This window comes from Streptomyces sp. NPDC005576 (genome assembly GCF_042871745.1).
Lineage (GTDB): Bacteria > Actinomycetota > Actinomycetes > Streptomycetales > Streptomycetaceae > Streptomyces.
Window position 1 is genome coordinate 57672 of the sequence record NZ_JBIAJC010000022.1, and the last position, 49377, is coordinate 107048.

10 protein-coding genes (1 of these 10 cut by a window edge) are annotated in these 49377 nt (G+C 73.6%); 3 read left to right on the forward strand and 7 right to left on the reverse strand.

Translation table 11 applies throughout. The annotated features are described in order from the left end of the window. Together ACFYPN_RS30630 and ACFYPN_RS30635 are read left to right on the forward strand one after the other, a co-directional pair. Positions 1-267 carry the 3' end of a hypothetical protein gene (locus ACFYPN_RS30630; RefSeq protein WP_389302757.1) on the forward strand. Its footprint begins 2544 nt before the window's first position, so only the last 267 of its 2811 coding nucleotides appear in the window; the start codon falls outside the window, past its left edge; it ends in the stop codon at positions 265-267. A 60-nt stretch (positions 268-327) separates the two neighbouring features. Then, a complete protein-coding gene (locus ACFYPN_RS30635; protein WP_358762296.1) occupies positions 328-1908 on the forward strand; it encodes a hypothetical protein in 1581 nt (526 codons plus the stop codon). 132 nt (positions 1909-2040) lie between these two features. Here the strand turns inward: ACFYPN_RS30635 and ACFYPN_RS30640 are convergent, their stop codons facing one another. From ACFYPN_RS30640 to ACFYPN_RS30665, 6 genes are all read right to left on the reverse strand, one after another. Beyond that, positions 2041-3750 carry an ArnT family glycosyltransferase gene (locus ACFYPN_RS30640; protein WP_389302760.1) on the reverse strand — a complete coding sequence of 570 codons (1710 nt, stop codon included), beginning with the start codon at positions 3748-3750 and terminating at the stop codon, positions 2041-2043. Continuing rightward, on the reverse strand, positions 3747-4754 hold the full coding sequence (locus ACFYPN_RS30645; RefSeq protein WP_389302763.1) for a glycoside hydrolase family 26 protein: 1008 nt from the start codon (positions 4752-4754) through the stop codon (positions 3747-3749). The genes ACFYPN_RS30640 and ACFYPN_RS30645 overlap by 4 nt, the downstream gene beginning before the upstream one ends. Further along, positions 4751-6463 carry a glycosyltransferase family 2 protein gene (locus tag ACFYPN_RS30650; RefSeq protein WP_389302766.1) on the reverse strand — a complete coding sequence of 571 codons (1713 nt, stop codon included), beginning with the start codon at positions 6461-6463 and terminating at the stop codon, positions 4751-4753. The genes ACFYPN_RS30645 and ACFYPN_RS30650 overlap by 4 nt, the downstream gene beginning before the upstream one ends. 205 nt (positions 6464-6668) lie before the next feature. Beyond that, the gene (locus ACFYPN_RS30655) at positions 6669-9596 is read right to left on the reverse strand and encodes an AAA family ATPase (protein WP_389302768.1); all 2928 of its coding nucleotides are present in this window, start codon (positions 9594-9596) and stop codon (positions 6669-6671) included. Between the two features lie 290 nt (positions 9597-9886). Beyond that, positions 9887-12775, reverse strand: a complete 2889-nt coding sequence (locus ACFYPN_RS30660) for a hypothetical protein (RefSeq protein WP_389302770.1) — start codon at positions 12773-12775, stop codon at positions 9887-9889. Beyond that, complete coding sequence (locus ACFYPN_RS30665; protein ID WP_389302772.1) at positions 12772-16134, reverse strand: right-handed parallel beta-helix repeat-containing protein; 3363 nt, start codon at positions 16132-16134, stop codon at positions 12772-12774. The genes ACFYPN_RS30660 and ACFYPN_RS30665 overlap by 4 nt, the downstream gene beginning before the upstream one ends. A 255-nt stretch (positions 16135-16389) precedes the next feature. On the opposite strand from ACFYPN_RS30665, the gene ACFYPN_RS30670 reads away from it, so the two are divergent. Beyond that, positions 16390-17163, forward strand: a complete 774-nt coding sequence (locus tag ACFYPN_RS30670) for a type VII secretion system-associated protein (RefSeq protein ID WP_358762284.1) — start codon at positions 16390-16392, stop codon at positions 17161-17163. A gap of 87 nt (positions 17164-17250) precedes the next feature. On the opposite strand, the gene ACFYPN_RS30675 is transcribed toward ACFYPN_RS30670, so the two are convergent. Beyond that, positions 17251-49278 carry a hypothetical protein gene (locus ACFYPN_RS30675; RefSeq protein ID WP_389302775.1) on the reverse strand — a complete coding sequence of 10676 codons (32028 nt, stop codon included), beginning with the start codon at positions 49276-49278 and terminating at the stop codon, positions 17251-17253. Positions 49279-49377 lie beyond the last annotated feature (99 nt).

Sequence of the window (49377 nt, forward strand, 5' to 3'; positions counted from 1 at the left end):
GAGGAAGTCGTCTTCGGCCCCGGCACCCGCTTCCAGGTTCTCGGCACGCGGAGCGAGCATGGGGCCACGACCGTGCTGCTGCGTGAAGTGGCTTCCGGGGGCGCGCCCACCGGCGCCGGGGGCGAGGTCGCCTCCGACGGAGGGGTACGGGAACAGCTGGTGCGGGCCGCGGCCCGCTTCCCCCTGGCCGAGGGCGCCGCACCCTGGCCCCCGCGGTTCTCCGGGACCTTGCCGGAACGGGGCCCGCACGGGGACGGCAACGCCTGACTTCGCGGGTCGGCTCCCGCCGAGCCGGCCGCACACACCCACAGAGGAGAAGAGAAGATCATGTCCGCTGAGCGCAGGCCGCCGCGGGGCGGCACACCACCACCGGAGCCCACCGAGCAGCTCAGGATGCGCCGGGCCGTCGTCCTGTCCGCGCCTTCCGCCGAACCCGAGGGCGCGTTGGCCATCGGCAACTGGGAGTCCTCCGCCCCCGGCCCGGAGGAGGAGGCGCGGGCCGAACGGCCGGGCAGACGCAGGGGGGGAAGGCCCGGTGGAACCCAGGGCGTGGCGGAAGAAGGAGTGCCCGCCTCCCCCAGGTCCAATCACCGGCCGATGCTCGCCGCCGCCGCAGTGGCGGGCGCCGTTCTGGTCGCGCTGCCACTGGTGCTGGGCGGCAACGACAAGAACGAGCACGAGCTCGACTACGAAGCCTCGGGCAGCGAGGCCCCCTCCCCGCACGACCTGGGGCCGAACTACACCCTCGATGTCATGACGCCCCCGGCCACGGAGGGTTCTCGCGTCCACTACGACACGACGGGCAGCCCGTCGAGCGGTCCCTCGTCGCACTCGTCCGCGCCCTCCGCGTCGCAGTCGGCGTCTCCGTCTCCCTCTCCGACGATCGAAGTCTCTCCGCACAAGACGTTCCAGGGCGCGGGCATACGGGCCCCCCACCCCGGCGGGGAGAGGAGTGCGCACCCGTCCGCCGCGGCCGCTGGACCGGCGGCTCCGCGGTCCACCCCTTCCCCGGTCCGGGCCACCCACGTCGCCGATGTGCCCACCAAGGCGCCGAGCACGGAGCCGAGTACTCGGCCGAGTACGGACCCGTCGGCCGATCCCGGCACCCCGGTGACCGAACCCGTGGCGGTGTCCGCGCGGACGGCGGACCCCGGCAACCCCTCGGACCCGGCCTCGCACCATGAGGGTGCGCCCGGCACGGCGGAGACGACGCCGCCCGCGCCCCCGGCACCGGCACCGGCCCCGGTCGGGGAACCTTCGGTCTCCGAGGGTGCGACGGTCGATCCGGTGGGGCCGGCCCCCTCGCCCGATCGGCACGCGGCTGCCGACCCGAGCGCACCGACCGACCCGCACGTGCCGACCGACCCCGGTACGCCGATGGACCCCGCCACGCCGCCGGGTCCGGACGGCCGACGTACCCCCGGGGACCCCGGGGATCCCGGCACCCCGACGGACCCGACCGTCACCACGGACCCCGGCACCCCGACGGAGGACCCCGGCACACCGTCCGAACCGACCCCGACCCCGACCGCGGAGCCCGGCGGACCGGAGGAGGGGACCACCGCCCCGGCCACCGCGGGCGATACCGTCGTGCGGGCGACCCGCGTGCTGGAGACGGGCCAGTCGATCGAGTCGGCCCGCGCCACCCTGTCCATGGGAGAGGACGGCAACCTGGTCGTCACCGACGAGAACGGCACGGTCCGCTGGTCCTCGCACACGGAAGGCCGGGGCTCCCGGGCCGTCTTCCAGGCGGACGGCCACCTCGTCGTCTACACCAGCGACGACCAGACGGCCTGGTCCTCCGGCACGGCGGGGCACGACGGTGCCGAACTGCTGCTGCAGAGCGACGGAGACGTGGTGATCCAGCAGGACGGTACCGACCTGTGGGTCAGCGGGACGGCCCACTGACACGACCGGCCGGGCTCGTCCCGCCCGGACCGGTCCGGCACACGAGCCGGACCGGTCCCGGCGGCCCGGCGGGGATCGGGCACCGCGCCGCTTACCGGCGGCCGCCGACGTGATGGGAAACCGCAGGCCTGTTCAGCGCGTGCGTGCGGCGGGGAGGGGGAGCCAGATCTCGAAGTGGCCCGATCCGACCGAGGTGCGGTAGATCAGGGCGGTGGCCAGGCGGTACCGGCCGCTGCGGCGCAGTTCGTCGCGGATGAGCGCCTGTACCTCCCCGGGCTGGTCGGACCAGTCGAGGACGACGCCGTCGAACCAGCCGTCCTCGATCGCCGCCCGGTAACCCTCCGGCCCGCTGAGATGCCGGCCCTCGCGCCCGGTGTAGTCGATGTAGAAGATCGACGTCCACAGGGTGTAGTCCGTCAGCCCCCGGTTGCTGAGGTAGTAGACGGGCGCTTCGTGCGGTTGGCCGAGCCACTTCTGACCGGGACGCACGTTCTTCGCCAGTTCCGGGATCAGCCGGCCGGTGTCCGGCCAGACCCCGTAGTTCTGCGCGGACTGCGACATGCCGAAGGTGAGTGCCAGCACCCCGACCGCGATGACGGCCTGGGGGAACCGGAAGTGGGCCCCCATCAGCCGTGTGAGGGCCACCCCCGCCATGGGAGCGGCGAACAGCAGCCCGTAACCGATGTGCTTGTGCAGCGAGATGCTGGTCTGGAGGTGGATCTGGTAGGCGGGGGCGAGGAGCGCCGTCCCGCTGAGGACGGCTCCCAGGGCCAGCCGCCACCGGCGGGAGGGCGCGGCGCCGGGGCCTCCCGGGACCTCCCCGAGCCCGGCCCGCCGCGCGTACAGCACCGTGCCGAGGCAGGCCAGCGCGAAGAGCAGCCCGCCCCACCGGGCGCAGTCCCAGAGCAACTGCCCGAGCGGGGCGGTGCCGTGCGCGCGTTCGGTCGTGGTGCTCCGGATCGCTTGCAGATAGTCGGTGGTCAGCACACCGAGGCCGAGCAGGATGCCCACTCCGGTGGTGAACACCGCGCCCCGCCGCAGCGCCTCCCTGCCTCCCAGCCTCTCGTGCGCGACGAGCACCAGCAGCACCGCCAAGGTCGGCAGGTACAGCGCGGCCGCGTACTTCACCCCCACGGTGAGGGCCGCGACCGGGGCCGCGGCGAGCGGGAGCGCCCAGTGGCCCGGGGCGACCCGTACGAGGATCCAGGCCGTCAGCGCGAGGAGGAAGATCGCCATCGCGTCGTACGTGGCGAAGTTGCCCAGGAACAGGGTGGACTGGGTGACCGAGAAGACGCCGGCCGCGAGCAGGGCGGTGCGCTCGTTGAACAGCTTGCGGGTGAAGGAGTAGAGCAGCGCGGTCGAGCCCAGCATGAACGCCAGGCTCATCAGCCGTACGCCGGTCAGTCCCGCCGCAGAGTCCACCCACGCGGCCAGCACCGGATAGAGGACGGGTGACCCGGAGAAGTAGGAGGCGAAGCCGCCGTAGTCGGGGGCCCCGTGGAACAGGTGGTCGATCATGGCGTGCCCGGCGTAGACGTACAACGCCTCGTCCTCGAAGGCGCTGTTGTGCAGGCGCAGCGACAGCACTGCCTGGGCCAGCAGCAGGCACACCAGCAGGGCACGGCTCACCCGGGTCCGGCGCTGTCCCGGTTCCGCGGACCATCCCGCGTCGGGCATCCGGCCCAGCACCCACTCCGCGCGGCTGATCTCGTCGAAGGTGTAGCCGGGGGCCGGCTGGGGGCCGCGTGCGAACGGCACCCGCAGTTGCAGGGTGGACTCGGCGTCGTACCACCCGGCGGAGCTCGCGGGGTCTTCGGTGGCGGGGTTCTCGGTGGTCGTCATGGGCGCCTCACGTCGAAGCCGAACCGCGGGTCGGCGACACCGCGCCGGAAGGCGGCGAGCGCCCCGGGGCTGCTGTCGATCCGCCAGTCCGTCCCCCCGGGGCCCTCGTCCGTGTCGAGCCAGACGAAGCCCACGACATCGTCGCGGGTGGTCACGGCGCGCACCAGGTCGGCGATGGCCGCGGGTTTGCCGGCGCCCGGCTGGGCGGCCGTCCCGGCGACGAGCACGGGGATGCGGGTGAAGGACCGTATCTCTTTGACGGAGGGACCGAACAACGAGTCGTACGTGTGCGCGCCGCGGTCGGTGTAACGGCCCGTCAGGCCCAGCCAGTCGGCGTAGGCGTCGCCGGGGTAGTACGGCTTCAGCGGCACGGACGGCCGCACGGCCACCGTGGGGCTCCATACCCAGACGACGTTCGACACGCCGGTGTCCTGGAAGAGGTCGTGGAGGTGGCGCCACGCCCCGACGAACTCTTCGGGGCTCGCCCGGCCCGCCCCCCACGGTTGCCGGCCGTCGTTCATGCCGGGGGCGAAGGCGAGGGCGATCGGCACGTTGAGGTCGCGTACGGCTTCGGCCACGTGCCGCACGTAGCCGTCCGTTCCGCCCTCCGCGATCCGGCGGAGCGTCGTGCTACGGGGTTCCCAGGTCAGGTACGGCAGTATCCGCTGTTCCCAGACGGCCCGGACCCTGTCCGTGGGGAAGTCCTCGTCCCAGGAGAAGCGCTGGGCGAGCAGGGTGGGCGCCTTGCCGGTCCTTCCCGACCAGAGGGCGAGGTAGCCCGGCGTCACCGGCTCCCCGGAGAACGAGACCCCCAGGTACTTGCGGCCCTCCCGGGGCCGGATCAGCCAGGTGACGTCGAACGGGACGTACGGCGCCGTCCGCTTCTCGGCTCCCTCGCCGCCCGCGCCGATCGGCGCCGTACGGCTCGGCGCGCATCCCGCGGTCGCCGCGACCGCGGCCCCGGTCACCCAGCGCAGCACGCCCCTGCGGTCCACCGCGGTCATGCCGGGACCACCTCGGCGACCGGGGCGGAGAGGGACGGGTCCATCCCGGTGGTGGCGGTGGCGGACCGGACCTCGGGTTCCGCGGGCTCGGGCTCCTCGGGCCTGGGGAGGACGAGGACGCGCAGGACGGCCGCCGCGTAGAAGAGTCCCGAGGCGAGTGGAAGGGCGAAGTCCTGCGGCACCATCGTGTCCATCCGCCACACCGCGGCACCGATCCACACCGCCGTGGCGGGGACGGTCCACCCCCAGACGCCGATCCACAGGCGCCGGGTGTTGTTGCGGCGCGCCCCGCCGGAGCCCGTCGGCTGCCAGCCCATGGGACGACCGCGCAGGACGTCCCAGATCGCGAAGACGTGCGACCAGCTGTAGAGCACCCGTGCCGCCCACGCCTCCAGGCGGTAGGGGGTGCGGTGCCACAGCGGGTAGACGACCACGAGGTAGAGCACCCCGGGCAGCAGCAGCCGCATGTCGGTGACCTGCACCTGCTCCGGGAAGAACAGCAGCAGCACGGAGACGATCAACGGGCCGGTGAACAGGACCAGGGCGGACTCGATGTAGTAGACGAACCCGGACACGTAGCAGAGGCGGCTCGCGAGCCGCATCCGTACCTTCCAGAAGTCCTCGACACTGCCCAGCATGCTCATCGACGCCATGCACCAGCGGTACTGCTGGTTGTAGTACGCGCCGACGGTGTCCGGGCAGAGACCCGTCGCGAGCGCCAGCGGCACGTAGCGCAGGTCCCAGCCGCGCGCCCGCAGATCGAAACCGGTGTGCATGTCCTCGGAGTGCTCGATCAGGCTGGTTCCGCCCACCTCGGCGAGCGCGGCACGCCGGTACACGGCGCAGGAACCGACGCAGATGGAGCCGTCGCTGCGCTGCCGTGACACCTGCACGGAGCGGTAGAACAACTCCTGTACGGCGCCCGCGCCCCGTTCGATCCAGTTCTGCTGGTCGAGCACCCGGAAGAACTGCGGGGACTGCACGATCCCGAGGTCCGGGTCCGCGTCCATGTACGGCAGCAGTTCGTCGAGCAGGTCGGTGCGGGGAACGAAGTCGGCGTCCAGGATCAGGATGAACTCACTGTCCGAGCGCGCGAATCCGTACCGCAGGTTGCCGGCCTTCTTGTACCAGCCGCGATCGGGCCGCACGAGGTAGCCGAAGCCGAAGTCGTCCGCCATCGCCGCGACCTCCTCGCTGTCGGAGTCGTCGAGGACCAGCGGTACGACCCGCCCGGGATACGCGTCCGCCATCCGCCGCAGATATGTCCACGTGTTGTGGAGAACCTCCAGGGGCTCGCCGCACACGGGCAGGAACACGTCGACCGCCGGATACGCGTCCGGCGCCCACCGGCGCACCAGCGCGCGGTGGGCCCGGACGTCGAAGTCGGGGCTGAACAGGTCCAGCCGCAGCGAGATGAGCACCCCGACGACCGAGAGCAGCAGCACGGGCGCGAAGAACCAGATCCACGGTCCGTGCCGGGCGGAGTCGACCTGGCTGTACAGGACGCACCCGAAGCCGAGGAACGACGTGGCGGTCAGCAGCCAGGTGCGGCGCACCACGTACGTGTACTTCTCGCGGTCGTCCGGCGGGGTCGGGAGGAGCCCGCCGGGAGGCGTCGCCGGACGGGGCCGGCTTCCGTGCCCGGGACGGCGCGCCGGACGGGAGGACCGGGTGGGACGGGTCCCGTGGAGGACTCGGGGGGCAGCCATGATGTCGGGCTCCAGAGGGCGGCTGATGTGGATGCCCGGGACCGGCGGCGCGCCGTCCCGAGGGCCCGGCGCCGTCGAATCGGCGGTACGCCGGACAGGCTAGGGATGCTCCTGGACCGGCATGCGTGATCGGGCCGGACAGGGTCCGTTGGTGCACGAGTTGTGCACCTGAGGGTTGTCCCGCGCCAGGTCCGTGGGACGGCCCTCAGTGGAGTCCGGCTTGCTTCAGCGCGTCCCGCAGCGCGGCCCGTGACGTGATCCGGAGTTTCGGGAAGAGGTTGTACAGGTGTGTGCTCACCGTGCGGTGCGACAGGAAGAGCTGGGAGGCGATCTGCTTGTTGCTCAGGCCGGTCGCCGCGAGCCTCGCGATCTGCATCTCCTGTGCGGTCAGGCCCACCGGTCCGGTCTCCTCCCCGGGGTCGGGGTCCGGCACCGCGCCCGCGGCCCGCAGCTCGGCGCGGGCACGTTCGGCCCACGGCTCTGCGCCGAGACGCTCCAGCGCCTCCCGCGCGGCCCGCAGCTGGGTCGTGGCCCGGTCAGGGCTGCCGTTCGACTGCAGGACGCGTCCGTACGCGAGCTGCAACCGCGCGTGTTCGAAGGGCCACTGCTCCGCTTCGGGCAGTGACAGTGCCGCCTCGAACGCGGGTGCGGCTCCCTCGGCCGGAGCGATCAGAGCCTGGCAACCGGCGACCAGCAAGGCAATCCGGGGGGAGATCTCGGCAAGGCCCGCCTCCTCGGCCGCCGCCACGTGCGCGCGGCCCTCTCCCGTGCGGCCCGACCGTACGGCCGCCTCGACCAGGTCCATGACGGACGCCACCGCGAGGGGGGTGTACGGCCGGAAGGTGCCCGCCGGGGTGATGCGGACGAGACAGCGGTAGGCACGGTCGTGGTCTCCGTGTGCCAGCGCCGCCAAGCCCTGCGCCTGCCAGAGCAGTTGCTCCGCCGTCCCCAGTCCGCGAGCCGCCGTCCAGCTCTTCAGCTCCTCGTACAGCGGCTCCAGGGCATCCACTTGTCCGCGGGCTCCGTGAACGAGGGCCAGCAGGCTCTTGAGCCGGCCCGCGACCGTCCGGTGGCCGAGCTCCTCGGCCCTGGCCACCGCCTCCGGGACCGTGGACTCCACCGTGTCCCACCGGCCGGCGTGGAAGTCCTCCACACCCCTCAGGGTCACCGCGGTGGCCCAGTCGCTGAACGTACCGCTCCCAGAAGCGGGTTCGAGGGTGCGACGCCATCCGGTCCGGTGCGCGGCGGCCGTACCGGGGCTTCCGGCGGCCAGGCGCAACCGCGTGTAGCGCCTGGATTCGGAGTCCTGGGCGAGCACGCCCAGAAGGCTGTCGAGGCGCCGCCGGAGCGTGCGGCCGTGCCGTGCCGGATCGCCGGCCGCGTCGAAGCAGAGTCTGGTGAACTCCGACGCGCCCGCCACCCGGGAGGCCAGTGGCTCCCACAGCTCGGCCCTGCCGCTGTGCGCGGCTGCCAGCATGAGGACGTGGAGGAGCTCGTCGGCCAGGTCGCCGAGCGGAGGCCGCCCGGTCTCCGGCCGCTCTGCGGCGGTCAGTTCGTCGAGTGCGTGCGTGAGCATCCGGTACGTGGCCCGGACGTCGCCGTCGCCCTCGATCGCCCGATAGGCGTCCGCCAGTGCGGCGCGCGCCGCGTCCTCGGGGCTCGCCCCCTCCCAGTGCGCCGAAGCCAGAATCTCCACGGCCTCCCCCATCCGACCGGCCCGGCCGGCGATCAGGGCAGCCCGTGCCAGTCGGCGGGAGCGGTCCTCGGCTCCGGTGCTCAGCTCGGCGGCGTGCCGCAGCGCGGTCAGGGCGACCATGGGGGCGTGGTGCTGTGACGCGTGGTGCGCGGCGTTCTCCAGAGCACGCGCCGTCACCTCACTCGGTCCCAGGGCGGCGGAGATCAGGTGTCCGACCTGGCGCTCGGGTTCGGCGACGAGTGCGTCGGCCAACGCCCGGTGGGCGCCGCGGTGCTGGTCGGGCGGGACCGCCTGGACGATCGCCGACCGGACCAGGGGGTGGCGGAAGACCAGTTGACCCCGGGTGTCGACGCGGACGAGACCCGCGCGTTCCCCGGGCACGAGGGCGGCGTCGGTGTCGGCCCACCCGCCCCGGGCCGCGGTCCAGATGGTACGCACACTGCCGGTGCTCTCCAGGGCGGCCAGGAGCAGGAGTTCCCTGGTCTCGTCGGGAAGGTCCCGGATCCGCGCCGCGAACAGGGCTTCCAGCCGTTCGTTCAGGGGAAGCCAGTCCGGCAGCTCCGCCCGGCCCGCCAGCTGCTCCTCGCTCAGGAGCGCCGGAAGTTCCAGCAGCGCCAGCGGATTCCCGGCGGCTTCCGACAGCAGCCGTCGCCGCGTGGCCGGCGCCAGAGCGGGATACCGGGCTTCCAGCAGTGCGGCCGCCGCCTCGGCGTCGAGAGGTCCCACCAGGGTCTCGGAGAAGCTGCCGCGGTCGAGGAACGCGTCCCAGCCCGTCTGTACCGCGGCCAGCACCCCGATGGGCTGCCGGCCGAGACGGCGTGCGACGAACTCCAGTACCTCGGCGCTCGCCCGGTCCATCCACTGGGCGTCGTCCACGATCAGCAGCACCGGGCCGCTGTCGGCCACCTCGCACAGCCGTGCCAGTGTGGCCGCGGAGAGGGTAAACCGGTCGGGCGGCGCACCGTGGGTGACGCCGAGCGCGCGGTCCAGCGCCTCCTGTTGGGCGGCGGCCAGCCGGGGACCTGTGCCGCGGAGGCTGTGCATCAGTTGGTGCAGGCCGGAGTAGCCGAGCCGCACCTCCGACTGGGCCCCTGCGGCGCGCAGTACCGTAACACCCCTCGCCCGCGCCCGGGTTGCGGTCTCGTCCAGGAGTGAGCTCTTGCCCACCCCGGACGCCCCCCGGAGCAGTACCGGCCGGGTTCCTCCCCCGATGAGGGCGTCCACCATGCCGTCGAGCAGCGCCAGTTCGGTGGCGCGGCCGAACAGCACGGCGGGAGCCCGGCCTGCCGCTGTCGACATCGACACGGCGGAGTGCGCGCCCCCGACGAGTCCTTCCGGTTCGAAGGGCCGGGGAAACCCCGGCCCGGCGGTCGGCAACTCCCGTACGACGAGACTCACGTACGCGGTCTCCGTCGCCACGGCTGAGGATTCCGGCATCGCCCCGCCCTCCACAGCTGACTCGGTGACGCCACCGTCGTCCGGTCCGGCGCCACCACTACACGTCTACGACCATCGAGCCCCTCTCCCCATGTGCGGGGGGCCTCGGACCTTCAGCTTGACGGGTGTGAGGTGGGCCCCGTCCCACCTGGGGCCGACTCTGCACACAAGGACACGGTGAGTACCCGGTACGGCGGCCGCGGGCCGGCGGAGCACCGGCGACGACGACCGCCGGCACTCCACGTACCGGTCGGGTCCCGGTTGCCGTCCCGGTCGAACCGGGCGCGTCATCACTGTCGGGCGAGGTCGCTCGTGCTCCGCGGAAGTGCGCCGGTGCAGCGGTCCGGCCACTCCGGGGCGGCGCCGCTGCCGGTTTCCAGAGCGGGGGCGGCCGCACGGAGCCGGTCGAGGATCGCGACGTCCTGACTGTCGAGAGCCTGTCCCGGCCGGCCGGGAGGTGTGCTCGGTCCGAGCTCCCGCAGCAGGATCAGCCGGGACCCGGCCGCGTCGTCCACGGCCAGTACCCGGAACCGGGTACCGGGACCGAAGACGATTTCCTCCAGGACGTCCGGGGCGGTCGACTGTTCCAGCAGCGGACGCACCCGTCGGCCGACCACCGACCAGATGAGGTAGCGGTCGACTGTCGCGGAGGGTGCCATACCCTCCAGCACCAGCGCGCTCATCGGACCCGCCTGGCACAGCTCCTGACCGGCAATCAGGCCGTCGGCCGCGCCGCTCTCCGTTCCCGCGCTGCGGGCCGCCGGACCCCGGTGCGAGGGCAGCCGTCGCAACCCGGACGCCGCGCAGGCGACGAACGGCATGATGTCCCGGTCACCGTCGGCGAACGCCCTCTCGACTCCCCGGTGGCTCAACTTCCCTTCTGGAGACGTGAGGTAGGCCCGCACAGCAATCAAGTCCGCCCGCGCGTCCTCCCGTTGCGCCTGGACTCGCAGCGCGGGCAGCCGGGAGAGAGCGCGGGTCAGAGCGGCCGAGTGCTGATCCCACTGGTCGCCGACCAGACCCCGCAGGGCTTCGCGGTCGGCCGGGGTGCTGCGGTGTGTCGGCGTGAAGGGGAAGGCGGGCCGCGACGGTTCGGTGCTCCGCCGCCCGTGACCCGTACCGGCTGCCGGTGCCGGGACGACGGGGTCGGCCGGTGAAGCGGCCCCTGAAGCAGCCGGGGAAGCAGCCGGTGACGAAGCGGTGAACGGCCCGGCTCCCCCGGGCGCCGGGTCCGGTGGAAGACCGCGGGGCGCCGCAGTGGTCGCGTCGTCACGGGCGGGGAAGGCGGCAACCGCCGTCAGGGCGGGCTCTCCGGCACTCTCCAGCGCATACCCCGGTGTGGGGGCTGCGGCCGAGGCGGGCGGCGCGGCGGGGGTGGAGGGCACGGTTGCGGCGAGAGGCGCGGCGACGGGTGCGGCCGACGCAGGAGGCGCGGCTGCGAAGGCGGGTGCGACTGCGGCGGGCGCGGCTGCGGCGGGCGCGGCTGTCGGCAACTCCTCGGCGGCCGGGACGTCCTCGCCCGCCGGTACGGGCCCTGCGGAGATGTCCGGGAGCTCCGAGCCCTCGTAGGGCGGGAGAGCATGTCCGGGGGTGCCCGGCACCGGTGCGCCGGGCTCGTACTCCCACACGGGAAGGACGGGCGGGGGTGCCACGACGGCGGTACCGGTGGCCGGAGTGGCGGCCACCGCGTCGGTCGAAGCGACAGCCGGGGCAGCGGCGGAAGCTGCGGCCGGGGCGGCGGTGTGCGCCGCCCGTGTGATGACCGTGCCACCGTGGCGGACCGCCAGCCGACGCAGGGTGCGCAGACCCTCGGCGCCGATCCCGCCGCGCACGTGGATCTCGGCGCGGACGCGGCTGGCGCTCTCCAGGGAGCCGACCAGCCGGTCGAGGGCGGGCCACAGCGTGTCGTCGAGGTACCGGCCGGGCAGACCGAGGTCGATCACGACGACGTCGGGGTGGACGGGGTGCTCCCGGAGCGGGGGCCTCGGAACGTCCGCGGGGCCGATCCACAGTCCGGCGCGGGTGACCGCGAGGTGCCACTCGTCCCACCGCAGTACACCTTCACCGGCCGCCCGTTCCAGTCCGGCGACGGGGCTCCGCCACCGGCCGAGCCGGGGTCCGGGGGCGCCGGGGGCGCCCGCGGGCACACAGACCACCGACCCCGCGTAGGGCTGCCAGGCCGGGTTGCCGTCGGACGTCATGACCACGATCTGGTCCCGGTCGGCGGCGGCGGGTTCTTCCATCACGACGAGCAGCCCCGTGGTGACCTCGATCTCGGTACCAAGCAGATCCGCGGTCGCCTGGGCCGTCGGCAACAGGTCGCCCCCGGCTCCGGGGACCAGGCGCACGCCCTGCCGGACCGGCGCGGGCAGCGCCGCGAGGAGGGTGGCGAGCGCCTCCGCGGACACCTCCGGCGCGTCCGGCGCACCGGGCGCACCGACCAGGACGCAGAGGCGGTCGGCGTCGACCGGTACGGAGTGGCGGATGCCCCGCGCGTCGGCGGGGCGGGCGCCCGTGTGCCGGATCAGCAGCCCGGCCGGAATCTCCTCAAGGAGATGGTCCGCCGCGATGTCGGGCGCCAGCCTGGCCAGCGCGCTCTGCCAGCGCGGCGCCGGGTAGCGGGAGCCGAGCGCCCTCGGCGCGGCCCCGGGCGCGAAACGCCACCAGCGGGCCGGTCCCTCCGGGGCGTCCGGTCCGTGCCCGGCGAAGAGGTGTCCGCCGGGCACGATCAGCGGTCGCCCTTCGGGTGCGACGACCTCCACCGCCCACTCGTCGCTCATGCCGGCCGCGACCGCGGGCCGGCCGCCCCGTTCGCGTGCGGCCCCCTCCATCACCAGCACCGCACGCCGGACATCCCTCCGGGGTCCGTCGGTGAGCACCGTCGCGAACTGCTCCCGGAGGTTCTCCGCGTCCTCCGCTCCGGCGCCCACCAGCAGGATCACCTGTGTGGGGTCGGGGTCACGGAGGCCGCGGGCCACCTCGGCCAAGTGACCGGCCGTCTCGGGGTCCTGGTGGAAGAGGAAGATGTTGCCGTCGTCGGTGGCCGGATCGGGGGTCACCCGGACCCGGGTCGGGGTCACCCGGGGCGCGTTCCTGGCCCGGCGGGCCGGTGAAGCACCGGCGGCGACGGAGGAGCGGGCGGCGTGCTGCGCCCTGAAGCGGTCCCCGAGTCTGATCACTCGGCCACCACCGGGTCCCGGCCGGCCGGTGTCCGGATGAAGGGCAGGTCCTCGGGGAGCAGCCGGGTGAGCGCCTCCCGGTCGGGGTTGGCGACGCTGTGGAGGCGCCCGGCCTGACGGGTCATCATCGACTCGACGATCTGGCGGGCGAGGCGGGCGTTGCCGAAGGACCGGTCGCGGGGCATCGCGTCGAGGTATCCGCTCAGCGCCTCCAGGGTCTCCGGGGTGCAGAGGTACCCGATGTTCTCGGCGTTCCGGCGGACGATGGTGACCAGTTCTTCGGTGGTGTAGTCGGAGAAGAGGACCTGGCGGGAGAAGCGTGAGGCCAGACCCGGGTTGAACTCCAGGAAGCGCCGCATCTCGTGGGTGTAGCCGGCGGCGATGACCACCACCTCGTCACGGTGGTCCTCCATCAGCTTGAGCAGGGTGTCCACGGCTTCCCGCCCGAAGTCGGACGGTGAGTTCTCCGGGGTGAGGGCGTACGCCTCGTCGATGAACAGCACACCGCCGCGCGCCCGCTCGAACGCCTCGGAGGTGAGCTGGGCGGTGTGTCCGACGTACCGGCCGACGAGGTCGGCCCGGGAGACCTCGACGAGCTGCCCCTTCGGCAGCACGCCGAAGGAGCGCAGAAGGTCGGCGTAGAGCCGGGCCACCGTGGTCTTGCCGGTTCCGGGCGGGCCCGCGAAGACCAGGTGGTGGCTGATGCGGGGGGTGGGGAGGCCGAGCGCCTGGCGCTGACGGGTGGCCGTGAGCAGGTTGACCAGCCCGTTGACCTCCTGCTTGACGGCCAGCAGCCCGATCATGCCGTTCAGCTGGGCCAGGACGTCGGAATCCGCGGGGGCCACCTCCTCCGCGCCGCGTACCTTCGCGGCCTCGTCCTCGCCGACGTCCTCGGGAAGCAGCAGCGTGAGGTCGGACTCGCCCACCTCCTCCTGGGCGGACAGCCGGAACGCCTGCCGGTCGACCATTTCCTCGAACACCCGTCGGGCCGCTCGGCCGTTGCCGAAGGTGGCGTCCCGGGGTATGCGGGTGAAGTGCAGCGCCAGCGCTTCGCGGGTGAGCGGGTCCAGTTCGTAGCGGTGGGCGGCGCACATCGTCTCGACGATGGTGACCAGTTCATCGACCGTGTAGTTGACGAACTCGATGGTGCGGGTGAACCGGGAGGCGAGACCGGGGTTGGCGGAGAGGAAGCCCTCCATCTCCTTGGAGTAGCCGGCCACGATGACGACCACGTCGTCGCGGTGATCCTCCATCAGCTTGACCAGGGTGTCGATGGCCTCCTGGCCGAAGTCCGCTCCGGAGCCCTTGCTGTCCGACAGCAGCGTGTACGCCTCGTCGATGAACAGCACTCCCCCCAGAGCCCGTTCGAAGACCTCCGAGGTCTTGATCGCCGTACCGCCGATGACCTGGGCCACCAGATCCGCTCGGGAGACTTCCACGATGTGTCCCGAACGCAGCGAACCGAGTTCGGCGAGGATGCTGCCGTACAGCCGCGCGACCGTGGTCTTGCCCGTTCCCGGCGGGCCGGCGAACACGAGGTGGCGGCTCATCGGCGGGGCCGGCATGCCGAGCCGGGCACGCCGCTGGGCCAGCTGGTTGAGGTTGACCAGGGTGGTCACCTGGTGCTTGACCCCGTCCAGCCCGACCAGGGCCTGGAGGTCGGCGAGGGGCCCCTCAGGCGGGGCCGGGCGGCCCTCGGTCCCGGTCGCGGCTCGGCCCTCACCCGGGGCGCCGTAGATACCGGCTTCCGGCGGCGGTGCGCCCTGCCAACGGTCCGCGGCCCGGTTCCCGGTGCTGGTCAGCCCCTCGACGACGAGTCGGGGGCCGGGCCGGGAGTGCCGCAGTCCGGCCCCGCGGTTGTCCCGCACGGAGCAGCCGGTGACGGTCACCTGCTCCTCGGTGTCGATCCGGATGCCGTCGCCCGTACTGCCGGTGAACGCGCAACCGTTGAGCGCGGCCCGGCCGCCGGCCGCGATGAGCATGCCGTGGGCTCCGGAGTCGCGCACCTCGACGCGGGCCAGGGACAACTCGCCGCCGTCCTCCACCGAGACTCCCTCGGTCCCGCTGCCGGTGACCGTGCAGTCGCGCAGGGAGCCCTGTCCGCGAGCACCCACCGAGACGCCCGCGCGCGTGGCGCCGGTCAGGACGGAATCGCCCACGAACGGGTTGCCGTGGCCCTCGATCCGCAGCGCCGACGCACCGGCGGAGTCGATCTCGCAGTTCTCCAGCCGCCCGCGTCCGTCCTCGGCGACCTCCACTCCGTGGCCGCCGCTGCGCAGGACCCGGAGCCTCCGCAGCAGCGGATTGGCGCCCGAGCGGATGGAGACCGCCACGCCCTTGGCGTCCGCCACCTCGAGGCGGTCGAACTCGGCGGCCGACTCCTCCGTCAGCTGCACTCCGAGCGACTGGCCGTCCTGGACCCTGACCCCGGTGAGTACGGGCGAACTCGACTCGGCGATCCGGATTCCGGCCTGTGCGGCGGAGGTGAACGCGCAGTCCTCGAAGGTGCCCCGGGAGCGGCCCATCACCAGCAGTCCGCTGCCCCGGGTGCTCTCCGTCGTGCAGCGCCGCAGCGCCGGATCGGCGCCTCCGGTGATGACGATGCCGTGTCCGGTGCTGTCGCCGATCCGGACGTCCTCCAGCACCGTCCGGGAACTGCTGGTCACGTACGCCCCGACGGTGACCCCGTGCACCGCGACCCGGGACACCTCGAAGGAACTCGCGCCCTCCAGGGCGATCGCCGGCTTGTCGGTGGAGGAGATCTCGCAGTCCTCCACGATGCCGCGGGCCTCGCCGTTGGCCAGCAGCCCGTTGCCCCGCGCGTCCCTCAGCCGGGAGTTGCGCAGGGTCAGTCGCCCCTGCTCCCCCACAACGAGTGCCGAGGTACCCAGGTGCTCGATGACGCAGTCCTCGACGACGCTGCCCACCGACGAGGTCTCGACCACGCCCGCACCGGCGGAGTTGGTGATCCTGCTCCGCCGCAGGGCGAGCGATCCCCCGGCCCTGCTGAGCACCGCGGCCCAGCCGTTGCCCACCACCTCGCAGCCGTCCATCGCCACCTGGCCGCGGGCCGCGAACACGACCGGCACGTCGCTCTCGCCGCCGCGCAGCAGGAGGTCGGTGAGGCTCACCCCGTCGGCCGTCAGGGTCAGGGCACTGTCGCGGCGCGGGCAGATCTCCACGCTTCCGCGCGGGCCGTCCGCCACCAGGGTGACCCGGGTGCTGATGACCAGGCTCTCGGCGTAGCGGCCCGGACGCACGCTGATGACCGCACCCGAGCGGGCCCGCGCCAGTGCCTCCCCGATCGACGCGAAACCACCGGACCCGTTCTGGTCAACGGTGAGTACCTGGCGCGTCACGAACCGACCTCCCTCGCCCTGAGCCACCTGCGGGACTTCCACGCGGACAGCATCGAAACAACATCATCACCGGGTCCGTCGGCCGCGCCCATGCTCCCGGTTACTGAAAGGTGACTGAACTTCCGGGCCTCGTGACGCATATGGACGACTTAGCCGAGGCGGTTCGCCCTGCGGGCGGGTTACTGTCCCGCCGAAAACAGCTCCCCGGCAAGAGGAAGACCCATGGAAAAGCCCGCTGCGGAAATGTCTGGACATATGACGATGGAGACGTCGGACGATGCCTTCATGGCCCTGCCAGGTGTGGTCGCCGCCCCTCAGCCCCTTTCCGGGGAGTCACTGCCCGGGGTACCGCTGCCCGAAGACTCCGAATCCGCGGCGGTCGTGGGGCCACCGGCCGACGCGGATTCGGCCGGGGACGACCTCGACACCGAGATGCCCGAGCCGCCGGAGAACGTCCGGGAGGCGGGGCGGCTGGTTCCCGACCACTGGCTCGGCCTGGTCGACCCTGGGTGGGCCGGATCGGAGACGCCGCCGCATTGGGCGGTGATGGGGCAGTGGAGGTCCGACGCGGACGGCGAGATCGTCGGGTGGCGCGACAACCCGGAGTACCGCCCGTCCCCCGTGATGCTCGGCTGGCCGGAGCCCACCGACCCGGTCGACACGGCGATGCAGCTCGCCGCCACCCGGTACGGGCCGGGCGAGGACCTCGCCCGCGCGCTCGCCGGGGCCGAGGTCGCCGTGCTGGTCCACCCGGACGGGAGTCCGGTGACCGCCTCGACCCCGGAGGGCACCCCGGTGGTCCCGGTGTACACCGCGCAACCACACCTGAGCGCGGCCGGGCGGATGGCGTTCGAAGTGCTCCCCGCCGACCGGCTGCTGGAGCGGCTTCCGGAGGGTCACCAGCTGTACCTCAACCCCGGCGGGCCCGTTCCGGCACTCGTCGAGACGGAGTTCCTGCTCGCGGCCCTGGCGGACACCGGGCAGCCGTCCGGCGACGTGTCGGACGAAAGCATGTCCGCCTCGTTCTGACCGGGGCCGGGGCCGACACCCGAGGCCGACGGCCGGGGCGGGGCGCCGAGGCCGACGACCGGGGCGGGGCGCCGGGGCCGCGCCGCGTCACCCGCGCCCGCCGCGGCGCGGTTCCCTCACTTCCCAGGCACTGCCCTCGGGCGTCTCCGGCCGGTCCAGATAGGTGATGCGGGTCGTGCCGTCCCGGTCGGTGTGCAGACCCACCGGGCGGGAGATCGCCCAGACCCGCCGCCCCGTACCGTCGGCCACGCGCTGGGCCAGCTCCAGATTGCCGTCGCCCCCAGCGCCCGACAGCAGCACCAGGGAAGTGCCGCGGTCGACGCCGGCGAGGGCCGCGCCGTCCGCCAGCAGGGGCGCGAGCGAACCGTCGCCGAAGCCGGCCGCCCCGCCGTCCGCGTCGGCGGACGGCGCCACCAGGTACGGGGTGGCGACCTCCTCGAAGGCCCAGGCCGGTTCCGCCATGTGGTCCGGGTCGGCGGCCCCCGGCGCGCCCTCGGCGTGTTCGAAGACCTGGAACGGGGCCAGGCCGTTCCCGTCCGCGGCGGCCACGCGCACCTGACGTACCCGGCCGGAGGGGTCGGGCCACATGTGTGAGACCCAGCCGTCCGGTTCGGTGACCTCGGCGCGGACCGGGACGTCCAGCTCGTGGCGGATGCCCTGGATCAGACGGTCGACCGGCACCTCCGCGTAGGGGACGGCCCCCGGGAACCGGGCCGGTGCCGAGGCTTCTCCGGTCAGCCGCCGACGCGCCTCGTTGACCTCCCGGACCACGGTGGCCTCGAAGCCGTCCCCCGCGAGGCGGGCGTCCGCGAGGCCGCCGTCCATCCGGAGGCCGTCCTCGGGGAGTACGAGTTCCCGGCTGTCCAGCAGCCGCTCGTACCGCTCCAGGCGCTCGGGCGCGGGGTGATCCGGGGTGACGGTCCGCACCTCGGCCAGGTCCGCCCGCAGGGTGTCGACCGCCCACCTCAGCACGGCCCGGTGCGCCACCGTGGCCAGGTGTGCCCGGTCCAGGGTGACCACGGCCGCTCCGAGCGGGCCGTCCTCCCTGACCCCGGTCGGTCGGGCGGGCGTGGGGGTCCCGGTGCTCGTCGCGGGCGTGGCCCGGGCCGCCGTCCTGATCCGGCGGGCCAGCGACTGGTGCAGGCGGGCGGCGGTCAACCCGGGCTCGCCGACCGTCTGCTCCAGCGGCTCGGCCAGGTCGAACCGAGGTGCCCCGTGCAGGTTCTCCCACTCCCCCTGCGGGGTCGCCGGGACGGGTTCTTGGGCCAGCCTGGCCCGGAGTTCCCCGACCTGTGCCTCGAACAGCTCCACGTAGACGTCGCCGCTGAAGGCGTCGCTGCGCAGGTTCCGCGTCTCGGACCCCGCTCCCGGCAGACTCTTCTTCGAGAAGAGCTCGGCCTCCAGCCGGTAGCGCCCCCGCAGCCGGACCAGGAGGACCGGGCCCTGCTGCTTGATGTGCTGCTCGCGCCGGTAGTTCTCGGTGCCCGTCTCAGCGGTCCCGGCGCCGGTGGAGCGCGACGCCCCCGTGTCACCGCCGCCGGTGTACGGGGGGAAGGGGTGGCCCTGCGCCGACTGCGCGGGGTCGTGGGCGTGCAGGGTGCCCGAACCGGAGACGCCCGCGCTCGCGGCGGGGCGCACCCGGTCGCTTCCGGAGCTTGCCGACGTCCCGCTCTGGTGCTTGGTGTAGCGGCCGGTTCCGGTGCCGTCGACCTGCCCGAGGATCTCGAGGTCGAACAGGTCGCCGCGCAGGATGAGCCGGGCGTGCTTGTCGGACGCGTGCCCCGGCACGAACAGCATGTCGGTGAGCTCGTAGGACCGGCCCGCCGACGCCTCCACCAGGTGGTTGGTCAGGTGGTCACGGCTCATCAGCTGGCGGATGCCGAGGTTGGTACGGGTCCGGGCGCCGTCCGCCTGGGGGCCGAACATTCTGGTCATCAGTTCGAGTGCGGCCGGCAGGGCGTCGTCGAGCATGGTGCCGGTGATGTACGCGTCGCCGGGCAGTTCGGGCAGCGGCCGCGGGTCGCGCACGTCCGTACGCCTGTCGGCCGTGCGGAACTCGCCCAGGCCGCGCGGCACCTGGAGCTCGATGGTGCCCGGGACGCTGATGACGGCGGGGGTGGACCTGGCGGGGTCCAGGCTGCGGTACCAGCCGGCCAGGAGGTTGTTCAGGGGCCGGCCGGCCATGTCGAGCCGGGCGACCCGGACGGTCATGGTGTGGGCGGCCCGCACCAGATAGGTGCCGTTCCAGCTGTAGACGGTCTGCTCGGTGGTGGCGGTCTCGGCCCGGTTCACTCCCTGGTGACGGGCCTCCCCCACAGCGAGACCTCCGCTGCCCGAACCGTTCGCGCCACCACCGCCCAGCTTGCCGGCGGTCAGCCCCAGCGCGGTGTCCCGGGAGGTACCGGTGGCGGTGCTCACATAGCCGTGCCCGTACACCTCAAGACCGGTCCGGGGGCGGAAGCCGACCACCTCCGGTTCGGAGTCGAGGGTGTCGCTCAGCTTGATCTCGACGATGTCCGAGAGCAGCCAGCCGATCGGGTTGACCAGGTAGAACGTGTGGCCGTTGGGCGACAGCAGGTCGTCCCACATGGCCATGTCGCGGCCCTCCGCCAGCAGGGCCTGCAAGGCGTTGACCGAGCCCTGCAGACGTCCGATCCGGCGGCCGTCGCCGGTCCACAGCTCGGGCTGCGCGGCCAGCAGACCCGGCGCGACCCGGTCGACCTGCTCCCGGACGATGTCGTAGGTCGAGCGGTAGCCGCGCTCGTAACTGATCGAATGGACCCCGCTGTGGCCCAGGAACCGGCCGCCGGGGTCACGGCGGGTCAGGTAGTCGGGGAGCCCGGTGCCAGGGAAGGCCCCGCCCTCGGGGTCCCGCAGGTCCAGGCCGAACCGGTCGGTGAAGTCGGCCCGGAGCCGAGGGTCCGGCACGGTCAGGGCGCCGCTCCCGTGCAGCTCCGCCAGGAGCGCGGCCAGCTCGTGGCGGGACTCGGTGAGACCGTCCAGCGCCTCCGCCACCGCCTGGTCCGCCGCGCTGCGCGGCAGGGGGCCGTCCGGGTCGGGTACGTCCCCCGTCCAGCGGGACAGCACGCCCGCGACGGTGTCCCCGCTGAGCCGGACCTTCCCGGCGCGCCAGCGGTTCATCACGTCGACGAGCTGGTCGTCGGGGATCGGTACGGTGCCCCGCGTGTACTGCTCCAGTGCCTCCGGCTCGGCCAGCAGGTACAGCATGGTGCGGTCGTCGACCTGCCGGCTGTGCGAACCGTAGGAGTCCGGCAGGAGCTTGGCGTGCTTCTCCAGACGGCCGGTCACCTGGTAGGTGACCCCGGTCCGGAAGAGGTACGCCCGGGTGAAGCTGAGCTTGATCTCCTCCTTGGCGCCGGTCCGTCCCAAGCTGGACGACTGGTTCCACTGCCTGCTCCACGAGGCGTCGGCCCCACCCGTGAGGGAGCCGCCGCCGTCCGGGGTGGTACCGCCCAGGGCGACGTCGGCCGGGATCGCCCTGACGCCGCGTGAGCTGCCGGCCGTGGTGTTGGTCTGGCTCATCCAGAGCGTGATGGCGCCCAGCACGAAGGGGTCCTGGGTGACGCCCGCGAAGGAGGACGGTCCCATCTCCCCGTGGATGTCGAGCGCGCCGTGGGTGTCGCGGAAGAAGCCGCTCTCGAAGAACTGGTCGGTGGTGTAACGGCCGTTGAGGATCTCCTTCAGATGCGCCCGTACCTGCGTGGTGCCGGTGAAGGAGGCCAGCTCCTGGACCGCCCCGCCCTGCGGTGTCGCGACCAGTTCGCCCAGCGCCCCTGCCGCCGCGCCGTGGAGTCCGGAGGAGTCCACGTAGTAGACCACCGCCCGGTCGAGCACCGCGGCCGGTGTGGGCCGCCGCTGCGGGGCGGGGCGCGGCGCCGGATCGTCGAACGGGGGCAGGAGGGCGAGGGCCTCCTGTCGCCGCAATTGGATCGCCCGCGGGTCGCGGGCCCCCGGCCGGAGCCGCCCGGCGAGTCCGCTGTGCTGCAGTTCCAGGGTGACGGTGTAGTCGCTGAACAGCGTGAACCGCCTCAGGACTCCGGCGAGCTCCAGCAGTTCGGGACGGTTGTTGAGGAACGAGACGGCGTCGGTGCGGCCTGCCGAGACACTCGCCTCGACCCCGGCCGACGCTCCTCTGAGCTGGTGGAACAGGGTCTTGAACCGGAGGCCGAGCGCCAGTTTGCGGGCGTCGCCGCTTGCCATCCCGGCGGTGTCCATGCCCATGGCGAGGTTGACCGCGGCCATGTCCTCGGTGGTGCCCTCGAAACACGGTGGGAGGCCCTCGGACGCCTTCGCCCGGAAGGTGATCCGTACGGAGTCCATGTCGACGTCGACGCCGAGGGCCCCGCGCGGGAGGTCCATGACGAGTTGCAGACCGGGCTCCTGGTGCAACTGGTCCCAGAACGACTCGATACCGCGCGGCGAGAAGAACTTCTGCAGCTGCTCCTGGTTCTTCACCTGGGTGTCGAGGGTGCCGGAGTTCGACCACCAGCGGCCGCCGGTCAGCGGCACGGTGGGATCCGGCGGCAGGAAGCCGAGCCTGCGCAACTCCCGCGCCACCTGCCCGTACAGCTCAGTGACCGTCTCGTCGCGGACCTCGACCAGGCCCATGCCGATCCCGCGCCCGTCGCGGACGTACGACGGTGCGTCGACGTGCTCGGGGTCACCCGGGCGGCGGCCCGTGCCCCGGACCAGGTCCGGGGCGTAGCGCACGAGGCGGCCGGTCGGGCCCTCGTGGACGGCCACGGTGCGCTCGGACGGGTCCGCCGGGCCGCCGGCCGCCCGGTCAGCAGCGGTGAGGGGGGTGGCCCGCAGCGCTTCCTCGTCCACCGGCAGGCCGTACCGGAGGGCCTCGCGCTCCGGCACCCGTACCAGGCCCTCGCCCGGCACGTCGGCCGTCAGGACCGGCTCGTGGCCGCGGACCGCGGAGACGGCGCTGTGCGTGAATCCCATCAGGTAGGCGTTGCTGCGGCCGAGGTCGCGCGGCACCACGACCCACAGACCCGTGCGGGCGGCGCTGACGGTCTCGGACCTGGACCAGGTCATGGCGAGGGCGGCACTGACGCCGAGCCCCAGTCCCGGATTCTGGAACGGGAGGGGGAACAGGTTGAACTCGACCGGCAGGCTGAGCGTGGTGGAGTTGCTGATCGTGTGGCTTCCGCCGGTGCCGTCGATCGCCGTACGGACGTTCTCGATGGGAGCCTGGTCGCTGGTGGCACCCACCCGGACGGCGCGCCGGTCCCGCTTGGTGCGCACCTGCACGGTCGCCACCGGCTTGCCGTGCTCGTCGTGGAGCGAGAAGGGGTAGCCCCGTTCCGGGTCCAGCGCCGCGTCCAGGTGCGACTCCAGGTTCCACAGCTTCTGCAGCAGTTCCTCGCGGGTCACGCTGCCGACCGGGAGCGCCAGTCCCTGCTCCCGTACGGACGCGCTGATCCGGTCGAACAGGGCGGGCAGGCCGGTGAGGCCGGACGCGTGGTACAGGGCGGGCAGCCGGTGCTCCAGCCCGCCGGTGCCGACCGCGGAGACCTGCTCGGGCGCCTTCTCCAGATAGTGCTCGGGCAGGTAGAGCAGCAGCCGCCGGTCGTCCGCCGCTTCCACCGGGGTGGGGTCGACACCGGTCCAGTCCCGGTCCTCGGCGGTACGGATGCGCACCGACCAGTCGCCCCGGTAGGCGATCATCCGGGAGTCGCCCTTGGCCAGCAGCACGTGGCCGCCCTCGGCGTCGCCGACCCAGTTGGTCGAGCGCCGCGAGGCGTTGGCCGTACCGGAGACCCCGACGCCCGCCCTGAGCACCTGGAACACGCCCGGGGCGATCCCGACGCCGTACGACATCGACAGCGAGCCTCGGGTGGCGCCGGTCGGGCCCGAGTGGGTCCGCACGAACGCACCGGTCAGGTAGGAGGAGTTGATCGCCTCGTTGGCGTGGAACCGCCGGTCGGTGGCCTTCTCGGGCACCAGTGCCAGCGGCTCCTCCTCCTCGATGGTCTCCAGCACCGTACGGCCGCTGCCGGGGCCGGCAGGGCGGCTCGCGCGCTGCGCGGACCGGGCACCGCCGGCCGCCCCGGACGCCGCCCCGGGCTGGGCCGCCTTCGCGGCGACAGCCCGCACGGTGCGGCCGTCGTACAGGCCGGCCGGGTCGCGGACCTCGCGCGGGTCCTGGGGGTCGAGGGTGATCAGCGCCTCCACGCTTCCGAGCGGGACCATCAGCCCGTCCACCGTCTCGCCCGGCTTCGGCACGAGGTAGCGGTAGTTGCTCAGCAGACGCTGCGGCAGCGCGTCCCACACCGGTTGCGGCACGCTGTGCCCGGCCTGCTCCACCAGATGGCGCAGGGTCCGGATCACCTCGGGGAGGTGCGGCAGACCGGCCCGGGGGATGCCGATGGTGCGGGCCGCCGGTTCCACCACGACCGGTTCGCCCCACGGGGAGACGAAGACGGGTCCCGGTGCGGGCCGGTTGAGCGGTTCCGGCTGCGGTTCCCGGGTCCGCTGCCCCGGCGCGGGTGGCTGCTCCCCCGCCGGCGCCTCTTCCCCGGTCGGCTCCGGCTCCGCCCACGGCTCCGCGTGCCGCGTCCCGAAGAGCGGTACGCCGTCCCTGTGGTCGGCGTCGAAGAGCCGGAAGCCGGCCTCCCGGCCGTCGCCGGCCGGGGCGGCCTCGCCGAGGGTGCCGGCGACCGGGTCGAGCGCCATGCCGCGGGCGCTGGCGATGACGGGCGTTCCGAGGGCCTCCGCCAGCTCCGCGGCGTACCGGTCGGCGCCCGCACCGATCAGGAGGGGCGACCGTCCGGGCACGGTGGCGTTCAGCAGCGACACGAGCACCTCGGTGCGTACCGGGAGGCCGTCCACGGTCAGCCGGCCGTCGCCGTCCTGCTCCGCGAGAACCAGCACCGCGTCCTGCGGTACGAGTTCGGGCATCCGCTCCATCGCCCGCGGGCCGATGCCCAGCTCCGCCGCCGTGACGTCGGGGAGCGCGACGGCGAGCTGCCGGTCCTCGTGCCACACCGTCCGCGACCGCTGCATGAGGTGCTCGGCCGTGGGGCCGACGACGGGCTCGGCGGCGGCCGGGCCGAACAGGTCGGGCAGCAGTTCCGTCAGCCCTCCGGCGAGCGAGCCGTCGGGGTCGAGGGGCAGCATGCCGACCAGCCCGTCCGGCACCGATACCCGCAGGGTGCGGGCCGGGCCCTGGAGGATCACGTCGATGCCGAGCCCGTAGTAGTCGAACCGGCGGCTGGACTCCTGGTTCCTCTCGTCGACCTGGCTGATCTCGCCGCTGCGCTCGTCGCCCGTCCCAGTCTCGAACGCTCCGGGCAGCCGCTCGACCAGGTGGTCCTCCTGGTGCTCGCCGGCGTTGCCTCCCGCCTCCGGGCCGAGTTCGAACTCCCAGCCGCGGAAGCGCCCGCGCGCGCTCTGGGGAGCGTCGTCGTGCTGCTGGTAGCGCCGCGCCTTGAAGGCGGCTCCCTTCGCCAGGACGCGGGCGCCGGTGAGCTCGAAGCGGACCGCGACCTCGCGGTCGCCCACCGGGACGCGGTAGGTGCCGTTCAGCAACTGGTCGACCCGGGGCCGCAGCACGTTGCCGGAGGAGCGGAGCTCGTACAACTGGCCGGCCGGCGTGGTGAAGTCGACACCGGGTACCTCCCAGACGCGGTCCCGACCGAGGTCGGGTGCGGTGCGGGAAGGAGCGGCGGCGAGCTTGGCCCACCTCTGGACGGCAGCGGCGGCAGGCACGTCCCACGGATGGAAGTGGGTGACGAACTCCGTCGGCACCGGTGTGGCCTCGCGGTCCCCGGTCTCCCACCTCGGGCTGCTGCCGAAGGCGGTGGGCGCGACCGGGGCCACCGGCGCGGCGGACGCCTCGGTCGTCAAGTGGGTCGGTACCAGCAGTCGGACGGTGCCCGACGACCGGTGGGCCGCACCGTCGTCGTACCAGTCCCACCGCTTCTTCCCGTACCAGAGGCGCGCGGCGCCGTCCTCCCGTCCGAGGAGCGCCCCCATGCCCATGATCGTCCGCTGCAGGCCCCGGGAGGCTGCCGCGAGGATTTCGGGCAGTTCCGAGGTCCGGCCGAGCGCGACCTGGAACCGCACCTGGTGTTCGAACTCCTCCGAGGTGTCCCTGGTGGAGCCCCGGTGGATGTCGAGGACGGTCCGGCTGTTCTCCTCGGTGTCCGTCGTGCCGGCGCGGTAGGTGGCACCCAGGCCGATGCCGCCGTATCCCGTGCCGCTGCCCACCCGGCCGCGCAGGACCGCGCCGCCGCCGCCGTACGTCGTGACGGACCGCTCGGTGCTGTCGGCGCTCAGGCCCTCGCCCCGCAGGGTGAGTCGGACTTCGGGGCGGCGGCGGTGGCTGTGCGCGGGTTCCACTTCGCTGACGGTGACCCGGACCACCAGGTAGTCGGTGCCACCGCCGAAGCGCGGCAGCGGGAACACCCGCCACCGGTCCTTGCCGCCCACCAGGCCGGTGAACTCGGCCTGGAGGTTCTCCGAGGAGAGGAACGCCCGCAGTTGGCGCTGGAGGAGATCGCGGTGCGGGTCGTCCTCGCCCCCACGCAGGACCCCGCGCCGGCGCAGCCGGTCCATGACGCTCGGCAGGACGGTGTCGGCCCGGAGCACCTCGGGGTGTGCGGCCGTGGCGAGGAGACCGGAGTCGAGGTGCGCGCGGGGGGCCGGATCCTCGTCGAGGGGCGCCAGCAGTCCCAGGTCCTCGGCCCTGCGTCGCGCGGCCAGCAGTTCCAGCGCGCCGGTGGTGGCGGAGGAGCCGACGGCCTGCCGGCGGTCCTTGCCCTGCCAGGACACCGCCGTCGCCTCGATGTCGGCGTCCAGCAGGATGCGCCAGGCGCCGTCGTAGGTGGACCGGCTGATCTCCACGCTGCCGATCTCGGTGCCCTGTCCGGACGACCACGAGCGGCCGAACTCGGCCTCCGCGAGGGCGGTGATCCTGCCGGTCGTCCCGCCCGCGTGGTCGTCGCCGAGCCGTGCCTGGGGGCCCACGCCGCCCGACACCCCGATGCCCGACTCCCGGGAGAGCTCGGCGCCCGAGGAGGTCTTCGCCTGGAGGTAGTGCTCGATCTCCACGTGGTCGGCGGGCTGCGGCAGGCGGTCGGGCCGGGGCACGCGCAGGCGCAGCCGCACCTCCTGCTTGCGGCCCTGCCGGGTGCTCAGCAGGGTCTTCCAGCCGTCGGGCCCGGTCAGCTCCGCGAAGTGGGCGTCGAGGACGCGCGGGCTGGTCAGGTGGAGCAGTTCGGACGGCCAGTGCGCCGAGGTCCGGGCCCATTCCGGCGGCAGGCCGTTCACCTCGGCGTAGAGCTCCGCGACCAGCCGGGTCAGCCGGGGCATGGCGGCGAAGGCCGGGTAGAGACCGGCGGTGCCGGCCCGGTGGAAGTCGAGCGCCGGTGAGCCGTCGGAGGGCTGCGGCGCCTTGACCACGGTGCTGTCACGCATCGCGGCCACCTCGGCCGCGGTCACCGGGGCGGCGGGCGCGTGTTCGCGGGAGAGCGCCACCTCGGCGGTGGTGGTGCCGTCCTCACCGAGGTAGGTGGTGGTCTCGTCGATCTCGGTCTGCCAGATCACCTTGTAGAGGCTCAGATCGACCGGGCCGGAGGTCTCCATGCGGTTGTAGTGCTTGTTGTTGCCGGTGAGCTTCTGGGTGGCGCCGCGGCCGTGGCTGCCGCGCAGACGGACACCGCCGGCCTGGAACCGCATCACGCCGCCCAGGGACACCCGGGCACCGCCGCCCAGGGACGCCTCCCCCTCCCAGCGGGTGCCTCGGTGGCTGGTGAAGGTCTGCCCCGAGGTCGTCCGGGCGTTGAGCGTCATGGAGCCGGCCGCGTCGGAGGTGTCCAGACGCTCCCTCAGGTGCGCGCGGACGGCCAGCCGGAGGCTCCGTCCGCCCAGAGCCACCTCGTGGCTGTAGCCGTGCATCAGTTGCGCCAGGTCGGTGGTGAGTGCGGGCACTCCGAAGAAGACGCTCAGTTCGCGGTCGACGGACGACCAGTCCACGCGACCGCTCCCGGGGCGCGCCGCGAGGTGCCCCAACTCCGTACGGAAGTGCTCCACCACCCGCTCGGCCCCGGGCAGCGACAGCAGGACCGCGAACCCCGGCCCCTGACGGGCGGCCAGGTGCAGCGGCTCCCCGGGCTGGGGCGGCAGGGCCTCGTCCAGCTCCGCCGGCCGGGTGGTGGCGGGCGCGGTCGCGGGGCGCGTGATCAGTTGCCTGGCGAGGCGGAGCAGCCTGCGGACGTGCGGCTGCTCGGGCACGGGTACGGGCTGTCGCTGCGGCCGGACGACCGTCTCCACCGACTGCTCGAACCGCCGCGCGCCCCGCCCGTCGGCGCCGACGGGTACGCCGACCTCACCGACGACCCGGGCCCGCACGGTTCCCAGTGCCGGGTGGCTGGTGGAGGCGAAGTCGAGCTCCGTCTCGACGGAGACGTCGTACCGGGCGTGGTCACCCTGCTCGTTGAGCACGTAGTGGTTGACGGCCTGCGTGGTCAACGACATGCCGGTGGACCGGGACGGGTGGTACGACAGGCCGAGGAAGGGCGCCACGCCCTTGCCGCTTCCGGCGGACGGGCCACTCTGCCCGGCGGCGAGCCCGGTGCCCTCGGCGTCGGTGAAGTCGTTGCCGAAGCCGTCGGTGAGACCGAACATGTTGAAGCCGACACCGTAGACGGCCGAGCTCGCCACGTCCTGGGAGACGGCCGCGGACAGGCCGGAGCCGAGGTCGTCGCGGACCTTCGCTCCCACGGTGACTCCGACCAGCTCCGCGGAGACGATCCGCAGCCGCACCGTGGGGTGACCCGAGAACGCCGGGGCGAGCAGGGCCCTCCCCCGCCCGGCCGCCTCACCGCCCGCCGCCCAGACCGCGTCGCCGATCCGGCGGGCCGTGTCCGGGGTCAGGCCACGGAGTTCCAGGGCGGACACCAGGGTGGGCGCCACCCTGTCGCGCAGTCCCCGGACACCCGGGAACCCATGGGCGGCGTGCACTCTTTCGACGGCCGTCTGGAACGCCCGGCTGACGTCCTCGACGGCGGCGGGCGCCAGACCGGCGCCCTGCGCGCCGGCTCGCAGCGCCCTGTCCGTGGCAGCCCGGACCGCGCGGAGCGCGGTGGGCCCGCGCCGTACCGTCGACGCGCCCGCGGAGATGCGCGTGCCGACGTCACCGCTGGTCAGCAACCACTGGGCGCGGTTCCGGGCGCTCTGTTCGTTGAGCGAGCCCTGGGTGCGGCGGACGATGTCGGCGACCGCTGCGGCGTCCAGCCCGACCCCCAGCAAATCCCGTTGCAGTGCGGCGACCGCCGGGCCGAGGTCGAGCGCGTTGAGCACCAGCCGGGGCGGGGCGGCCCGGCGGGCGGGCTCGTCGTCCCCCGTCCGGGCGGCGGTGAGGGTGTCGGGCGGGGCCGTACGACTCGCGGTGTACGCGGTCGGGACGGACACCCCCATGGCCACGGGCACGGTCGTGTCGGTGGGGTGCTCGAAGCCGTCCACGTACACCCGGAAGCCCAGGTCCGCGTCGAAGCGGGTGGAGCCGTCGACGAAGAGCTTGCGCCCGCTGACGACGTTGCGGCCCCACCCGACGGTGCTCGTCCGGGACACCGAGGCGCCGAAGAACGGCAGGCCGGGCACGACCGCGGACGCCGCGGCGGAGGCGAGGCTGAAGGCGCTGAAGAGCTTGGAGTCCCACCCGTAGCCGCGGCTCCGCTCCGCTGTGCCGGCGGCCTTGGTCGACGCGAAGCCGACCTCGTACTCGCGCACCGGCCGCTCCGGTTCCGCGGTCTCCGGTTCGGGGCGCACCCGACGCAGAGCCGGCCTGATCCACACCAGCCGGCCGTTGCTGACCACCATGCGGCCCTTGAGCAGGAGCTCCTTCCACGCCTTCGGGTCGGTGGTCTCCAGCATGCTCCGCAGGGCGGTGCGGACGTCGTCCCGCACCTCCGGGACCGGGACGGCGCCGGCGATCGCGTTCAACTCCGCCGCGGGATCGTCGACCGGCTGCGGGGCGCGGGTCACGGTCAGCTCGCCGAGCGCTCCTCGGTCGAGGTACCACGGGTGCTGGGCAGTGCTCCCCCCGGGCCGTACGGGAGGTACGGGCAGCGCGGGCGGTACGGACTGGGGCGGCTGCTCCGGGAGCGCTTCCGGCGTGGAGGTGTCCCCGGCGGCCGAGGTGTCCACCCCAGCCGCCGCGCCGGACGCGGTGCCGCCCCCGACGACGCGGTCCGGGCCGCTCCGCGTGACCCGACGCGTGCGGGCGTGCGGGGCGGCGCTGCGGGGAGTGGCCCCCGGCGGGGAGACGCGCGCGGCGGAGGGGTCCGGGGTGACCGACGGGCCCGGGGCTGCGGTCGGGGCCGTGGCGGTCGCCGTGCCCGCCCCGGCGGTCGTGGCCGTGGTCACCCCCGTGGCCGTCCCGGTGGCCGTCGGCTGCTCGGGGTCTCCGGCAGGAGGTGGCACCGGCGCGCGGTCGGGGGACTCCTCCTCGCCCCCGTCGTCCCGGCCGCTGCCCGGCTGCGTCCCGTCGGCCAGGTCCAGGTCCAGGAACTGCTGCCGCTTGGCGAGCGGTACGTAGAGGGTCATCGCCTCGCCGGTGACGGTGTGCACCACGTCCCGGCCGGGCCTGCGCATGAAGTCGAGCAGCCGTGCCGCCCCGGTGGTGTGCTCCACCGGGAGGACGTTCTCCGCGTGCCACTCCAGGTGCCACTGGATCTCGTCGGCGTGCAGCCGGGCGAACTCCAGGCCGCTCGCCTTCTCCCCGGCTTCGGTCGTGAGCCGGTCGCCGGACGTCTCGGCTCCCCGCCTGTCGGTGGTCTGGCCGACCAGGCCGAGGCCCTCGAACGCGCTGTGCGAGCCGGTCGACGACGCGCTGGGCGGCGAGCCGTCCAACTGCTGGGTGATCCGGGCCGAGGCGCTCGCCCGCCAGGCCGTCGCGGAGTCCTGGTCGCCCCACGCCTTGGTCGCCGAGCGGTGGATCCTCCTGCGGACCCGGGAGCCGAGAACCACGTCGGAGTGCTCGAACCCGTTCGCGTGAGCGGTCACCCTGAGCGTGCCGGTGACGTCGAAGGCGGCGCCGGGGATCGTCAACCGGTGCTCGGCGCCGCCCTGGAGCGCCTGCCAGATCCACTGGCTCAGATAGGCGTCGCTGAAGACCGTCTCTATCCGGCTGCGCACGGCGAAAAGGCCGCCCTGCCAGGAGTTGGCCGCCGGGGAGACTCCGTCCAGCGGGTGCACCCCGGTGAACAGGGATTCGGCCGCCTCGCGCAGGCCGCGCAGGTCACCGAGGCTGCCGAGCACCGCGTCCCGCAGAAGGCCGGGGGCGAAGCGCACACCGAACGGCCGGGCCTCGGGGGCGTGCGCCGTCGCGGAGGACCGCTGGACCGGGGAGGTGGGTTCCGCTTCCGCGATCTCCCTCGGGTAGGCGAGTCGCAGCCCCGGAAGTGCCTTGGGGCCGATCGACAGCCGGCGCGAGCGGCCGACGACCGGCGCCGCGGCCGGAGCGAGGGGCCCGAGGAGCGACGCGGCGCCGGGGATCCCACTCGTCAGCGCCGACGAGAGCTTCACCGTGACCTCGACGTTCAGGGTGTGGTCGCTCTGCAGCAGGATCTCCTTGTTCCGCAGGACGGCCACTTCCCAGTGCTCGTCGCGGCGGGACTGCCGGTTCCGGTCCGCGGTGGTCCCCGCGAGGGTCCCAGTGGTGATCGCGTCGCGGTTGAGGTTGAACGGCGAGGTGGTCGAGGCCGTGTGGGTGCCGGTGAGCTGCCCGGACTGCGAGGACACCGACTGCAGCGCCCGGTGCGCCGTCTCGATCAGGACGTTCGCCCGGTCGGCGAGGTACCGCGCCGCAGTCGGGCCCGCCGGGGTCGGCTCGCCCAGGCTCGCCCGGAAGGTGATCTCCATCATCGAGGTGGCGACCAGCGACCGGTACGGCACGGCGATCGTCACGCCGGCCAGCATGGCCCTCAGCAGGGCCGCCGTACCGGTCGGCGAGGACAGCAGGCGCAGGGGACCGGCCGCCGCCTGGGCGTACGAGTGGCCCAACTCCCGTTCCAGCACGGGCATGACCTCGTCGCGTACGAACCGGCCCAGATCCGGGACACTGCGGGCGAAGGCCAGGTCCAACCCGTCGTTGCGCAACACGCTCGACGGGGGGTAGATCCGGTCGGGCGCGGAGTCCTGCTCTCCGGACGCGGCGGGCGCCTGCGGATGGTCGGCGGGCAGCAGACCGAGGCGGACGGCTTCGTCGGCGGCGGTGAGCAGGATCCCCGGCACGGTCACCCGCCGTGACACGCTCCGCCGGCCGTGCCTGCCCGTGCGCAGGGCGCCCTCCACCCGTTCCGGCAGCGGGGTGTCCGTCCACCGGGTGACCTCGAAGTCCAGCAGCACCGCGGTCCGGGCCAGGACGTGGTCGATCAGGGCGATGGCGACGGAGTCCGCCCGGCCACTGCGCTCGGACGAGTCGGTGGCCGGTGTGTCCCAGCCGAAGCGCAGGCCGGGGGCGAGGCGGACCGAGTCGCGGCTCCCCGCCCCGACCATCCCCTCGACACCGATACCGGCGGCCAGCTGCCGGTTGCTCGCGGCGGTGCTCCGGCCCACCCGGGCCGTCTCGCCCGAGACACCGAACACGAACGAGTTGCCGCTGGCACCGATGGAGGTCACTTCCTCGATCGTGGCCCGCAGGCTCACCGACACCCGCTCGGTCCCGCCCCACCAGGTGAGTCCGGTCGAGTTCTCCGGTTCCCAGAGGGGGTGGTGGGCGCCGGAGAAGTCGCCGAGGCGTGCCGGGAGGCCGTGGAGCAGGGCCCGCAGGGACGCGTGGTCGGTCGGGTCGAGCCCGCGTACGCCGAGTTCGGCCAGCGCCTCTTCCACGGCGACCAGCGCCTTGCCGACTCCGACCGTGTGGAGGGACTCGTGGGGCACCCAGGAGCCCGGCTCCGGTCGCCAGGTCAGGCCGCCGGCGGCGCCCGCCGTGTCCCGGGCCGCCCTGCGCACGCCGCCGGAGGGTTCCCGGACGGTCTCGACGTTGGGCACCCACTCCACGCGGTCACCCCCCACCTGCTCCTGGAGGAAGTCCTCGGGTGCTATCAGGTGGGTCCTCACCGACACGGGTTCGCTCACCAGCACCCGTGGCCGCGCGCCGGTGGCGGGGCCCGCCGCCGGGGCGGAAACCGGCAGGGCGGCGGCCGCGTCGTCGACCGGAGGGTAGCTCCCGGGCATCGGGGGCAGGTCGGAACCGTCCGCTACGGCGCCGGAGCGCGCCGCCGTACCCGGGCGCAGGTCCTGCCGCACGCTCACCCGGAAGGCGACGGGGCCCACGAACTCCGCCAGCCACTCCTGGACGGCACCGGTGGTGCGCCGGGCCGTGACCCCGCTGTGCTCCACCGAGCTGCGGGTCACGTTCCAGCCACCCGTGACATTGCCCCACAGTCCGGTGAGTTCGCCCACGGGCTTCCTGGTCCCGGCGGAGAGGTCACCGCTCAGCCCGAGCACCGTCGACCGGTCGGTCGCCATCGACAGGTCGTTGAACACCTGCTGGAAGGTCTCCATCTCCCCCTGCAGGCTCCGCCGGTAGCGGAAGCCGGTGGGATCGAAGGTCGCGTGCACGGTCACCAGGACCTGTTCGGGTCCTCGCAGGGTGCGCTTCGTCAGCACCACGGTGTGGCCGCCGTTGACCATGGCGTGGAGCAGTTGGGGAATGCCCTCCGGGCCCAGGGCGCCGACGAGCTTGGTGTGGTTGCCGAACTGCTCCAGATCGTCCCTGGTGGTCGGCCACAGCACCTGCGTCTCGCCCGCCCGGGCGATGTCCGCGGCCACCGGCAGGTGGGCGGGCGGCAGGTAGCCGTCGAAGTGGGCGCGTACCAGCTGCAACGCGTCGACCAGCACGTCGTTCAGCCGCCTGGCGTCCAGGTCGCCGACCCAGAAGGTCACGGGCAGCCAGTCGGTGAAGATGTCGGGGATGGTCAGCCTGCGGTCGTCGGACGTCCTGGCCGGCCGTTCGCTGTCGTGGCCGTCGTCGTCGTGCGGGCCGTGGGGTGCGTCGTGCGCCCGTGCCACGCCCAGCGACGGCAGGTCCGCGGTGAGTACCCGCAGTTGCACCGTGATCGGTGCCGTCGACCGCTTGCCGCGGGACGACTCGGCCGTCACCTGGCCGTCGAGCCGGACCAGCGCGGTCTCCTCATGGGTGAGGTTGACCTTCTGCCCCAGTGACGCGCCCGTGCTCTGACCCGGCCTGGTGTACCCCACCGAGCGGTTTCCGGAGACGGTCAGGCCCGCCCTCGCCTGGGCGGCGTCGCCGATGTTCAGCGCGCCGCTGGCGGAGACGCCGAAGTCCAGTCGGTCCCGGCCGGTCAGCGCCGTGCCCGTGAAGGCGACGTACGCGTCCTCCACCTCCATGTGGGAGAAGTGGTCGCTCTCCACCACGACCTGGGGGTTGGCGAAGACCGCGCGGAGCGTGACGCTGTCGCGCGTGCGGCCGTCGAAGACGACCGGTGACTGGAAGGTGCCGTTGGCCGCGTCGTGCAGGCCGGTGAGGAGGCTCTGGACAGCGCTGAAGGCGCTCAGCTCGGCCGCGGCCTCCGAGCCGGGCACCGTCAGGGCGGGGTCCACGACTCCGAAGACGGCCCGGCGTACCGCGCCCGCGCCGGACACCACCTCGATGCGGGACAGGCGCGGGATCTCCACCGCCCTGGCCACCAGGTCGGGGACCACCGGGACGTCGACCGGGCGCCACGGCTGGATCCCGCCCGACCCGGTGGTGCCGCCGACTCCGCTGCCCCCGGAGTCCGCGTCGCGGGTACCGGCGGCTTCACCGCTGCCCTCGGAGTCGTTGTCCTCGGAGTCGCTGTCCAGGGCGACGACCTCTCCCGGCAGATCCGCCGTCAGGGCGGCCGTGGACGCCTCGTGTTCGCCCGTCCGGTCGGCCCAGGCCCGGGAGGTCGTGGGGGACGTGCCGTCCTCCGGGCGCGGCAGCGACCTCGTCACCTCGCGGCTGTACCGGACGAGGAGGGCGTGCTCGACCACGTCGTGCCGCTGCTGGGGCTCGGTCCCGCGGCGCCGGACGGTGACGGCGAGGCCGGCATCGGTCAGGAAGTCCACTCCTCGGTAGGAGGTGCCCTTGCTGCCCCTGGAGCTGAGCGCGGTCGTCCCGGCCGTGGTGGTGCTGGTCATGGCGTGCGCCGACCACACTCCACGAGCGGCGCCGCCCACGGAGCTGAGCAGTCCTCCGACGAGGGACAGCCCCTGGGAGAGGGTGGACTCCTGGTCCACCACCCTCCCGGTGGTCCGTACCGACACCGTCGTCGCACGGCGGTCGGTGATGAGCTGCGGCCTGACCTCCCGCGCCACGCCGGGCTGCCGCTGCAGGTGCGCGAAGTCCGCCTCGTCCAGCAGCAGTTCACCACGCGGGTTGGTCGCCTGGACCCAGTCGCCGAGCCGGATGCCGATCTCCAGCTCGAACGCCTCATCTCCCCGCCCGACCTGGACGACGAGCGCGTCCCCGGCCGCCTGACGGAGGCTGTGCGGCAGCCGCACGGGCGACAGGTGCGCGTCGAGTGCCTGCGCGGCCTGCGCCCGCAGACCCTCCGGCAGCATGTCGGCGACCTGGATGTGCAGCAGCCGCAGCACGTCGGGGTTCACCAGCTCCATGCTCTCGGCGCCGATGCCCGGCCGGAAGTCCGCGGTCGTCGCGTACGCGGGCGGGGCGAAGACGAGTCCCTGGTCGGCCAGGTCCTGACGCTGGTCCTTGGACAGCGTCTCCTCGGCCGCGGGAACGGCCGGAGAGGCCAGGGGTCCCCCGCCGCCGGGACGACCGTCACCGGGCCCACCGTCACCGGTCGGCCCCTCGCCGTCGGGCCCACTGTCATCGGGCGAGGTGTCGCCTTCGGGCTTCTCGCCGTCGGGCGGAGTGTCCCCCTGGGCACCCTCGGGCTGCCGGCCGGCCAGCGAGGTGTCACCACCGCCCAGCTCCTCGACGCCCGGCGGGATGTCCCCCTGGGCATCTCCGTCACCCGGCGGAACCTCAGCGTCGGGCCCGGCGGGGCCCTGCGGCTGCGGGGTGCCCTCGGAGCCGGTGGACGGGCCATCCGACCCGGTCGGCAGGAGTTCCAGATCCCCGGCCGTACTCACCACGGGCGCCGCCGGGCGGCCCACGGCGGGGGTCCACCTGCCGTGGTCGAGCAGCACGGCAGGGGTGGGCCCCTGTCCCTCGGCGGTCGCGCCCGCGTCGTGGGGCTGCCGCGGTGTCTCCGGCCCCTGCGCCGTACCGGTGCCCGGTCCGGCGGGCACCAGGACCGGCCGGCGCAGCGTCCTGGTCGCCACGGCGACCGCCGTACGCGCCACTGCGGGGCTCCACTCGCCACCGGCGTGCAGTGCCAGTCGCGCCTGGTCGAGCAGGGGCAGCGACGACCCCGCGAGCCCACGGCTCAGAGTCGCCCGGGCCTGCAGGCGGGCGGTCAGCACGACACCCGCGGCCTTCAGCTCCCAGAGCGGGACCACCCGGTCCTGGAGCCTGTCGGCCCCCTGCGCCTCCTGCTGCTCCTGGGGGAACGCCTCCAGTTCCGGCGGTACGTCCTCCGCCACGACCTGGTGGGCGAGCCATGTCCGTACGGCCTGGTCCGACGACAGGCCCTCGCGCTTGAGGAAGCCCGGTACGGTCCGCTCCACGGCCTCGGTCAGTTCTCGCAGCGAGCCCACGGCCTCGGCGGTCCCGGCCGGCTCCGACGGTGCGTCCACTCCCTCCAGGAACTCCTGGAGGCCGCTGTACATCGCCTCCTCGGCCCGGACCGCTGCCACCGGGTTCGCCCGGCCGTCGGACGGATCGGCGGGTGCCTCCCCGTACAGCCGCTCGAGCAGCGGCACCAGGGCGGGCACGTTCTCCCGCACCCACTCGGGCCCGTTGTTGCGCGGCTCGTCCGTCCGCGGGTCCTGGCCGTGGTTGGTGCCCAGGTAGGCGTTGGTCAGCTGGGCGAAGAACTCCCGCTCGTCGACGGAGGAGTAGTTCTGATGGACGTCCGTCCGTCCGTCGTCGGTGCGCCAGGCGTACCGGCTGCCGTCCGGCCACCGCCCCATCATCAGCTCGACCGGGACGCCCCTTTTCTCCTCTTCCGCGTCCTCGGCGAGAAGCTCCTGGTAGGTGCGGGTGACGAGTCGGCGGTCGGCCTCACCGAGGTTGTGGTGCAGGAGGTGCGCCACCTCGTGGGTGAACGAGGAGTAGCCGTCCGGGTAGTGCTCCTCCGCGCCGACGGAGGTCCGCTCGCCGAGCAGGTTCTCCTCGCCGATCCCGGCCGTCATGCCCTCGTGGGCGCCCCGGATACCGCTCCAGTCCAGGGAGTGCCGCTCATCGGCCACTTCATCGGCGCCGTGCGGGAAGTGCCGGAACGCCGTGGTCTCGGTCAGCCGGGCGTCCCTGGGCAGGACCAGTACCCGGGCGCCGCCGGTCAGCAGCCCCGCGGTGAGCGTCGTGTCCCGGAGCATGCGGGCCAGTTGCCGCTCCGCCTCCCGACGTGCCGAGGCGGGGCGGGAGACGTCCGCCGGAACGTCGACCATCAGCCGTGCGGCCGTCAGCGAGAACTCCTGCGGCGTCAGACGCGACTGGAGGTCCAGGACCAGGGACGGCTGGGCGGCCAGCCAGCGGCGCTGCTCGTACGGCAGGGTCATCAGCAGTTCTGCCCGCGCCGTCTCCGTCATCGCCGGCAGACCGGTCAGGAGCGCCTCCGCGTCCGCGGGGCGTACCGCCACGGGTACGGCTGCCGGCGCCTCGGGCGACGCCTGGGCGGCGGCCTCGGCCTGCTCCGCCGCGCGCTGACCGGAGCCGGGTGCGGCGGACCGGGCGCCGGGTGCGGAAGCCGCCGACGCCCGGTCCTGCGCGTACAGCGTCTCGAACAGGGCGCGGAACTCCTCGTCCGTCTCCCGGGGGCGGCCGCCGGAGAGCCGTACCAGGTCCTGGACGAGGCTCGCGTCGAAGGGCCTGGCGTGCTCGCGGCCCTGGGAGACCTCCCGGTTCACGCGCGCGAGACGGGTGAGGTCGCGCAGCCGCTGCGGGTCTCTCGCCCCCAGGCCGTGCAGGTCCTGGTCGGTGCGCAGCACCTGGATCATGCTCCGGCGGTCGTCGGCGGTGGGGGACCGGTCGGCGGGGAGCAGGCCGGCCGCGTGGACGAGCTGGTCCAGTTCGGCACCACCGGGTTCGGGCAGGGCGAGCTTCCAGGTGCGGTGTTCGCCGGTCCGCTCGTCGTCGGCGACGGCGAGCCACGGGGTCTCTCCGACAAGGACCACCTTGTCAGTGGCGCCGAAAACCATCTGCTCCAGCGTGTTCGCCAGATCCTGGGTGAAAGTAGCCCTCTCGACCGGGCCGTTCGGAGGAACAGCAGCCGAGCAGATGAGGCTGACGACGGGCCGTTCGACGGCGGATTGCGCTCGGGAGCCGGTGAAGGACCGGCGCAACCGCAGCAGGTGCCCCGCCTGCTCCCCGGAGAAGCGGGCGTTCCGGCCCTCCGTGGTGCGCAGGTGGACGGCGCCGGGCACGCCATGGGCGAGCAGGTAGTAGGGGCGCGCACTCTGGTGCGACCAGGGGACGACATCGGAGCCGGTGCTCCAACTGCCCTCCGGCGCCTGCCTCACCTGTGCGAACACGGAGCTGCGCATGGCCGGTTGCAGCTTGCGCTCGACCGAGGTGGCGAACTCCCGCTCCGGCAGCGACCAGTACCCGGCGAAGTCCCCTTCCTCGTCGGCGAGCGCCCGCAGCACCAGTTGGTCCGGGTGGAACTCCTCCCCGGCCACGGAGGTGATCAGCCCCGGCACCGGTACCGGCTCCTCGGCGCCCTCGGTCAGGGTCAGCCACTGGCCGGTCACCCGCTCCGGGTCGACCGGCACCCCGATGCCCACCGGACCGTCCGGCCCGTCCTGGTAGAGCATCGCGCGTCCGGTGTGTCCGCGGACACTGCGGCCCAGGGCGTCCCGCACCGCACGCAGCAGGTTCAGGTTTCCGGACAGTGCCTCGGGTACCAGCATCAGCACGGGTACGTCGGGGTCCTGCCCTACCAGGTCCGCGTCGGAGGCGAGCAGCTCGGCGAACTGGCCGAACGTCAGGTCCTGTGGGGAGTCGGTGCCGCGCGAGAACACCCTGATCCGGTCCGAGATGCCCGGCTCCAGCTCGGCGTGGACCAGGTACGGCGCCCGTCGCAGCGCCGGCAGCCCGAGCGCGTCGGCGGCCGGGCGGTACTCGTCCGGGTTGTCGGTGCGCGTCAGCAGCCGGTAGGAGGACGGCGTCTCGGCCATCCGCGGTGCCTGCCACTGGTCCGTGAAGTCCCGGCCGACCGGTTGGGTGCCGAAGCTGATCGTCGAGGACCGCACCTCGCCGAGCGACACCCTGACGCCGGCTCCCACCTGTTCGCCGGGGGCGGGCGGCGCTCCGCGCAGTCCTCCGTACGTCCGATCCGGGCCGGAGGGGTCGTAGGAGGGGTTGGGAACGAAGTACACCTCGGCGGTGTAGGCGCCGGTGTCGGGGTCCAGCCGGGCCCCGTCGGTCACCTCGACACCCACGATGTACTCGGGCCGGATCCCTCCCGGGAAGGCCACCTCCTCCTCCAGCTCGGCGAGCGGGGAGTCGGGCAGCGTCGCCCGGACGTCCACGCCGCCGGGCGCGTCGATCAGGTACCGCAGGTCCGTGCCCCACTCGGGGTGCTGAGCGGTCTGCGAACGCGTGGTGCTCACCCAGACGGACGGGGTGTTGGCGCTCTTGTACTCGTCGAGGGTCGGGACGTCCATGCTCCTGGGGGTGAGTCCGTCACGGAAGACGTCCTCGTACGTCGCCCAGCCACGCTCGCGCTCCCACCGGAAGAGCAGGCTGCGGTCGGTCCGGTGCCGGATCGGCCCTGCGATGCCCGACCGCAGGAGAGGGGGGTCCACCGGGACGACCGGGGTGGTGGCCGCTGCGGCTGCCGGCCGGCTGCTGTGAGCACCCCGGCCGGGCCACGCCATGGCCGCCAGGTGTGTGATGTCCCCGGCGACCTCGACGTTCCGCCGGGCGAACCATTCCTCGGCCTCGGAGGCTCCGGCGCCCTGTACCCCGTCGCCGGAAGGCTCCGCGTAGACGATCTCGGGGCGCTCCACCCGCACCACCGCGGCTCGGCGCCGCGTCTGCTCGCCGCCGGCCAGCAGGGCCCTCTCGGGGAGCTCCCTCGCGGCCGACGCCACCCGGAAGACCGGACCGGTGTTCCGGGCCCGTACCCCCAACCGCTCCAGGGCGGCCGCGAGGACGTCGGCCACCGCCTGGGCACGCTGGCGGCCCGTCGCCTCCGCGTTCCGCCCGTTGCCGTGACCCGTGACCACGACCGTGGGAAGCGTTCCGTCGCCCTGCTCGTACCAGGCCCGCAACTCCCGCGCCAGGCGGGTCGCGTAAGCCAGCAGCTGCTGGCGCTGCGCCGGACCCGGCGTCTTCGACTTCTCGTCGAAGACGACCGCGGTCGGGGGCACCGCGTGGTGCGCCAGGAACTCCCGCAGGCCGTCGGGATCGGTGTACGTCTGCCGTGGGGCGTTCGCCTGCGGGGCGCCCCGCAGACCGCCGGTGCCGCTCCCGCCGGTCGTCTCCGCCGACCGCGCCGGGTTGGCGAAGGCCTCCGGGGCCTGCGGCTCCCGCTGCCCCGTGAGCTCCATGGCGTCGCGGAAGATCTCGTACACGGCGTTGTCGGCGGCGGTCGCCTCCACCGGGTTGGCCGACGCCGCGCGGGCCGCGTCGGGGTCCTCGCCGTAGAGCCGTCGCAGCAGCGGGAGCAGCTCCCGGTCCCGGGCGCTGCGATGCACGTAGTCGGCACCGTTCTCCCGGGGGCGGCCGGTGGCCTCGTCCGTGCCGTGGTTGGTTCCCAAGTAGGCGTTGGTCAGCTGGGCGAAGTACTCGTCGGGGCTGGTCGAGGCGTAGTTGTCCACCTCGCGGCCGGCCAGGTCCCGTCGTACGCCGTCGGGCCAGGGCTCGCCGCCGCCCAGAGCGCGCTTGGTCCGCCACACCTGGTCGATGAGCGCGCGGTCCCGTTCCGGCAGGGCGTCGTGGACGAGGTGGGCCAGCTCGTGGGTGACGCTGGAGTAGCCGTCGGCCATGTGCGGGGCGGCGCCCGGGACCGTGGTGACCTCCCCCAGCAGGTTCTCCTCCGGGATCGCCGCGGTGAGTTCTGCGTTGGTGGCCCCGCGCAATTGGGCGTAGCGGCGGCCGAACTCGTCGAAGCCGCTGCCGGATCCGTGGAAGCCGCCGAGGGCGGTCAACGGGGTGTCCTGGGGCAGCACCATGACCACCGCGGCCTCCGTGAGCAGCGTCGCGGCCACGTCCGCGTCACGAATCGCCCGGGTCACCAGGGCGTACGCCTCGCGCCTCGCGGAGGCGGGTCGGGTGACGCCGTCCGGAACCACCACGAGCAGACGCGCCGTGACCCGGGCGAGGTCCTGCCGGGCGAGGGAGCCTGCAGCGAGAGAGGACGTCAGCCCGTCCACGAAGCGGGTGTTCCGGGCCAGCCAGCGGCGGTGTCCCGACGGCATGTACTCCAGGATGTCCAGCAGCTCCGGTGCCGGCGTCCTCAGCAGTTCGTCGACGAAAGCGCCTGGTTCCGCCGGTTCGACCGGCGCCGGCGGCTCCACCGGGCCGGAACGCCGGACGTCCGCTCCCAGGACGGTGCCCTCGGACGGGACGCCCTCCGGCATCGGGGGGTTCGCTCTCATGGCCGCGATCAGCGCCCGCAGGGTGGCCGGCTGCGTGGTGCGGACCACGTCCAGCGCGTGCAGGATCTCGTCACCGGAGACTGCCCGGCGGGCGTCCCAGCCGTACCCCGCGCGGACCAGATCCTCCACGAGCCCTGTGCTGAACGCCCGGGGGTTCTCCATCTGGCCGAAGGCGTCCCGGTGGAGGCGTGCGAGGACGGCCACGTCCTGGAACGTCGGCCGGGTGGTCGCGTTCGGGTTCTGGAGGTCCCTGGTCACCCGCATGACGCGGAGCATCGTCATGCGGTCGGCCGCGGTGACGGGAAGACCGGGGGCGAGCAGGCCCGATCCGCGGACGGAGGCGTCGAACTGGGCCGCGGTCCGTGCGTCGGGGAGGGCGACCTGCCAGCTGCCCCGGGCACCGCCGGGAGGGGTGACCAGACCGATCGGGGCCGACGTCGGCGTGGTGGTCATGCTCACCTGGCTGGTGGCGCCGAAGACCATGCGCGACGAAGCGTGGGCCAGGTCCTGGATGAAGGTGGTGCCTCGGCCGGGGTCGGGGGCGGCCGCCCAGCAGCTGAGGGTGACCACCGGGCCGGCCGGGAACAGTTCTCCGAACGACCGGCGCCTGCGCAGCAGAGCCCCCGCCTGGGCACCGGAGAAGCCGATTTCGCGGCCGTCCGCCACCTGGAGGACGACCGTCCCGGGGTGCCCGTGGGCGAGGAGCAGGTACGGGTTCAGCCCCGGCCAGACGAGGGGCTCCGGAGCCGTGGCGCTCAGGCGGTCATGGGGCAGCTGGGTGGTGTGCGCGGACTCCGTGGCGGAGCCCACCACGCCGAGCTTCCCCTCACGACCGGCGGCGAACCTCTGCTGTGCCAGGGACCAGTGCCCGGCCACCCGTCCGTCGTGGTCGGCGAACGGCCGTAGGAGCACCTCGGTGTCGGCGAACACCTCCCCGTCCACGGAGGTGATCCGCCCCGGCGCGGCCGGTGCCGCCTGGGCCGGCCGTCCCGCCCGCTGCGGCAGGGTGATCCACTGGCCGGTGATCCGGACCGCGTCGCGGAGCACCCCGAGGGCCAACTGTCCCTGCGCGTCCGGGAAGAGGACCGCGCGCCCGGTGTGGCCCCACACCTGCCGGCCTGCCGCGTCACGCACCGCGCGCAGCAGCCCCAGGTCACGGAAGAGCGCGCCCGGAACCACCACCAGCAGCGGGACGTCGGCGTCCAGCCCCCGCAGCTGCGGGTCCGAGGCCACCACCCCGGCGAACTCGTCGAACGTCAGCCGCAGGGTCTCACCCGAAGCACCGTCGATCACCCGGATCCGGTCCCGGGTGTCCGGGGCCGGCTCCGCGTGCACCACGTACGGCGGTCGGCCGGCACGCCACGGGACCGTCCCGGGGCCGCCGACCGGGGTGGGAGCGCCCGGTTCGCCGGTCTCCTCCAGCATCCGGTACGTCTGCGGCACCCCGGTCGGCGACGGGTTGCCCCGGCGCCCGGTGAAGTCCCGCCCCACCACGTTCGACCAGGACCGGATCGGCACGGAGCGCACCTGGTCCACCGAGAGCGCGATGGTGCCCGGCATGGTCTGCCCGGGACCGGGCGGCGCGCCGCGCACGCCCGAGCCCCGGCGGCCTCCGGCGCTGCTCTTCCGCGACTGCTTCGCCCGTGCGGCGGTAGCGGCGGTCTGGCCGGAGCCGGAGGCGGTGTTCTCGGCGCGGCGGGTGTCGGCCTGTACGACGCGTTCCTGGGAGGCGAGCAGCTGCGGCGCGTCCTCGGCCGCTTCCAGCGGGAGCGGGCCGGAGACGTAGGCGCTGCCGTTGCCGTCCCACCGGTAGTCATTGCCCTGCCGGGACGTACTGATCCCGTAGACGAGTACGCCGACCCGGCCGTCCGCACCGAGCACGTACGCGAACGACACTCCACCGCTGCCACTGTCCAGGTGCGCGTGGAGCGCCTGGTTGACCCGCACAGCAGACTCCCGCGGGCGACTGGTTCCCGACGCCAGTGCCGTCAGCACCCGGTGCTGCGCAGCCGAGAACGACCCCTCACCCAGACGGTTGCCGTACTCCACCCGGCCGCTGTACTGCCAGGTGCCGGGAAGGTGAGGACGGAAGACGGACAGCCGCTCCTCACGCTCCTCCCGCTCGGCCGCCACCCTCGCGCGGTGCGCCGACTCCGCCGCACGCCAGGCCGGCTCCACCGCACCCCGCACCCACCCGCGCGGTCCCCCTTCCAGCGACACGTCCAGTGCGGCGAGATGGTCCGCGTACGCCGCGAAGTCCCGCTCCAGATCCCAGCTCGCCCCACCCCGGCCCAGGAACGCGGCAAACCCGAACTCCTCCATCCGCCCCGGCGCCGACCGCCACTCCTCCGCCAAGTCCGGGAAGGCCGCCACCAGCGCCGCCAACTCCGGAGACGCCACCACCCGAGGCAGCAGGGCGCCCTCGCGCAGCAACTGCGGGACCTCCTCGTCCCGCGCCAGCGCCACCAGCACCTCGCGGTGCCTGCGCTGCAACGGTCCAAGTTCAGGAATCCGGCGGACCACCGCCTGCAGCTCGGCGTCCGGCACCTGCCGGGTCGCCGGAGCGCCCGCTCCCTGAGCAGTGCCCACGTCCGACGGGGCGGACTGCTGCCTGCGGGCCCCCTGCCTCCCGGCGCCTCCGGCACTTCCGGTCGACCGCGATGTCTCCCGCATCCGGTCCAGCTCGGCGGCCAACCGCTCGGGGCCGGTCAGAAGCTCCGGCAGTCTGCCGTCACGGACGGCGGCCCGTACCCCGTCGACGAATCCGGGAGTGGCCAGGACACGCCCGAGCAGCTCCGGGGAGCGCAGCACGAGAGCGGCGAGCTCGGGGTGACCGTCCAGTACGGCCGTCAGCGTGTCGTCGGAGAGCGCTGCGAGCAGGTGGGCACCGGACGCGGTGACCGGGTCCGTGCTGGACGCCAGCACCTGGATCAGTGCCGGCCGGCTGCGCAGGTGCCGCAGTACCCTCGCCGACTGCGCCAACGCCTCGGACAACGTCGGCACCCGGGTGAGGGCCCGCCACAACGTGGTGTCGCCCGCCAGATCGTCGACGAGTGTGCGGCGCGCCCGGAGCACGGTGAGAAGACCGGTGTGGGCCCGCAGTCTTCCCGCGACGGCCGCACTGTCCCGCATGGCCCGCGCCAGGCCGGGCAGTCCGCCCAGCACCGGCGCCAGCCCAGGGGTGCTCACCAGGTCCTGGGCCACCTCGGGCCGCTCCCGCAGCAGCGCCCGCACACCCTCCTCGCGCTCCAGCAGGTCCGCCAGTTGCTCCGCGTCCTCCATCGCCCTGACCAGCGCCGGCGTCCGCGTGACGACCGGCAGCAGTCCCGGAGTGCGCAGCACCACCGCGGCCTGCCGCGGATGGTCCCGGAACGCCTCCACGAGCCGCTGGTCGTCCAGCAGCCGGGCCGCGTCCTGTCCCGTCCGCAGCTCACCGGGGTACTCCGCCAGAGCGCGCGCGAGCGCGGGCGCCGCGATCAGGGCGCGGATGCGCGCCGGGTGCTCGGCGAGCGCCTGTGCGACCGCGACACTGGACACCACGGCTCGCGCCGTGGTCTCGGCCTCCTGTCCTGCCCGCCCCAGGACGAGTTGCTTTCCCTCCCCCCGGTAGAACAGGCCGGCCAGCGCACCCACCAGGTGTTCGTTCTCACCGAGTACGGCCGCCATCCGCTGGTCGTCCGCGACGGCCGCACAGACCGCTTCACTGGCCATCAGCAGGAGGAGTCCGCCGAACCGGTCGCCCCGCAGCGCTCCGGGCAGGGTGCGGTGGACCTCGTAGGCGCGGATGTACTCCCGGTTCCGCCCCATGGCATCGGCCTGTCGTTGGTAGGACGGGCTGGCGAGTGCCTGCACCATGGACGGCTGACGGAGGAAGTAGAGATAGAGCCTGCCGTTCTCCCGCAGCCCCCTGGTCAGCAGGGGCCGTTGGTACAGCGCCTTCAGCGCGCTGCTGGTGCGGTCGGCCAGGAGTCCGACCAGCCCGGGTCGCTTGAGCAGAGTGGGTGTCATCTCCCGGTCCTGCAGCATCGCCAGGAGGATGCCGAACTCCCGCCCGATGGCGCCCCGCAGTTCCTTCAGCTGCTCCAGGGCGCGCAGTGCGTCCGCCGCCGTGCGCTGGTACCACTCACGGGTGAGCGGGTCAGCGATCTCGCCGAGCACGTCGGGGATGCGCTCCGGCGCGTCGAGGACCGCCCTGGCCAGTCGCGCCGGACCCGCCTCGACCGGGATACCGCTGTGGGTGACACTGACCTCACCCGCCGCACGTACCGCCTGGGCGAACTCCTTCGCCGACGTCCGGCTGAGTGCCAGGTGGTCGCGGAGCCGGCCGGTGTCTTTCAGGTCCGCGAGGAAGGCGTCCCGCGCCAGGGCGTCCGTCAGCAGGTCGGGGCTGGACGCCAGTGCCTTGACCAGGGCGGGACCGTCCTCACTGTCCAGGGCGGCGAGGAGGTCGGTATCGGTGAACAGCCTCCTCCAGTGCGGGGACGGCGTCACATCGTTCTCGTAGGCGGCGAACGCCCGCAGCAGCGCCGGGCGGTCCACCAAGTGGGCGACCAGGCCCGGGAACTCCTGCAGAGTGGCGGTCACGTGGCGGGCCGCCAGGGTCAGCTGCAGCAACGCCCCCTCGTTCTTCAGGAGGTCGTTCAGTGCCGACGGGTTCTTCTGGAGGAAGGGCAGCACGAAGGGGTCCCTGGCGAGGAGCGAAGCCAGACGCCCTTCGGTGCGCAGAGCCTCCCCGATCCCGGCGACGCCGTTGAGCAACTCGCCGACGACCGCGTTGTTGTACGCGAACTCCCGCACCGCGGGGTCCGCGTACGCCAGGGTGCGCATCACAGGGTTCTCGGCCAGCGTCTCGGCGAAGATCCGCGTCCTGCTCTGCGGCACCGCAGCGGCGGTGCCGTCCTGCGCGTACACCCAGGTGCTGAGGCCGGGCGCGTTCGCGGCGCGCAGCAGGGTACGCAGGAGGCTCGCGGCCAGCAACGGGGAACCGGGCGTGAGTTGGGCGCGCAGTGCGGCGTTCTCGGGTGCCAGGAGTCTGCGGTACTCGTGGGGTGCGCGCAGCAGGTCCGGGTGGTCCAGCAGGACCGCCACGAGGTCGGCGTCGAGCAACGCCCGGCTGAGTTCGCTCTCCCCCGTGACCGCCGCGCGCACCTTCGGATCGGCGAGCAACCGCTGCACCGGCCGTGCACCGGGCCCCGGGTTCTGCCGCTCGGGCACCTGCGCCACCGCGCTCCGCAGCAGCTCCGCCAACCTGTCCTCGTCGCCCAACTCGGCATCGAAACGCCGTGGTTGGTAGGACAACACCTCCGCCAGACCCGGATTGGCGTAAGCCACCCGCAGCAACTGCGGCGACCCCGCCAGCCGACGCGCCAGGGCAGGACTCTCCACCAGCACGTCCGACAACTCCGGATCACTGTCCAGCACCCCCAGCACCCGGGGATCCCGCCGCGCCGCGGCCAGCAGCTCCGGCATCCGGAAAACGGTCATCAGCTGCTGCGGGTGACGGTTCATCGCCCGGAGCAGGTCGACGCTGCCCAGTACGGCCTTGATCTGCTCGGTGTCCACGGGGTAGGCGCGAATCGCCATGGTGAGGTTGATGTTGTTCCGGAGGGCCCTGATGGCGGCCACCGGAGCGGTCGCGGCACGCAGTGCTTCGGCGAGCTGCGGAACCGAGGTCACGGCGCCCGCGACCCGCGAACTCTCGGCGGCCGCACGGATCAGGGACAGCTTGCCCCCGAGGCCCTTGATCAGACCGAGCTCGCGCACCACCGTCTGCCGCAGCCGGGGATCCGCCTCCAGGGCCTTCGCCACTTCCTGGTACCGCATCAGGAACGGCACATGCTCGGCCACGGGAGGCAGGGACTCGGCGGAGTGGAGCTCCCTCAGCAGGTTCGGATGCGCGCCCAGGAACTGCGCGAAACCGGGCTGGGTCAGAACCACCCCCCGCAGGCGGCCCGAATTCCCCACGGCGGCCAGCACGTCCGGCCGGTCCAGCACCAGGTACGGCAGCGCCTCCCGCTGGATGGTCCCCGTCTGCCTCGCGACGTGGCCGAGGAAAAGCCTGGCCAGGTCCGTGGTGGGCGTGAAAGGCCTGATGGCCTGGGCCTGGGGCACGACTTCGCGGAGCCACTGAGCCACCTGCTCGGCGATCTGTTCCTCGCGCTGCGGGTTGCGGACGTACCTGCCCGGCCCGCCGGCGAGCCTGACGGCATCCATCTCGGTCGCGGCCACGGCCAGGCGTCGGGCCTCGGCGGGACTCAGCGAGGTCTCCCCCGCACCGGGAGCGCCCCGCACCCCGGGCACGGGTCGGCCTGCCGGTGCCTCCGGGGGATTGGCGCGGCCGACCGCGAACAGCGCCGTCACGGACTTCGGCCCGTACGCGGCGGTCTGGTCGAGGAGGTGCGCGATGTCGCCGTCGGTCACCGGCCGCGAGGCGTCGAGACGGAAGGCCGCCCGTGCCAGAGCCTGGAGGCTGCCCTTGTCGAACAGCATGACGGCGCCGGAGGCCGGGGCCGCCGCCCGGTGGAGGCGGGCCACGGCGGCCAGCGGGCGGACCGACCGGGGATCCGCCGGGTGGGGGCCGTGGAGGTCACGGTGGGTGCGGAGTACCTCGAACATCCACATGCGGTCGTCGTCCGTCACAGCCGTGCCGCCGAGCGGCGGACCGCCGTCGTGGACGGACCGGTCGAACGCCTCGCGCCGGGACCGGGGGGCGGCGACCCGCCACGTGCCCGGCTCTTCGGTCCGCTCGTCGTCGACGACGCCGAGCGGAGGGTTCAGCTCCGCGTGGACGGCGCGCTCGGGAGCGGCAAACACCGTGCGCCCCGAGGAGTCCGCGAGCTGCTGGACGAAGGTGGTGGTGCGGAGGGACGGGGAGGCGGCCGCTCGGCCGGAGAGGACCACGACCGGGCGGTCCGGCGCGACGAGTTCCGCGAAGGAACGGCGTTGCCCCACCAGTCGGCCCGCCCGCTCGCCGGAGAACCGCACGGTGCGGCCGTCCGACGCCAGCAGCGTGACGGCGCCGGGGCGACCGTACGCCTGGAGGAACCAGGGGCTCGGACCGGACCGGGCGCCGGATGCGGAGCCGGTGGGGACCCCGTCCCCCGGCGGCTTCCAGTAGTGCGCCGACTCCCCGGCGTCCGTTGCCGCGTGGAGCCACTCCGCACGGCTGCCGCCGCGCTCCCGCTCCGTCGTGGACCGGTGACCGGCGACGGGGCCGTCGAGGTGGGCGAACGGACGCAGGACCAGATCCGCGGCGTCGACCAGCTCGCCGTCGACGGTCCAGAGCGGCTCCGGGGGCTCCGGCTCCTGCCCGGGGGGGTCCGCCGGCAGGTGCAGCCACTGACCGGTGGCGCGCCCCTCGTCCCGCAGGACTCCGATTCCCGGCGCGCCACCCGGCGTCTCCTCGAACAGCACCGCCCGCCCGGTGTGGCCCCAGACGGGGCGGCCCGACGCGTCGCGCACCGCCCGCAGCAGATCCAGACCGCGGGACAGGGCGTCCGGTACCAGCACCGCGACCGGCAGTTCGGCGTGCACCCGTGCCAGGTACGGATCCGATGCCAGCAGCGACGCGAACTCGGCGAACGTCAACTCCGTCGCCTGGTCGGCTTCTTGATCGAACACCTCGATCCGGTCATGGCGGCCGGGCGCCAGTCGCGCGTGCACCGCGTACGCCGACTGCCACGTCAGACCGAGCGGGTTTCCGACCGGTGCGTACTCCTCCGACCCGTCCAGCCCGGTCGGACGTTCCAGCAACCGGTAGGTCCGCGGCACCGCGGACACCTGGGTCACGGCTCTGCCGGAGGTGAAGTCCCGAACGGCCACGAAGGAGCCGAGCACGACGGTGGAGGAACGGACCTGAGCCAGAGTGGGCGTCGCGTCCGCTCCGGATGCCGTTCCCGGCCGGTCGTCCCCGGCCACGGTGGATGCCGGGGCACGGTCCGGCGCCGGGCCGGTCTGCCCGGTGAGGGCCATGGCGTCGCGGAAGGTCTCGTACACGGCGTCGTCGGCGGCGGTCGCCGCCACCGGGTTGGCCGGCGTGCTGGAGGCGCCCGGGTCCGTCCCGTACAGCCGTTCCAACAGCGGCAGCAACTCCCGCTCGTGACGGCGCACGTACACCGCGCCGTTGTTGCGATCCAGACCGGTCGCCGCGTCGCTGCCGTGGTTGGTCCCCAGATAGGCGTTGGTCAGCTGGGCGAAGTACTCATCCGCGCTGGTCGAGGAGTAGTTGTCCCGCACCTTGCCGCCCGGCAGCTCCAGCCGCACGCCGTCGGGCCACACCACACTGCCGCCACCCGCCCGCTTCGCCTCCCACACCGCTTCGATCAGCGCCCGCTCCTCCGGCGACAACGCGTCGTGCACCAGGTGCGCCAGCTCGTGCGTCACGCTGGAGTAGCCGTCCGCCTGGTGCGACTGCGGACCCACCGTCGTGGTCTCCCCCAGCAGGTTCTCCTCCGCGACCGCGGCCGTCAACGACTCGTTCGCCGCCCCCCGCATCTCGTCGTACGGCCGCCCCGAACCGTC

What these genes read in the sequence shown, in the direction of transcription:
- ACFYPN_RS30650 (WP_389302766.1), bottom strand. Translation starts at nt 6,463, where the DNA reads ATGGCTGCCCCCCGAGTCCTCCACGGGACCCGTCCCACCCGGTCCTCC.
- ACFYPN_RS30635 (WP_358762296.1), top strand. Translation starts at nt 328, where the DNA reads ATGTCCGCTGAGCGCAGGCCGCCGCGGGGCGGCACACCACCACCGGAG.
- ACFYPN_RS30655 (WP_389302768.1), bottom strand. Translation starts at nt 9,596, where the DNA reads ATGCCGGAATCCTCAGCCGTGGCGACGGAGACCGCGTACGTGAGTCTC.
- ACFYPN_RS30645 (WP_389302763.1), bottom strand. Translation starts at nt 4,754, where the DNA reads ATGACCGCGGTGGACCGCAGGGGCGTGCTGCGCTGGGTGACCGGGGCC.
- ACFYPN_RS30640 (WP_389302760.1), bottom strand. Translation starts at nt 3,750, where the DNA reads ATGACGACCACCGAGAACCCCGCCACCGAAGACCCCGCGAGCTCCGCC.
- ACFYPN_RS30670 (WP_358762284.1), top strand. Translation starts at nt 16,390, where the DNA reads ATGACGATGGAGACGTCGGACGATGCCTTCATGGCCCTGCCAGGTGTG.